The sequence below is a fragment of the Leptolyngbya sp. FACHB-541 genome (genome assembly GCF_014695875.1).
Classification (GTDB): domain Bacteria; phylum Cyanobacteriota; class Cyanobacteriia; order Elainellales; family Elainellaceae; genus JAAUTN01.
Window position 1 is genome coordinate 1 of sequence record NZ_JACJPC010000122.1, and the last position, 57,671, is coordinate 57,671.

At 47.7% G+C, this 57,671-nt stretch carries 51 protein-coding genes, 1 tRNA gene and 2 pseudogenes (1 of these 54 running past the window's edge); 28 read left to right on the forward strand and 26 right to left on the reverse strand.

Annotated features, from left to right (window positions below; genetic code table 11):
- The 7 genes and pseudogenes from H6G00_RS27025 to H6G00_RS27055 all read left to right on the forward strand — a co-directional run.
- Positions 1–144 (forward strand): annotated as a pseudogene (locus tag H6G00_RS27025) (photosystem II protein D2); the annotation flags it as partial.
- Between the two features lie 536 nt (positions 145–680).
- Positions 681–962 carry a 4a-hydroxytetrahydrobiopterin dehydratase gene (locus H6G00_RS27030; protein WP_190799096.1) on the forward strand — a complete coding sequence of 94 codons (282 nt, stop codon included), beginning with the start codon at positions 681–683 and terminating at the stop codon, positions 960–962.
- A gap of 66 nt (positions 963–1,028) precedes the next feature.
- Positions 1,029–1,289: a hypothetical protein gene (locus H6G00_RS27035; protein ID WP_190799097.1), complete on the forward strand. Its 261-nt coding sequence runs from the start codon at positions 1,029–1,031 to the stop codon at positions 1,287–1,289.
- A 64-nt stretch (positions 1,290–1,353) separates the two neighbouring features.
- Entirely contained in the window at positions 1,354–3,033 is a 1,680-nt protein-coding gene (locus tag H6G00_RS27040) for an iron uptake porin (RefSeq protein WP_199318734.1), read from the forward strand.
- A 270-nt stretch (positions 3,034–3,303) separates the two neighbouring features.
- Positions 3,304–3,741, forward strand: a complete 438-nt coding sequence (locus H6G00_RS27045) for an Rrf2 family transcriptional regulator (protein WP_190799098.1) — start codon at positions 3,304–3,306, stop codon at positions 3,739–3,741.
- 68 nt (positions 3,742–3,809) lie between these two features.
- The gene (gene cysK / locus H6G00_RS27050; RefSeq protein WP_190799099.1) at positions 3,810–4,772 is read left to right on the forward strand and encodes a cysteine synthase A; all 963 of its coding nucleotides are present in this window, start codon (positions 3,810–3,812) and stop codon (positions 4,770–4,772) included.
- Between the two features lie 127 nt (positions 4,773–4,899).
- Positions 4,900–5,631, forward strand: a complete 732-nt coding sequence (locus tag H6G00_RS27055; RefSeq protein ID WP_190799100.1) for a J domain-containing protein — start codon at positions 4,900–4,902, stop codon at positions 5,629–5,631.
- Between the two features lie 12 nt (positions 5,632–5,643).
- Here the strand turns inward: H6G00_RS27055 and mnmE are convergent, their stop codons facing one another.
- From mnmE to H6G00_RS27070, 3 genes are read right to left on the reverse strand one after another with little or no spacing between them, the layout of a single operon-like run.
- A complete protein-coding gene (gene mnmE / locus H6G00_RS27060) occupies positions 5,644–7,026 on the reverse strand; it encodes a tRNA uridine-5-carboxymethylaminomethyl(34) synthesis GTPase MnmE (RefSeq protein ID WP_190799101.1) in 1,383 nt (460 codons plus the stop codon).
- Between the two features lie 36 nt (positions 7,027–7,062).
- Positions 7,063–7,725 (reverse strand): phosphoribosylglycinamide formyltransferase, encoded by a 663-nt coding sequence (gene purN, locus H6G00_RS27065; RefSeq protein ID WP_190646746.1) that lies wholly within the window; start codon positions 7,723–7,725, stop codon positions 7,063–7,065.
- A 57-nt stretch (positions 7,726–7,782) separates the two neighbouring features.
- Positions 7,783–8,517 (reverse strand): hypothetical protein, encoded by a 735-nt coding sequence (locus H6G00_RS27070; protein ID WP_242042526.1) that lies wholly within the window; start codon positions 8,515–8,517, stop codon positions 7,783–7,785.
- 313 nt (positions 8,518–8,830) lie between these two features.
- On the opposite strand from H6G00_RS27070, the gene rnhA reads away from it, so the two are divergent.
- Positions 8,831–9,838: a ribonuclease HI gene (gene rnhA, locus H6G00_RS27075; protein ID WP_190799102.1), complete on the forward strand. Its 1,008-nt coding sequence runs from the start codon at positions 8,831–8,833 to the stop codon at positions 9,836–9,838.
- A 372-nt stretch (positions 9,839–10,210) separates the two neighbouring features.
- Positions 10,211–11,608, forward strand: coding sequence for a chromosomal replication initiator protein DnaA (gene dnaA / locus H6G00_RS27080; RefSeq protein WP_190646744.1), 1,398 nt, complete (start codon positions 10,211–10,213; stop codon positions 11,606–11,608).
- A 61-nt stretch (positions 11,609–11,669) separates the two neighbouring features.
- On the opposite strand, the gene H6G00_RS27085 is transcribed toward dnaA, so the two are convergent.
- The 3 genes from H6G00_RS27085 to H6G00_RS27095 form a co-directional block, all read right to left on the reverse strand.
- The gene (locus tag H6G00_RS27085; RefSeq protein WP_190799103.1) at positions 11,670–12,227 is read right to left on the reverse strand and encodes a hypothetical protein; all 558 of its coding nucleotides are present in this window, start codon (positions 12,225–12,227) and stop codon (positions 11,670–11,672) included.
- Positions 12,228–12,316: 89 nt separating this feature from the next.
- Complete coding sequence (locus H6G00_RS27090; protein WP_190799104.1) at positions 12,317–13,237, reverse strand: hypothetical protein; 921 nt, start codon at positions 13,235–13,237, stop codon at positions 12,317–12,319.
- Between the two features lie 133 nt (positions 13,238–13,370).
- Positions 13,371–14,753: a hypothetical protein gene (locus H6G00_RS27095; RefSeq protein ID WP_190799105.1), complete on the reverse strand. Its 1,383-nt coding sequence runs from the start codon at positions 14,751–14,753 to the stop codon at positions 13,371–13,373.
- A gap of 231 nt (positions 14,754–14,984) precedes the next feature.
- Here H6G00_RS27095 and H6G00_RS27100 point away from each other — a divergent pair, with 231 nt between their 5' ends.
- Both H6G00_RS27100 and H6G00_RS27105 read left to right on the forward strand, forming a co-directional pair.
- Positions 14,985–15,602, forward strand: coding sequence for a hypothetical protein (locus H6G00_RS27100; protein WP_190799106.1), 618 nt, complete (start codon positions 14,985–14,987; stop codon positions 15,600–15,602).
- A gap of 172 nt (positions 15,603–15,774) precedes the next feature.
- A complete protein-coding gene (locus tag H6G00_RS27105; RefSeq protein WP_190799107.1) occupies positions 15,775–18,333 on the forward strand; it encodes a zinc metalloprotease HtpX in 2,559 nt (852 codons plus the stop codon).
- On the opposite strand, the gene H6G00_RS27110 is transcribed toward H6G00_RS27105, so the two are convergent.
- A complete protein-coding gene (locus H6G00_RS27110; RefSeq protein ID WP_206757021.1) occupies positions 18,334–19,254 on the reverse strand; it encodes a DMT family transporter in 921 nt (306 codons plus the stop codon).
- Positions 19,255–19,270: 16 nt separating this feature from the next.
- Positions 19,271–19,342, reverse strand: a tRNA-Gln gene (locus tag H6G00_RS27115).
- A 163-nt stretch (positions 19,343–19,505) separates the two neighbouring features.
- Between H6G00_RS27115 and H6G00_RS27120 the strand changes: the two genes are divergently transcribed.
- Positions 19,506–20,153 (forward strand): hypothetical protein, encoded by a 648-nt coding sequence (locus tag H6G00_RS27120; protein ID WP_190646737.1) that lies wholly within the window; start codon positions 19,506–19,508, stop codon positions 20,151–20,153.
- A 107-nt stretch (positions 20,154–20,260) separates the two neighbouring features.
- Here the strand turns inward: H6G00_RS27120 and H6G00_RS27125 are convergent, their stop codons facing one another.
- Complete coding sequence (locus tag H6G00_RS27125; RefSeq protein ID WP_190799129.1) at positions 20,261–21,127, reverse strand: aldose epimerase; 867 nt, start codon at positions 21,125–21,127, stop codon at positions 20,261–20,263.
- 92 nt (positions 21,128–21,219) lie between these two features.
- Entirely contained in the window at positions 21,220–23,358 is a 2,139-nt protein-coding gene (locus H6G00_RS27130) for a CapA family protein (RefSeq protein ID WP_190799109.1), read from the reverse strand.
- A gap of 505 nt (positions 23,359–23,863) precedes the next feature.
- Here H6G00_RS27130 and H6G00_RS27135 point away from each other — a divergent pair.
- From H6G00_RS27135 to H6G00_RS27145, 3 genes are all read left to right on the forward strand, one after another.
- On the forward strand, positions 23,864–24,070 hold the full coding sequence (locus tag H6G00_RS27135; RefSeq protein ID WP_190799110.1) for a hypothetical protein: 207 nt from the start codon (positions 23,864–23,866) through the stop codon (positions 24,068–24,070).
- A 342-nt stretch (positions 24,071–24,412) separates the two neighbouring features.
- Entirely contained in the window at positions 24,413–25,753 is a 1,341-nt protein-coding gene (locus H6G00_RS27140; RefSeq protein WP_190799111.1) for a pentapeptide repeat-containing protein, read from the forward strand.
- A 12-nt stretch (positions 25,754–25,765) separates the two neighbouring features.
- Positions 25,766–26,749: a glycosyltransferase family 2 protein gene (locus H6G00_RS27145; RefSeq protein ID WP_190799112.1), complete on the forward strand. Its 984-nt coding sequence runs from the start codon at positions 25,766–25,768 to the stop codon at positions 26,747–26,749.
- On the opposite strand, the gene H6G00_RS27150 is transcribed toward H6G00_RS27145, so the two are convergent.
- From H6G00_RS27150 to H6G00_RS27165, 4 genes are all read right to left on the reverse strand, one after another.
- Entirely contained in the window at positions 26,733–28,004 is a 1,272-nt protein-coding gene (locus H6G00_RS27150) for a glycosyltransferase (RefSeq protein ID WP_190799113.1), read from the reverse strand. The genes H6G00_RS27145 and H6G00_RS27150 overlap by 17 nt on opposite strands.
- Before the next feature lie 20 nt (positions 28,005–28,024).
- Positions 28,025–29,722, reverse strand: a complete 1,698-nt coding sequence (locus H6G00_RS27155; protein ID WP_190799114.1) for a glycosyltransferase family 39 protein — start codon at positions 29,720–29,722, stop codon at positions 28,025–28,027.
- Positions 29,723–31,243, reverse strand: a complete 1,521-nt coding sequence (locus H6G00_RS27160) for a hypothetical protein (RefSeq protein ID WP_199318737.1) — start codon at positions 31,241–31,243, stop codon at positions 29,723–29,725.
- A 459-nt stretch (positions 31,244–31,702) separates the two neighbouring features.
- Complete coding sequence (locus tag H6G00_RS27165) at positions 31,703–32,710, reverse strand: Gfo/Idh/MocA family oxidoreductase (RefSeq protein WP_190799115.1); 1,008 nt, start codon at positions 32,708–32,710, stop codon at positions 31,703–31,705.
- A gap of 525 nt (positions 32,711–33,235) precedes the next feature.
- Here H6G00_RS27165 and H6G00_RS27170 point away from each other — a divergent pair.
- Entirely contained in the window at positions 33,236–33,535 is a 300-nt protein-coding gene (locus tag H6G00_RS27170; protein WP_190646728.1) for a ferredoxin, read from the forward strand.
- A gap of 275 nt (positions 33,536–33,810) precedes the next feature.
- Here the strand turns inward: H6G00_RS27170 and H6G00_RS27175 are convergent, their stop codons facing one another.
- The gene (locus H6G00_RS27175) at positions 33,811–35,679 is read right to left on the reverse strand and encodes a SpoIID/LytB domain-containing protein (protein WP_347278232.1); all 1,869 of its coding nucleotides are present in this window, start codon (positions 35,677–35,679) and stop codon (positions 33,811–33,813) included.
- 313 nt (positions 35,680–35,992) lie between these two features.
- Between H6G00_RS27175 and H6G00_RS27180 the strand changes: the two genes are divergently transcribed.
- The 4 genes from H6G00_RS27180 to H6G00_RS27195 all read left to right on the forward strand — a co-directional run bounded on the left by H6G00_RS27180 (position 35,993) and on the right by H6G00_RS27195 (position 40,483).
- Positions 35,993–37,498: a GTP-binding protein gene (locus tag H6G00_RS27180; RefSeq protein WP_190646727.1), complete on the forward strand. Its 1,506-nt coding sequence runs from the start codon at positions 35,993–35,995 to the stop codon at positions 37,496–37,498.
- 485 nt (positions 37,499–37,983) lie between these two features.
- Positions 37,984–38,121, forward strand: coding sequence for a hypothetical protein (locus H6G00_RS27185; protein WP_190646726.1), 138 nt, complete (start codon positions 37,984–37,986; stop codon positions 38,119–38,121).
- Between the two features lie 295 nt (positions 38,122–38,416).
- A complete protein-coding gene (gene sigC / locus H6G00_RS27190; RefSeq protein WP_190646725.1) occupies positions 38,417–39,673 on the forward strand; it encodes an RNA polymerase sigma factor SigC in 1,257 nt (418 codons plus the stop codon).
- A 354-nt stretch (positions 39,674–40,027) separates the two neighbouring features.
- Positions 40,028–40,483 carry a transcriptional repressor gene (locus H6G00_RS27195; RefSeq protein WP_190646724.1) on the forward strand — a complete coding sequence of 152 codons (456 nt, stop codon included), beginning with the start codon at positions 40,028–40,030 and terminating at the stop codon, positions 40,481–40,483.
- Between the two features lie 8 nt (positions 40,484–40,491).
- On the opposite strand, the gene H6G00_RS27200 is transcribed toward H6G00_RS27195, so the two are convergent.
- The 11 genes and pseudogenes from H6G00_RS27200 to H6G00_RS27250 all read right to left on the reverse strand — a co-directional run bounded on the left by H6G00_RS27200 (position 40,492) and on the right by H6G00_RS27250 (position 48,857).
- Complete coding sequence (locus H6G00_RS27200) at positions 40,492–41,646, reverse strand: peptidoglycan-binding protein (RefSeq protein ID WP_190799116.1); 1,155 nt, start codon at positions 41,644–41,646, stop codon at positions 40,492–40,494.
- Between the two features lie 469 nt (positions 41,647–42,115).
- Positions 42,116–42,283: a hypothetical protein gene (locus tag H6G00_RS27205; protein ID WP_190799117.1), complete on the reverse strand. Its 168-nt coding sequence runs from the start codon at positions 42,281–42,283 to the stop codon at positions 42,116–42,118.
- Positions 42,284–42,420: 137 nt separating this feature from the next.
- On the reverse strand, positions 42,421–42,900 hold the full coding sequence (locus tag H6G00_RS27210) for an SH3 domain-containing protein (RefSeq protein ID WP_190799118.1): 480 nt from the start codon (positions 42,898–42,900) through the stop codon (positions 42,421–42,423).
- Entirely contained in the window at positions 42,900–44,414 is a 1,515-nt protein-coding gene (locus tag H6G00_RS27215; RefSeq protein WP_190799119.1) for an AAA family ATPase, read from the reverse strand. The genes H6G00_RS27210 and H6G00_RS27215 overlap by 1 nt, the downstream gene beginning before the upstream one ends.
- Positions 44,415–44,494: 80 nt before the next feature.
- The gene (locus H6G00_RS27220; protein WP_190799120.1) at positions 44,495–44,998 is read right to left on the reverse strand and encodes a YceD family protein; all 504 of its coding nucleotides are present in this window, start codon (positions 44,996–44,998) and stop codon (positions 44,495–44,497) included.
- Positions 44,999–45,178: 180 nt separating this feature from the next.
- Positions 45,179–45,670, reverse strand: a complete 492-nt coding sequence (locus H6G00_RS27225; protein WP_190646718.1) for a R3H domain-containing nucleic acid-binding protein — start codon at positions 45,668–45,670, stop codon at positions 45,179–45,181.
- Positions 45,671–45,679: 9 nt separating this feature from the next.
- Positions 45,680–46,831 carry a membrane protein insertase YidC gene (gene yidC / locus H6G00_RS27230; protein ID WP_190799121.1) on the reverse strand — a complete coding sequence of 384 codons (1,152 nt, stop codon included), beginning with the start codon at positions 46,829–46,831 and terminating at the stop codon, positions 45,680–45,682.
- A 244-nt stretch (positions 46,832–47,075) separates the two neighbouring features.
- Positions 47,076–47,468: a PH domain-containing protein gene (locus tag H6G00_RS27235; protein WP_190799122.1), complete on the reverse strand. Its 393-nt coding sequence runs from the start codon at positions 47,466–47,468 to the stop codon at positions 47,076–47,078.
- Positions 47,458–47,860: pseudogene (gene rnpA, locus H6G00_RS27240) on the reverse strand (ribonuclease P protein component). Before rnpA ends, H6G00_RS27235 begins: the two are co-directional and overlap by 11 nt.
- A gap of 52 nt (positions 47,861–47,912) precedes the next feature.
- On the reverse strand, positions 47,913–48,053 hold the full coding sequence (gene rpmH / locus H6G00_RS27245; RefSeq protein ID WP_190646714.1) for a 50S ribosomal protein L34: 141 nt from the start codon (positions 48,051–48,053) through the stop codon (positions 47,913–47,915).
- 264 nt (positions 48,054–48,317) lie between these two features.
- Positions 48,318–48,857, reverse strand: coding sequence for a DUF2808 domain-containing protein (locus tag H6G00_RS27250; RefSeq protein ID WP_199313501.1), 540 nt, complete (start codon positions 48,855–48,857; stop codon positions 48,318–48,320).
- Positions 48,858–50,039: 1,182 nt separating this feature from the next.
- On the opposite strand from H6G00_RS27250, the gene H6G00_RS27255 reads away from it, so the two are divergent.
- The 8 genes from H6G00_RS27255 to H6G00_RS27290 all read left to right on the forward strand — a co-directional run.
- Positions 50,040–51,209, forward strand: a complete 1,170-nt coding sequence (locus H6G00_RS27255; protein ID WP_190799124.1) for a Re/Si-specific NAD(P)(+) transhydrogenase subunit alpha — start codon at positions 50,040–50,042, stop codon at positions 51,207–51,209.
- Between the two features lie 44 nt (positions 51,210–51,253).
- Complete coding sequence (locus H6G00_RS27260) at positions 51,254–51,547, forward strand: NAD(P) transhydrogenase subunit alpha (RefSeq protein WP_190646712.1); 294 nt, start codon at positions 51,254–51,256, stop codon at positions 51,545–51,547.
- Positions 51,544–52,959, forward strand: a complete 1,416-nt coding sequence (locus H6G00_RS27265) for an NAD(P)(+) transhydrogenase (Re/Si-specific) subunit beta (protein WP_190646711.1) — start codon at positions 51,544–51,546, stop codon at positions 52,957–52,959. The genes H6G00_RS27260 and H6G00_RS27265 overlap by 4 nt, the downstream gene beginning before the upstream one ends.
- A 463-nt stretch (positions 52,960–53,422) precedes the next feature.
- Positions 53,423–54,019 carry an SRPBCC family protein gene (locus H6G00_RS27270; RefSeq protein ID WP_347278233.1) on the forward strand — a complete coding sequence of 199 codons (597 nt, stop codon included), beginning with the start codon at positions 53,423–53,425 and terminating at the stop codon, positions 54,017–54,019.
- Between the two features lie 216 nt (positions 54,020–54,235).
- Positions 54,236–55,306 (forward strand): Mrp/NBP35 family ATP-binding protein, encoded by a 1,071-nt coding sequence (locus H6G00_RS27275; RefSeq protein ID WP_190799125.1) that lies wholly within the window; start codon positions 54,236–54,238, stop codon positions 55,304–55,306.
- 31 nt (positions 55,307–55,337) lie between these two features.
- A complete protein-coding gene (gene rodA, locus H6G00_RS27280) occupies positions 55,338–56,594 on the forward strand; it encodes a rod shape-determining protein RodA (RefSeq protein ID WP_190799126.1) in 1,257 nt (418 codons plus the stop codon).
- A gap of 175 nt (positions 56,595–56,769) precedes the next feature.
- Complete coding sequence (locus H6G00_RS27285; RefSeq protein WP_190646708.1) at positions 56,770–56,964, forward strand: NAD(P)H dehydrogenase subunit NdhS; 195 nt, start codon at positions 56,770–56,772, stop codon at positions 56,962–56,964.
- A 205-nt stretch (positions 56,965–57,169) separates the two neighbouring features.
- A protein-coding gene (locus H6G00_RS27290) for an HAS-barrel domain-containing protein (protein WP_190646707.1) crosses the window boundary here: on the forward strand, positions 57,170–57,671 show its 5' portion. The gene runs 176 nt beyond the window's last position; only the first 502 of its 678 coding nucleotides appear in the window; the start codon lies at positions 57,170–57,172; its stop codon lies off the right edge, out of view.

Sequence of the window (57,671 nt, forward strand, 5' to 3'; positions counted from 1 at the left end):
GCAGAAGACCCTGAGTTTGAGACGTTCTACACCAAGAACATTCTGCTCAACGAGGGCATCCGCGCTTGGATGGCTCCTCAAGACCAGCCTCATGAACACTTCACTTTCCCTGAAGAGGTTCTGCCTCGCGGTAACGCGCTGTAGGTTTGTTTACTTGACCAAAACTTAGACAGTCTCTTCTCTTAAGAGTTCGGTCTTTCATCAACTAAAAAGCTCCTGTCTCCGGGCAGGAGCTTTTTTTTAAGAATTTCAGTTTTCAATCACCACACATTCGGGTGGATGTGTTACATTAGCATTCAGGTGGATAACACCCAGAGTGAAATGCTCTGCCTCTTGAAAATAAACCGTTTAGGGACAAGGAGGTGATGCCCATGCAAGATAGTAGTAAAACCATGGGTCATCAGGTTGGACATAGCTGGCTGTGCGCCGGGGCTGCTCTCTAGTAGTTAATCTTAGTTTCCCTTGGAGCTAAGTCCTCTAGGAGATGCTGGGTTGGCATAGAGTTCCTCCCGGCAGTCTAGTTTCAATCTGAAGACCCGCTACACCGCTCTCACCATAAGGCTTACTAACTTTTAGTTATTTGCCTCCCGGTGAGAGCGGATAGTTTTTTAAAGGGCAAAATTTTATTGAAGCTGATTTATTTAAAAACTCAGCAGAAATTAGAAATGGAGCTAGGAACTATGGCTCAATTGCTTAACGAAACTGAAATTCAGGAGCGCTTGGCTCAATTGTCGGGCTGGACACTAGAGGGTAAAGAAATTCAGCGAGTTCGTAAATTCAAGGATTTTGTAGAAGCGATCGCCTTTGTTAATCGGCTTGTTGACCCCGCTGAGACTGCAGGGCACCACCCCGATTTAGTCATTTCTTACAACAAAGTGACCGTTTCCCTGACCAACCATGATGCAGGAGGGTTAACAGAGAAGGATTTTGCAATGGCGAAGACGATTGATCGTATTGAGTAGAGCCGCTGTTGAATAGATTTAGCTCTCTGTAGAAACCCTGTTGCTGAAGCTTCAATGGGAGCGAGCATGACAACTGCTCCTGGTAAATTTGGCGAAAAGCTGCTTACACTGGGATACTTCTACTTAGAAGATTGCGGCACTCCTTGCAGCCCTCAAATTTACCAATCCGAGTGTTCTCGGTGTGAATCCAATCAGCTACTGACCGAAAGCTTATCCCTCACACCAAACCAAATTGTGCCCGCTGCATTGTCAAATCTTGCTCTAGAGCAAGAACTTCTAAAGTCTTTGCAATATGTGCTGGAAAATGTAGAATTTTGCAAAACATAATGCTATCTTTTTGAGTGGGCTGTAATAGATTACAAAGTCCCTCTTGAACATAGGTGTGAGGATCATGATTAGCAAAATTTTGTGGAAATCATTGCTGGTTACACCAGCTCTGCTAGGTACTGCTTTAGCTGTTTCGACTCCAGCGATCTCAGCTGAGACTGCAGCTCCCGAATCTGAAGCTCTAAGCGCAGAGGTTCTTGCTGTTGAGTCAGAAGCTTCTGTTGTTGAAGTAGCTGAGCTTGAGCCAGTTGTTGAACCAATTGCTGAAGTTGAAGCTCCGGTTGAGCTATCTCAAGTTCCAGTTGAGCAACCTGCGCCTGCTGCTGCGCCTGCTAACACAACGACCTCTGTTGATTCCCTTGAGCAAATCATGGAATATAGCAACGAGGGCAACGTCAACAGCATCAACCAGGTTACGTCTATTTCTCAACTTTCAGACGTTCAACCCACCGACTGGGCATTCCAAGCTCTCCAGTCTCTAGTTGAGCGCTACGGTGTAATCGCGGGTTATCCCGATGGCACCTATCGCGGTAACCGTGCCATGACTCGTTACGAGTTTGCTGCCGGTCTAAACGCTGCTCTTGACCGCGTGAACGAATTAATTGCTGCTGGTTTGGCTGAAGCCGTAACCCGGGAAGACTTGGCTACTCTGCAACGCTTGCAGGAAGAGTTTGCAGCTGAACTAGCGACCCTGCGTGGACGAGTGGATGCACTCGAAGCCCGTACCGCTGAGTTGGAAGCAAACCAATTCTCCACAACCACTAAGCTTCGTGGTGAGACCATCTTCGCTGTTGCTGGTGTGATTGACGAAGATGAAGCGTTTGACGATCAAATCACCTTCGGTTACCGGGCTCGCCTCAACTTTGATACCAGCTTCACGGGTCAAGACCGCTTGAGAACTCGCTTCCAAGTTCGCAACATTCAGGACTTTGATTCTGATCCGGTTGGCTTCTCGTTCAGCGGTGACTCCGAAGGCGATTTCGAGCTGGATGACCTAGCTTACACCTTCCCCTTGGGCGAGCGCGTTGAGATTGCGATCGCAGCTAACGGTTACGATGTAGATGACTTCGTTGCTAGCACCATCAGCCCACTGGACAGCAGTGGTCAGGGTTCTATCTCTGACTTTGGCTTCCCTCGTCAGTATGCTTTCAACGCAGGTGGCGGTGCAGGCGCGGGTGCCATCATCCAGTTGACCGACAATTTGTCCCTGGATGGAGGCTACGTTGCTACTGATGCCGCTAACCCTGATGCTGGCGCTGGACTGTTCAACGGTCCTTACAGCGCAATCGGTCAGTTGACTTGGCTGTCTGATGCTTTTGATGCAGCTGTCACCTACGTTCACTCTTACAGCCCTGAATTTGGTGCTGATAATGCGGCTGCTAACACCTACGGTGGTCAGGTTAACTTCCGACTCATCCCTGGTATCGAAATTGGTGGTGGTATTGCCTACACCGACATTGCTGGTGTTCCTGGTGATGCTGAGTCTTGGAGCTATCAGGGAACTCTTGCCTTCCCTGACCTAGGTGGAGAAGGCAACCTGCTCGGAATTTTAGCTGGTGTACCTACTTATACTGCTGTTCCTGGCACCGACATCGAGACTAGCTTCTTGGTTGAGGGCTTCTATCGTTATCGTTTGACCGACAACATCTCTATCACTCCTGGCGTGATCTGGATTGAAGATCCCTTTGGAGATGATAGTGACAGCACTATCATCGGTGCACTTAGAACTACCTTCACCTTCTAAATTTTGGGATGATTTAGTTCTATAAAGGGGGCGAGAGGCAATGCTTCTCGCCCCCTTATTTAATTCTTAAGTCTTGTCTTCGTAGTCCCCTCAGGGAGCACGAATATTAAAGTCTCAACTTTGAAGAGAAACGGTATTACAGTCATAAATTGCGCGGACAATTGTTGTAAACCTGCAAAACCCCACTGGAGAACCGGGGTATACTGGAGATAGCTCTATGAGATAACCATCATGAGCTAACAGTAATGATCCCCTTCCTAAAGATTGCCTGTGGAACTTTCGTGTAAAAGTGAATACGCTATCCTTGCACTACTGGAACTCGCAGCGCACTATGATAGCGGAGAGCCGCTGCAAATTCGGCAGATCGCGGCTGAGCAAAACATTCCTGACCGTTATTTAGAACAACTCCTTGCAACAATGAGACGTTCTGGTCTAGTGCGTAGTCAGCGTGGTGCTAGAGGTGGCTATATCCTTGCTAGAGAGCCTTGGAAAATTAGCTTGCTGGACATAGTTGAGTCAATTGAAGGTTTAGATTCTCAGCCTCCTGAACCTAAAGAGGGCACAAAATCAGTAGAGGGTATGGTGATTTGGGAGGTTTGGAAAGAGGCTTGTCTAGCCGCTGAGGCAGTGCTCCAAAAGCATACCCTTCAAGACTTAGCTGAAAAGCGGGATTCCAGACAACAGCTCGACTTGATGTATTACATCTAAGTCGGGAAAATCCTAAAAGCCATTAAGCATTTGAAGCCAGTATTCAAAATTTATCAATATCTAAAGCCATGCGTATTGCTCACGATGTTACTCGTTTGATTGGTCGCACGCCACTTGTACAGCTAAACCGAATTCCGCAAGCCGAGGGCTGTAGAGCACAGATTGTTGTCAAGTTAGAGGGAATGAACCCTTCTGCCTCAGTCAAAGACCGAATTGGGGTCAACATGATTGAGGTAGCTGAGCGAGAAGGGTTGATTACCCCTGGGAAGACAGTTTTGGTAGAGCCAACTTCTGGTAATACCGGAATTGCTCTAGCAATGGCAGCAGCGGCAAAGGGTTATCGGTTAATTTTAACGATGCCTGAAACGATGAGTTCGGAGCGGCGAGCGATGCTGCGAGCTTATGGGGCAGAGCTAGAGCTAACTCCTGGTATTGAGGGAATGGGTGGGTGTATTCAGCGGGCTCAGCAAATTGTGGATAGGCTACCTGATGCCTATATGCTGCAACAGTTTCGTAATCCTGCTAATCCCCAAATTCACCGTGAAACGACTGCTATGGAGATTTGGGAAGATACAGACGGACTGGTTGATTTTTTAATTGCAGGGATTGGTACAGGCGGTACCCTCACGGGTGTGGCAGAAGCGCTGAAACCGCGCAGACCTAGTTTTAAGGCGATCGCCGTAGAGCCTGCTAGCAGCCCAGTTCTCTCGGGTGGCAAACCTGGCCCTCACAAGATCCAAGGCATTGGTGCAGGGTTTGTGCCTGAAGTTTTGAGAGTCGATTTAATCGATGAAGTAATTACGATACCGGATGAGGAGGCGATCGCCTATGGTCGTCGGCTTGCCCGTGAAGAGGGGTTACTTTCAGGAATTTCTAGCGGTGCGGCTCTGGCTGCTGCGATTCAGATAGCTCGTCGTCCTGAGAATGAGGGACGGCTGATTGTGATGGTGCAGCCCAGCTTTGGCGAACGATATCTCAGTACACCGCTCTTTCAAGACCCAGAACTTACTGCTGCTATGGTCATGAACTAACGAAGACAAGTTAAACAAGACTTGGCTATGAGGGAGTGAAAGTAAAGCAAAACTCTACTTTTACTCCCTTAAAAATTGAGCTAGTGACCGTTAGTTTTGCTGACGGTCAAATGTTTACAATGGGCTTATGGCGCATTCTAATCACTACGAAATCCTGGATATTGATCCAGCGGCGAGTCAAGCAGAAATTAAGCAAGCCTATCGTCGCCTGGCTAAGCAGTTTCACCCCGACAGTAACCGTGAAATTGCAAACAATGATCGAATTACACGGATTAATGCTGCATACGAAATTTTGGGCGATCCGCAGCGGCGGCAGTCCTATGACCGAGAGCTAAGCTTTTCGAGGCAGATGAGAAGTGCCGGTGCCTATGGCGGGACAAGCTCCCCATCCTGGCACAATCGTCAACAGCGAACGGCTGCCGCGCAAAATCAGTATCGACAGCGGCAAACCGGACGAGACACAGACGAACAGCTTCAGCAGTGGCTCAACCAGGTTTATCAGCCCGTTAATCGAATGATCAGTCACATTCTGAACCCCTTGAAAGAGCAGATTGATGATCTCTCAGCTGACCCCTTTGATGATGAACTGCTTGAAGACTTTCAAACTTATTTAGATGACTGTCGAGATTATCTGCAAAAAGCTCAGCGTTCTTTTCGCTCAATGCCAAACCCGTCGAATGTAGCAGGTGTAGCAGCTCATCTTTACTATTGTCTAAATCAGGTCGGAGATGGCATTGATGAACTAGAGCGTTTTACCTCTAGCTATGACGAACATTATCTGCATACAGGGCAAGAGCTGTTTCGGATTGCTAAAGGGTTGCGACGAGAGGCGCAAGCGGCATTAGGAGATCTGATGTAAGGTTAGTAGAAACTATTTGCCGATGCAGAAGCGGCTAAAGATGCGATCGAGGACAGATTCAGTGACTTCTTCACCTGTAATTTCACCCAAGGCTTGAATTGCGCTGCGAAGATCAATCGTCCAAAAGTCTAGGGGAAGTTGTTCGGCGATCGTCGTTTGTACTTGCTGAAGTGCGGCTTTTGCTCGGGTAAGGGCAGCAGCTTGACGCTGGTTGATCGCTAGATCTAAGTTGCTTGCGGTTAGGTTTTTGGTTTTTACTGTTTCTAGAATTGCCTGTTCTAAAGCGTCAATGCCCTCACTGTGAGCCGCTGCGGTTTTAACGACGGAAGCTACCTGGGGTAGTGGCGGCAAAGATACAGACGCTGCCAAATCAATCTTGTTGACTACGAGAATTAAGGGGCAATGCTGCACTTGCTCAAAGATCTCTTGGTCGGCTGCTGTCCACCCAGTTTGAGCGTCAATGGTCAACAGTACTAAATCAGCTGCTTGAGCCGCTTGGCGCGATCGCTCCACGCCAATCTTCTCTACCTGATCAGTCGCTTCTCGAATGCCTGCGGTGTCCAGTACCTGAACCGGAATTCCGCCCACTACAAGCTGAGATTCGACTACGTCGCGAGTGGTGCCAGGAAGGTCAGTGACGATCGCGCGATCGCTCCGACTCCAGGCATTTAGCAAACTGGATTTGCCAACATTGGGGCGACCGACGATCGCTACCTTTAACCCTGTTCGGAGTAATTCTCCTTGGTCAGCCGTTGCGAGAATCTGCTCCACCTCTGCCAAAACTTGAGCCAGTTGCGCTTTTACCTGAGATTCATTCAGGGGTGGCAAGTCTTCCTCAAAATCAATTCGCGCTTCGACTTCTGCAAGAATCTCTAGACAAGTGGCTCGAAGCTGGCGAATGGGCTGTGCTAGTTTCCCCTGAAGTCCGGCGAGGGCTGTTTGGGCTGCTTGGGGCGATCGCGCTCCCACTAGATCAGCAATGCTTTCAGCCTGAGTTAGGTCGAGCCGCCCATTTAGAAATGCCCGTAGGGTAAATTCTCCCGGCTCTGCCAGTCTCGCGCCCTGTTCTAAACATAGTTGCAGCACTCGCTGCACCGCCATGATGCCGCCGTGACAGTGAAACTCTACTACGTCTTCACGGGTGTAAGAGCGAGGAGCCAGCATTAGCAGCAACAGCGCCTCATCAATCAGTTCCTTGGTCTGAGGATCGCGGATGTAGCCGTAAAGAATGCGATGGCTTTCCCAAGGTTGACGACCAGGAGTGTGAAATAGCAAACGGGCGATCGCCACTGCTTCTGCCCCAGAGAGGCGCACAATGCCGACGCTACCCTGCTGGGGCACAATCGCAGTGGCGATCGCCGCGATCGTATTGCCTGGAACCCCGGTTGCAGTCATATTCAAAGCAGTCTCTCCACTAGAAATAAAAGTGCTTCACCGACGGAAATGCTCCATCTCATATTCAGCGGCAGCATGAGCGATTGCCCTTGGATAAATTCGGTGTTCCTGCACCTGAATACGCTGATGCAGCGTTTCAACGGTGTCGTGGGGAAAGACGGGTACGGCTGCCTGCATCACGATCGGGCCACTATCAACCTCTAACCACACGTGATGAACTGTGCAGCCTGCAATTTTAACGTCAGCCGCGATCGCCTGCTCGACTGCTCGCATTCCTGGAAAGCTGGGCAAGAGGCTAGGGTGAATATTGAGAATTCGTCCGGGAAAGGCGTTGATCAGCACGTCCGTTACTCGCCGCATCCATCCGGCCATAATTACCCAATTAACTTCATATTGCTGAAGAGTCTCGACAATCTTTGCGTCTAATATTTCTCGATCTGGAAAATCGCGATGATTCAGTAAAACAGACGGAGTTTGCCAGTACTTGGCTCTTTCGGCTGCTCTAGCATCAGGATTGTTGTAGATCAAGACTTGAATTTCAGCATTGAGCTTTTGCTTAGAAATAGCTTGGGCGATCGCCTCAAAGTTGCTACCGCTGCCAGAAGCCAACACACCCAATTTCAAGGGTGCAATGTACGAACTTGGAAATTGTAAAACGTCAGGAGAAACAAGACTAACTTCGGCTTCATGCGGTGTCATAACGCAGGACTATTGATATTCAGATGATATTCAGATGATATTCAGAAGTGTTTGGAATCATTGCTGACGAATGGCGATCGTGTATGAGGGACGCTGTTTTGCTTCGCGCTGAGATTTGACCAGACGAAAATCGGCATCTATATATAAGTGTTCAAGCTGAGGAGAAGCGGTTGAAATTCGCTCAAACTTTTTAGCTGTACTTTTGTCTACTTTGCCAAACTGAGAGTTAGATTGTGCATGAGCTGAGGAGGGCGATCGCCTCACTTCAACTTTTGACGTAAACCAACTGTCTGCTCGTTCAATATTGAGAGGAATTGCTCTGGATCGAAAAGCTTGCTCAATCCCAACGTTTTGAATGATCCACTGTCCTTCCTGCACCTCAAACTTTTGAATAATCATAAAGTCATAAGCCAGCAAAATGTTAGACAACTTGCTGAGAATGGGAAACTTGTGCCCCGGTGCATAGCGGGCAATGTTGGCGTAATAGCCATCGTCATGAAAGATCTGATAGGACTGGGCAAAAATTCGCCCTGGAAAAATGTCTTGGTAAGGAATGGTAGACCAAACCGTTAGCCAAACTCCAGGCACCAAGGGCAACTGATCTTCAGCGTTGGGAAAGGGATTGCGTTGGCTCAATTCTGCAAACAGCGGCTCTAATTCTTGCTTATAAAAAAGCACCTTTTGATTTAACGGTTCTGAATCTCGACCCTCAACCGTTTTCAATAATCGCTCTTTCAAAGCCCCTGTAGATAGCTGGCTTAAATCAACCTTTTCCGTCATTTCACGAGTCATCGCTCATCCTCTAGCCGCGCGCTCTTTAAAGGTAATTCATATCGCGATCCTAAATGATTGGGGGATACTATCCAGCTTTTCCTTAGAGAACCGCTTTAAGGAAGCCCTAGCTTTCTTCTAACTGCAGGAGGACTGGGGTTTTTTACATAGCCGTCCAAGGATTTAGCATTTGGGCAAAGTTCTGTGGAGCTGTCTTGGAATCTGCTGCCAAACGCTAAACCCCTACTTCATCCCTTATTCCTGATCTCTCATTCCTCATCCTTTCCCCTCCGTCTGTGATAACCTGAATCACGCTCGACTCATTCCACTGCCCATGTCTTCTCGTACGATTCAGAGTATTTATACAGACGGAGCCTGTTCTGGCAATCCTGGCCCTGGTGGTTGGGCAACGGTAATTTACTTTAGTGATGGTTCCATTCACGAACTGGGTGGAGCAGACCCAGCCACAACGAACAATCGCATGGAGATGCAAGGGGCGATCGCCGCTCTAGAGTTTCTGCCCACCCTCGACCAGACTGAACCGATTCACCTTTACACCGATAGCGAATATGTCAAAAACGGCATCACCAAGTGGATCCAGGGCTGGAAAAAGAAAGGCTGGAAAACCTCAACCGGCAAACCTGTTCTCAATCAAGATTTGTGGGAACTGCTCGATGAACTAAATCTGCGGGTGAAAAAGCACCTGAATGCTCCGGTGGAATGGCGATATGTGCGGGGACACACAGGCAACGAAGGAAATGAACGCTGCGATCAGATTGCTCGTGCTTTTTCTCTGGGTAAAAAACCTGTGCTACGGCAGTTATCTTTTGAGCAACCGATTAGCACAGCACGAACTCCTGGAGATATTAAGCAAATTGTGAAGGGAGAAGGGCGATCGCCCCAAACGCTAACGTTAGAGCAAGAATTCTCACAGTCTGATGCTCACTCGGTAAAAAATTCATCAACTGATGCAATATTTGATGCAACCGCCACTAATGGGAACATTTCAGAGACGATACAATCCAGTTGCATCTCTGCTGACGCTGTTCCCTTTGACCCAGCTATGGTAGATTCTATTCCTCCAGCTACGTCTGATGTTCCCGACCTTCCCCGTGAAGTCAGGGTTGCCCAACTACGAAACTTGGTAGAGACTCTGCGAATGGCGGATGAAGTTGCCAGTCAAGGCTATTTGATCACCAGTTCAGAACTGGCTGACCTGATGGACGTTAACGCCAGCGCCGTCACCAGTCGGGGAGACAATTGGGTTTGGCGAAATTGGGTCGTTTCTAGGGTGCGCCGTGAAGGAAACCAGATTCTTTGGCAGCTAGAGCGAGTGGATTGAGAAGGATGAGGGATGAAGCTAATTCATCCTGTCTTGATGGGCTGAAGATGTAAATTTCTTTAAGTAGATAGCATCTACCGTGGGATGAGCAATGCTAAAACTTGCTCAGTAACCATTGCGCTCTTCTCACTGTATGAGCATCGATCTGTATAAGCATCGATTATTCTGCTTTCCCTGCTCCCTCACTATATTTAGATCTCACTCATTTTTATCTGGCGTTCAAACAGCATATCTAGTAGGCTAGTTAATCCAGAGCCATCCCAATATTCTTCATAGTGAGCAACATCTGTAACATCTGGTAAAACAACCAGGCGCAGCAGGGCATCGTGTCGATTAAATTAGTCGTCTGGCAGTTAGCGGTAGAGGTCTGTCGTGGAAATCGTCCCGGAAAATTTTTGGAGTCAAGTGCTAGAGCGGTTAGAACTACAGCTAAGCCGCCCTACCTTTGAAACCTGGATCAAGTCTGCTACCGTTGAACAACTAGACGAAAACTGCCTGGTCATTTGCACACCTAATCCCTTTGCCCGCAACTGGATTCAGAAGTACTACATCAAGACGATGAATGACGTCGTTCACGAGGTGTTGGGACATCCGGTCGAGATCCACATCAACGTCAGACCCGGAGGCGAGATGGAGGGGATGGAGGATGTAGATATGCTGTGGCCCCTACCTGTAGAGGTGCCTCCCGTTGAACAGTCTTCTTCCCAGGGAGCCAAGCAAACCGATTTGAATGTTAAATATGTTTTTTCCCGTTTTGTGGTTGGTTCCAACAACCGCATGGCTCATGCTGCCTCTTTAGCGGTCGCTGAATCCCCTGGCCGCGAGTTTAATCCGCTGTTTCTTTGCGGTGGGGTTGGTTTGGGTAAAACTCATCTGATGCAGGCGATCGGGCACTATCGCCTGGAGATTGACGATGAATCTCGAATTTTCTACGTCTCAACGGAGCAGTTTACCAATGACCTGATTGCTGCCATCCGTAAGGACAGCATGCAGAGCTTTCGAGAACACTATCGGGCAGTGGATGTGCTGCTGGTAGACGACATCCAGTTCATCGAAGGCAAGGAATACACCCAGGAAGAGTTTTTCCATACCTTTAACACGCTGCACGAGGCGGGTAAGCAGGTTGTGCTGGCATCCGATCGCCCTCCCAGCCAGATTCCTCGGCTTCAGGAACGGCTCTGTTCTCGCTTCTCAATGGGTTTAATCGCTGACATTCAGCCGCCCGACCTGGAGACGCGAATGGCGATTCTGCAAAAGAAAGCAGAATACGAAAACATGCGCCTGCCTCGCGAGGTGATTGAATACATCGCCTCCAGCTACACCTCTAACATCCGAGAATTAGAAGGGGCGCTGATTCGGGCGGTGGCGTATATTTCCATCTCCGGTTTGCCGATGACGGTAGAAAATATCGCTCCGGTGCTAAATCCGCCTGTTGATCAAATCGAAGCTTCTCCCGAAGCAGTAATTACGGCAATCTCCGAGACCTTCAAAGTTTCCATCGAAGACCTCAAAAGCACCTCTCGCCGCCGCGAAATCAGCGTCGCCAGACAAATCGGCATGTACCTGATGCGCCAGCACACCGACTTGAGCTTGCCTAAAGTTGGAGAAGTCTTTGGCGGCAAAGACCACACAACCGTAATGTATAGCTGCGAAAAAATCGCCCAACTCAAGGACAGCGACCCCGAAATGGCAAGGACGCTGAGACAGCTAAGCGATCGCATCAATTTATCTAGCCAAACTCCAAATTTGCCTCGGAAGAAGGGGAAGTAGGGGATAGGCTTTGATTAAAGGTTGGTTTCTTTAAAGCAAGAATCAACCTTTAATCCCCTACCTACTGTGCCAACAACTGAAAAGACTCCAAAAAAGCCTCGGCTTCCTCGGAGTCTTCGATGTCGCTGCCGTCTGCTACCTCAACCGCCATCACTTGATAGAGGCGTTGGTTTACGACAAAAACTCTGACTTTGCCAGTCAACCCGTCCGCATCCTCATATTCAATTTCTCTGCCGGTGTAACCGTTTAAAGAGATAGGGCGATCGCCCGTCAAATCAGCTTCCCCATCTTGCAGCAGTCCGCGCCTGATTCCATTCCAAAATCCGTCTGGATTTTCTTGCAATGCTGCATTTAACCTTTCCTGGTCTAGCTCTGCATAACCTACAGCGTAAATTCTGCCGTCGTGCTCAACTGAGAACATGTGCAGAAACTCTTGAACCAAGCGTTCTGTTGGTTGACCGGGCATCGAAACACTGAAACCTCCCGCAGAAGGCGAGAATACCTGCCAACTTGCTCGAGCAATATGAGCAGTTGGCTCAGCGTGGACAGGCTGCACTGTGGCATGACCCAACAAAAGCACCATCACCGTAAACGAAGGCACCCAAAGTTTTAAGTTCATCAACGTTTGCTTGAGGGAACTCGAAGATTTTATCCCAAACGTTTACAAAAATTTGGTATTTCTCGTATCGCTCCTGCTAAAAGGTTGAACTATGATCCCCGGTTTTCTGTAACAGGGCAAAGCCCTCGTCCTTCAATCTGCTGCAATTCGATACAGTCGCTATACTCTCCAGTTGGTGTGCTGGCAGGCTCAAATACTAGTAGAGCTTCACTGCCCGATGCATCTCCATGCCGTACTAGCAGATAGCGATCCCAATACTGCAACCCTACTAAGCTGTTGAGGGGATAGGTTGAAAACTCGTTGGGCAAAGAGCGACCGCCAGGCACCTGGACTCGATAAAGCGCATACCCACCCGGCTGTGGATCGATGACAAAAATTGCAGTTTGCTGGGTTTCGGCGCATTCTGTCAGCAGCACACCGACGGCAATATTGCCCGTTTCAGGGTCGATGGCTAGCTCTCCCACTACACGCTGACCATTAAACTCTCGCTGGTCTACAATTTCTGGTCCAGAACAATCCAGCGCATCTAAAACGTTGATATTCCAGTCCGTAATGTCAATCTCTTGCGTACTTCCGAACCACTGACCGCGCAATCGCCTGCCTTCATCTAAAACTTCGATTTGTGATGAAGGGTTTGGCTCTCCCGGATCTGGAGCATTGGGAGCCAGTCCTGTTTGAATGTCAAAACAGTTAAATCCCAAGCTTTCGTTATAGTCAGCATTAAATGACCCCAGGGCAACTGTAAACTGATACTGGCTAAAGTTGCGAAATGGCCAGCGTGAAGTAGCATCGCAAGTTGCTTGATCACAAACACAAGCAAATACCGGCACGTCGGGATGCTTCTGTTTCCATTCTTGAATAATTAGCGCTAAATCAACGTTTTCACCCCTAGCGTAGCGGGCTGTTGGTGCAAGTTGTGCCTGAGCAGTAGCCCCAACGAATCCACACAATCCGACACCTAAACATAAAGATAGCCACCGAGCAGAAATATGAGTTCGTCGCAGGTTCATAATCATGACCTCGCTAAACTTTTTCCTGATTCTCGCAGCGTACTGCTCTGAGTCCTTTGGCTGAACTGGAGGTATCAATTTTTAACTTTGGTGGAGCGTAGAGTGGGGGCGATCGCTGCTTAACTGTATTCTCTCAAGGCGATCGCGTCAATTGGCCTAGCGCAATTTTACGGCTTTCAAATAGTTCTAAAACGCCGTTTGTTACTGTTCTAACCACATCCGGATCGCAGCTTGAGAGGAATTCTTCAGATGAAATATCGTCCCTAAAGAAAGCTTTAGCTTGCTCTACCATCTTTCGCAGTTCTGCAAAGCCAACAGACTTTACTACAAAAGTGGCGATCGGTGAATTTTTTACATCATAGGAAGAGTTGAGGCTACGCCCAACTTCTAATAGCTCCAATACTTCATTTTCCAAAACCGTTGCAGGTGGCACATGAGCTGAAATGGTGGGAATAAAGTGTTCTAGCTGGGCAGCGGAATGAGCGGTAGAGGGCAACTCTCCCATCATTGTAGAGATTGGAATGTCTCGCCCAATTCTGAAAGAAAGCGCTTCAATAATGCCAATTGAAACGAGCTTAGCTCCTAAATAAAGGCGAGCGACTTCAAGATTTTTGCGAGTGCGATCGACCAATGCTTGATAGGTCTGATCGTCTGGCTCTCCCTTAAATTGTTGAAATACCAGTTCAGGCTTGAGGAAGCTCATAAAGCCTTCCATCTTCTGGATGGAGGTGCGATAGCCTTGCACTGTGTAGGAACTGGCACTTTTGAGGTGATGATTGGTTTCAGGCAGCAGGTTCCAGGTGTTGTCTAAAAAATGAGCTGAACTGGTAAAAGCAAAGTTTTCAACATCTCGATTGGAAACGCGGACAGCTTGCTTGACAATGGACTGTGTTTTTTCATCCGTCCAACTAAACCCAAAATCCTGGCTAATGTCCATTAAGCGCTGATATAGAACATCACTAGCGCTCAAGCCTGAAGCAGACTTGGGACGAAAAGGAATGGTTGCTTCGATGCAGGTTAAGATTTGAGCAATGATGTCAAGCGGCAACAGGTTTTCTAAAGACTTAGCAGCTATAACAGCGCTCAAAAATTCATTTTGTCCGCCCATTGGCAAAATCTGACCAGGCACAAAGCCGAAGACAGCGGCAACTAGGTCAAAAAGGCGATCGCTTACCAACTCATCTTGATCGCGGATGATCAGCTTACCCCAATCTTCTTTAACAAAAGGGGAGATGTAGCTGCTGATGTTGACACTGACCCCCTGATCAACTTGGACATAAACCAGGTCGTGAAATAAAGCTGCCAAAACTTCGATTGCTTCCCCAGTTGCGCCAACCGTTCCACCCACTTCAAAGATGTGTTCGGGGGTGTGAAAAAAGCGCCAGGGACCTGTCATGGTTTGAATGATCAAATCGGCTGTTCGATGCAGACGATGCATCTGCAAATCGCCATGCAACTGCTCAATTGCCCAGACCAAACTATCCAAGCATCGTTTCTTATCTTGATCGAGCTGCATACAGTTGCTCCGATTTCCCTGAGTGCCCTGTAATGAAAATACTAATTCTTTGCTGCAATCTCTGCACGACATCTGTAACGTAACGTTGTTTGTGTGATTTAAATCATCGCTAGAGCCGTTCTCAATCACCCGTTTTTGAGTTCAAGATCACGATTCAAGCTTGGTTTCAATCACCAGGTAGACCCTTGAAAAGCGAGATAGTCTTGACATTCAGATGCTTCCCCTACCACCATGTCAGACCTATCTCTCTCGAATGCTGCTTCCACAAAGTTTTGCCGCTCCTTTTGGCGCTATTTAGAGAAGCCACTAACTGGCTTATTGTTAACACTTGCCTTGAGCCTGATGGCAAAGGGATTCCCCATTGTAAAGGCGCATGGGGCTGAAGTGCCAGAAGTAGCCGATCGGTCTACATTAGATGTGACAAATATAGTCAGTCGGTCTACTGATTTAGCCCAATTTGAGGCTACAAATCAGCAAACTTTGCCCGATGGAACTTATGTATTTGGGCAATCTCCAGAAGCTGATCAGGTTGGTTCAACTTACTTGGTGTTTGAAGCAAACGACGAGCAAATTGTTGGAGCGTTTTATATGCCAACTTCTTCGTTTGACTGTTTTTATGGTGAGCCAGAGGTTGAGCATTTAGAACTGACGGTGGTGAATAGTGAAGATCAGTCTGAATATGCCCATACAGTAGAGTTGCAGCGAGACACCAGTGTTGCAACGGTTGGCAACTCGGCGATCGCCTCTCTCCACTTGACGGGCTACCACCAAATCGACACGGTCAGCCCCAACGATCATAGAATCTTGGCAGCTTGCAAGGTTGCCCAACAGCAATTAGGACGAAACTAGAGTGTGGAGGAGAATGCCTGTGAAGGAATACTTTCCCGTTTGGTGAAAGCAGCCATCTACTTGAAATATTTAATTCTTGTTCTGTAAGATCCCTGGGCAGAAGAAAATGGGCAATATACAAGGTGGTGGGTGACACCCCTTAGCCGTTTCACATCTACCCTGGTGGAGCAACATGGAAGATTTTTCTGACTCCGCTCAGTTGGGCGCGACTCCTTCTAATTTTGATGACCCTGATCAGCCCTTGAATTCATCTTTGGATGAGGGGCTGAGGGCTTTGAAGCAAAAGAATTATGCAGCAGCGATCGCTTCCTTGAAGCCAGCGCTGCAAGCCACTCGCCCATTAACGGTGCTAAAGGCGCAAATGGCACTCGTGAAGGCTTATCAGGAAATTGGGCAAGTCGAACAAGCGATCGCGCTTTGCCAAACCCTTTCAACCAGCGCCAATCAGCGCACCCGTTCGTGGGCCGCCCAAACCCTGTCAGATCTCGCCCAACGTTATCCCCAGGCAGGCTCAGCCCTACGTGAAGCCGCTCACTCGCGCCGCGCATCCGTCACCCCACAAGAGCCAGCTTCACGCTCGGTAAACTCTAAACTAGACCAGACGGGGTTCGTTCCGCTGGAAAATTCGTCTGAAAGTTCTGATGCAAGTTTGGCAGGAGCGGATGCGACAGGTTTCGTTCCGCTTAATTCGTCTTCAGCAAATGTTTCGCGCCCATCAATTCCTCGAGCTGAAAATCGTACAGTGATCCAGCCTGTCGATGAGGAGGAGATGGATGAAACTGGGACTGGCGAAACTAGTTTGGCGAATCCATTTGTTTTTCCTGCGGATGTAGAAGACTCAGGTGTAACTTCTAGACCTGAATTACCAACCCAAATTCAGTCGCATACTCAAATTCAGTTGGGCGATCGCCCGCTTCAACCCACCGATCCCCAACACGATTCAACTCCTGCTTACTTCCCAAGGTGGCGACAGGCAGGCAGGGCACAACGCTGGACACCACTCGGTACAGTCAAGCAATGGCGGCTGTGGTTAGCCCAGATTGGCACGGCGATCGCCCTATTTTGGATCATTCGAGCCGTTCTAGAAGTGGCGCATCTAGCGTCCAATACCGTTTTTTCTACGCTGCGTCTATATCAATTCGTTGTCTATGGCTTTGACCCCACCTGGTGGATTATTTACCCACTCATCGCTTTATTTTGTGGCTCTCCCTGGATACTAGACTTTTTGCTGCGGCGATTTTATGGGCTAAAGTCGCTGAATCTTTCTCGGTTAGAGAACTACAGCCCAGAATCAGCTAGAGTGTTAAAGCGAATTTGTGGACAGCGACGCTGGACAGTGCCAGCGCTGGGCATCTTGCCAACCACCGCACCTCTAGCTCTAACCTATGGCTGTCTGCCACGCAAAGCCCGCATTGTAGTCAGTCAAGGGTTATTAGAACAGCTTGCCGATGACGAAATCGCAGCAATTTGTGCGGGTGAACTGGCGCACATAGCGCACTGGGACTTCGCCATTTTGTCACTAGTGGCGCTGGTGACTCAGCTCCCTTATCTGCTCTATTGGCAAGCGGCTCAGTGGGGCGATCGCCAGCAGAACCCTTTCCTGCGCGGTAGTCTGGCGGTCGTTGCGGCTGTTGGCTACTGGCTGTATCGAGCTTTTCGCTGGGCAGGGCTGTGGCTATCGCGATTGCGGGTTTACTACAGCGATCGCACTGCTGTCGAGATCACTGGAAATCCGAATGGTTTAACCAGAGCACTGCTCAAAATTGCCATTGGCACAACCGAAGAAATTCGTTGCCAGAGGCAAACTAGCAACCTGATAGAAAGTTTTGAATTGCTCGCGCCTGTAGGCTATCAAACTGCTTTAAGTCTGGGCAGCATCTATGCTCACGTACCGCTAGAGCCGGTGCTGGAATGGGATCGCAGCAATCCCTACCGTAATTGGTTAGCAATTAGTAACGTTCATCCACCACTGGGCGATCGCCTTCAACTTTTAACTTTTTATGCCCGTCATTGGCGACTGGAGACAGAGCTTGACTTGAATAGCAAGCCCGTCTACATTTCGTCTCGCTGGTCGCAACGATTTGGGCTTCAGGTGGCTCCTTTTTTGGGTGTACCCTTAGGAATCCTGGTTGCGCTGGCGCTGTGGCTGATCGGTGGTATTGCAGATACGATGCAGATTGTCAGTTTGGATTGGCTTTGGGGCGATCGCAGTATTCTTCTAGCGCTAATCCCGATTGGCTTTAGCGTCGGTACCTTCCTGCGAATCAACTCCTTCTTTCCCGATATCAAGCCCTCCAACCTGAAGGTTGAACCATCACTGCCAGATTTGCTTAAAAATCCTGCGTCTTTGCCCATTGACAGTCTACCTGTGCAGCTTCAGGGCAAGTTGTTAGGTCGTCAGGGAATTGGCAATTGGTTGGGGCAAGACCTGATCTTGGACACCCAGACAGGGCTGATCAAAATTCATCACTGCTCTCAGTTGGGGCAACTGGGTAACCTGCTGCCGCAGTCTCCTCGACCCAACGAGCTAGTCAATCGCTCTGTCACAATTACAGGTTGGTTTCGTCGAGGTGCAACTCCCTGGATTGATTTGGAACTGCTCCAGACCCAACGAGATCTTGCTGCTGGCAGTATTCGTAAAGTTCAAAGTGCCCATCCAATCTGGTCCACCCTTCTAGGCTTTTTGGCTGCAGTGTGCGGAGCCTACCTAATTATTCGAGGTGGCTTCTAATTATTTGGTGTTTTTTGCAGTTGGGGTGGTTCCTAGCGCGGCGATCGCCACTCCAACTAAAATCACGACTGCCCCAAAAACCACCTGCATTCCTGGATTTTCCTGAAAGAACAGGAGTGCCAAAACCCCAGAACCGACGGGTTCTGCCAAAATTGTCAGCGTCACTAAAGTTGGGGAAATCCAGCGCACCGCCCAGTTAAAGCTGGTATGACCAATCAGCTGAGGAAACACCGCCATCAGCACAATCCAGAGGTAGACCTGACTGGGATATCCCACATAGCCAACCCCAAAGAACAATGGCAGAGGCAACAAGACCAGCGCAGCCGTTGTGTAAGTCAAGACGATATGGCTGCTAATTCCCAAGCCTCGCCGCTGAGCTTCTCGACCCAACAAGAAATACAGGCTGACTGCCACAGATCCTGCTACTGCCAGCAAATTGCCCAACAACGGATTGCTGATGGGGCTACCGCCAGAACTGCCCAGTCCGATTAATAGACTGCCGATTAGGGCGATCGCAATTCCCAGTCCAGTTTTTAACGATGGCTTCTCACCAAACCATAACCAAGATAGAATCGCGACCCAGACGGGATTGGTCGTCACCAGTGCCGTAGAAGCCGCAACAGAGGTGTAAGACAAAGAAGTAACCCAGCTGGCAAAATGCACTGCCAAGCAACAACCTGCTGCCACCGAATAACTCAGCGCACTGCGTTGAAACTGGGTAGTCCAAAAACTTCTCCAGGCTGGAATCAAAAACAGCGCCGCCAGGGTTAAGCGCGAAGCCGCTAGCACCAAGCTAAAGCCGACACTGTTAACCTCAACTGCTTCCAGTGCCAATCGAATAAATATTGCAGCGGTCGAGGCGGAAAGCACACCCGCCATGAGAATCAGACCAACTTTCCAGTGAGAAGGTTGGTCTGACATAGAGCTTTTCATAAAACTGGGGCGCTAGGATTCGAACCTAGGAATGGCGGGACCAAAACCCGCTGCCTTACCACTTGGCTACGCCCCACCAACGAAGCCTTGTTAATCTTACCAGTTTATTCCCTGAATGTGTCAAGCAAATCCAAAAAGATTGTTTCCATAAAATTCTGACTAAGTTTCAGTAATGCTTCGGTACTCATTTAACCTGTCAATGTAGATATATAGAGGTGTTTCAGTAAATACAGACTCAGATGAAATATTCCCCCTTGTTTTCCGCTTTGTTGATTGTCTCGGCAGTAGTTGTTTCTGCTTGTGGTTCCTTATCCACCAATTCATCAAATGAGGCTCAATCGCCTGCGTCTCCACCGGCTGATTCTCCTGAGGTTGTCGTCGTTTCTCCAGGTGGTAGCTCCTCGTCTGAAACCTCAGAAGAGTCCTCTCCCTCTGCTGAGGTTCCTGCCGCATCGGGTGCAACGAGTTACCAGGAGCCAAACGACCTTTTCCAAATTTCTTTTCCAGAAGGCTACACCCACCAGGAAACTGGTAGTGGCATTGCCTTTGTCTCTGCTGACAAGGGCTTTGGTGGTTCAGTCGACTTTGGGGCTGCTCAAGGCGGGGAATTGAGTACAGAGGACCTGGAGAAAGCTCTTAAAGAAGAATACGAAAATCGACTTGAGGATGTGGCGTGGCAGGGTTCTCAAATTCAGCCTGATGGCAGCATTCGAGTCGATTGGGTGGGTCGCGATACCGATGGGAATGATCTGGACGCAATTAGCTTTGTTGAACAGCGTGGCGACACGATCTTCATTCTCAACTTGTACGGCATTAACAAGGCTTATGCCGACTACAATGCTGATGCTGAAACGATTGTTGGCAGCTATCGAGTCCGCCAGCAGTAATGCAACGCGTGATCGAAATCCTAAAAACTTTGATTTTTGGGAGATGGGCATTGTGTCTACAAAATAGATACAATGCCCGTTTGATAGACAGGTTTAGAGGTCAACGTTTAGAAGTCAGCGGTCAATTGCACAACGGTTTCTAAAGTTTCACCTGATGCTAGATGAGTCAGGCGATCGCCCGTATTCAAAGCATTGCGAGGAGCACTCCAAGGCTCCAGACAATAAAAATCTTTGCCTTTGACCGTCCAGAACACGAGGGTCGAGTAAAGGGGGGCATAATCTAGCTTTAATCGAGTTTGTTGACCCAAATCGGCAACTGCCGCAGATTGACCAGAAAGCTGCCAAAACGATGCATCAATTTCATCCAGGTCAAAATCAAATTGCCCAGAGAAAGATTGGACAGATTTGTCTCGCTGGTTTTGAAATTGGTTAGAAGGAATCTCAAACTGAAGCTGAGTTTTATCAAAAACTTGAAAGTAGGGATGTAGCCCAGTGGAGAAGGGCATTGCTTCAGCGGAATGGTTGGTGTAGCGTTGGTGAATTTCCAAGCTATTGCCCTGTAATCGATAGGTAAAAATGAGCTGGAAGTCAAATGGGTAGACGGCGCGAGTCTGGTCATTGCTGTTTAGCACCAGCGTTAGACTAGCCCCATCTTGGGTGACTCGGTCCGTTACTTCCCAGGGTAGATCGCGAGCAAAACCATGCTGCTTCAATGTGTAGGACTGCCCCTGGTAGGTATAGGTATTGTCCGGCAGGTTCCCGCAAATGGGGAAGAGGATAGGAATGCCGCCTCGCACGGTTAATTCGGGATTGGCAAACCGCTCTGCATCAAGGTAAAGCATCTCCTTACCGCGAATTTGCCAACTGGTGATGATGCCGCCTCGCTCTGGGACAACCTCAAGACGAGATTGTCCAATCTGGTCGGAGAGGATGTAAGTCTTATATTGCTTTTGCTCAAGGTCGATCGCAAACACAGGCTTCTCCCAATTCCACATGGTGGACTATAGCAATCAAGGTGACTATAGCAATCAAGTGTTACTGGTGGGCACGAAGCAACAGAACCTTGCTAAAGTGCTGGCTTAGTATTCGGCTCCGATGAAGGTAGAGAAACCTGGGGTTTCAAAACTGTGAGTTGATCCGATGATGCTGGAGGGCGATCGCTCTCACTAGCCACATCCTCAGTCTCGCCCTCAGCAATTTGTTCCTCAATCTGAATTGGCTCAGCTTGAGTCAGTTCTACGGGCGAAGGTAAAGTAATATCCGTCTCAGAAGGAGCCGTTTGTTGTAGTTCTGGTTGAACTGCATTTATTTGAGCAGCATCGTCCGTGTCAGTCTCTGGGAGTTGAGCATCGGGCCAAGCATGAAAGGGTTCAGAGCTATCATCTGGGATGTCTGATTCAGGCGACGGATAAGTCGTGAACGGTTCTGATGGTTCTACAGGTATCACGTCTGGCTGCACTCTGTCTGACTGCGTTTCATCGGTAGAAGCATCTGGATAGGTGATGAAAGAGTCAGAAGGCTGAGACGGCTCAGAATCAGGAACGGAGGGCTGATCGGGTTCAGGGACAGAAATTTCTGCCGGAATTTCTGGAGGAAGAATTTCTGGAGGCGCATCTTGCGATCGCTTGTCTAACACCACTGGCGACTGGATTGGCTGAGCAAACGGGCTAGAAGCCTGCTGCATATATTGCATAATCTGATCAGCTTTTTCACCCTCAACAATTTCTGGCTTAGCTTGCCGCACTTCTACAGGCAAAAACTCCAGCCGCATCTGGTTTTCTCGCAGAGAAACTTTCAAAACCGCTGTATCGTAGTTTTCTGCTGAAATGTCCTCAGTCGTATCGTCATTCTGAGTAAAGATGAAGTTGCCGAGGGAATAGGCGATCGCTCTACCCTTATAGATTTCGGCTCCTTGCAGCACATTCGGATGATATCCCACCACTAGATCAGCACCCTGATCAATTGCCAAATGCGCCAAGTCAACTTGCCAGTCGGCTGGATAGGCTTCTAAATCTTTGCTCCAGTGGTAGTTCACTACAACCCAATCCACCTGTTCGCGGATTGCTTGAATATCTGCGGACACTCGGCGATCAGGATTAGCATTGACTCCGGCCGCCCTATCTCTAGCTGCATTTAAATCTGAATCAGAATAGCCTAAGTAAGCAATGCGTTGCCCTTTCACATCTAGAATCTCAGGACGGCTCGCTTCACGGCGATTGCGTCCGGCTCCAACTGAGTGAATACCAAACTGTTCTAAAGTTTCTAGGGTTTCCTCAAGCCCATCTGCTCCTTGTTCCATTACCTGCTCACTAGCCAAACTGACTAAATCGACCTGGCTATCAATTAGGGTTTGAAGCTGTTCTGGAGCTGTTTCATCATCTAAAGAATCTGGCTGAATCTGTAACAAGGGTGCATCCAGGTGAGCCGTAGCAACGTCAGCTCGACTAGACTGATTTCCTCCAGTTGAGCTAACCCGCAGTGTAGAAGTAGCTCCAACGGTTCCCAAGGCAGCATCATCTCCAAAAGTTAATGTGACCGTTGGGTCATCGGGATTGAGGACAGGCTGCTGAAATACCGTTACCTCGTCCTGGTCTGTTTGAACGGTGTTACTCCGCTGGTCCATTGATTGAGACGTACTAACCTCAGTTGCTTCGGGTGCCCCAGACTGAGAAGCCAAAGCTCCAGCGTGCTGAATTAGCACCTCAAACCCACAGCCCACTAAAAATGCAGCCGCCGCAGACCCACCAATCAGTAGGGAGCGAGATCGAAGCTGTTGGCTGACCGAATGACCTAATGGAGCAGCTTGCCGTGGCTTAAGGGAAGCAGAACTGCGGACAGCGGTTAGCAGTGGCGGAGACGGGTTTGAGGTACGACTGGCAGGGGTATTGATACGAACAGATTGCTTCCAAACAATTTTTGAGGTGCCTGCCCGCTGAGCTACAACTTGCACCCCTTTGATCTGGCTAGAGTTCAGTTTGCAGAGGCGGTGACAAATAAACCGAATTAGGCGATCGCGCTCAGGCGATCGCTCAAACTCCACCAATACTCTCAAATAACCAGGTTTAGTAGCACCGACCCTCGCCTGAAGTCCTTGAGGGACAAGGCAAGCGTTGAGCCATTGAGCGATCGCCCGTAAATCTCCAACCCGTGCCAAGTTGGCTGTAGACAGCGGATACAAACTGCCACCATTAACCTGATTAGCCATTGGGTTTATTCCTCACCATCACACCGAATATTAAACTACTTGAGAATTAAATTTCATTCCCTAAACTAACTGGCAGATTGGCATCCCAAGAGATTTTTTCTATATCTACTAAAATCCTGCTCTATTTTGGGCTAATCCACAATCCAAATAGCAGGACTATACGTAATTAGAGCAGCACACAGAGATTTTGTCATACATCAGTTTTTCTATTTCTCCCAGATCCTTTCAACGAATTACCTTTGAGAGTCGTAAATTCCTAATAAGAACACTACAGAAACTTGATGGGAGCTTGATAATTTTCCACCTTTCAACATGCAGAATTAGGTGAAGGGTTTACCCCCAATCACCATTCAGGGATTTCAAATCAGGCTCATTTGTAAGTGACCGATATCACAGCTTAAGACTTTCTGAGATCACAAGTCTCAAGCGATCTCAATCAGCCATTTAGCTGCGTCAATCATTGATATTAGTAGTTACAGTTCACTGATAAGGATGCCCCGGCTCTATGATCGGTAGACTTGTTCAATCGGCTTTTCAAACAGGTTGCCTTAGCGTTGAATCTGAAGGCTTAATCCGTCAGGTTTTAGCAATGAGGGGCTATCAGTCAACAGACCTGGCAGCTTTGGAACGGCTCTATGATGCCGTTCACACGGGTCAGATTCAGCGAGAGGCCCACGGAACAGTAAATTTGCTGAGCGCTCTACCCAGTTAGTAGCTAGTAGAATGGCTGAGAAGTTGTGTAATTGTAGGATGGGCAAACTGTAGGGCGGGCAAGATGCCTGTTAGGGTTGGGGTTCCACGCTACGAACGTTGCAAAATTTATTATTTGCTTTGTTTGAGCTAAGAACTAAGCGACTCATACTCTTGAGTTGTTTCTCCCAGTAACGTTTGGTTGCACAATCCTCAAATCGGGAAGCTCTAGACCTTGAGGGACAACAGGCAATGATGCCTCTCAAGGTCTAGGGTTTTTTAGTTTTTATGACCTAATCTTGATGCGTCAGCATATCCTATATAAGGCATAGGTTTGCCTAAGCTTGCTGACCATTAGGACAATATGACGCGAGACTCCAATCTATCCAAATCTGATTCACCTCCTATTGATGAGACTGAATACTCACAAGCGATGCCATCAGATAGCCTTAACGGAGCAGACAGGGAGTTAGTTTCCCAGTCGGTCGCTGATGCAAATTATCAATCGACCGTAGCCAACAAACTGGTGGCTGATAATCAAGATGACGGGCGAGCTGCAATCAACTACGCTCTGAAGCAAGACTCGGCTGTGCGTGAGCATCAGAACCAACCGCCTTACTGGTTGATTATTTTGATGGCGATCGCCATCATGACCACCGGTTTAATTATTGGCAACTTTTGGCTAGGAGTCGCTGGAGCAGCAGTTGCTTTTCTGGCATCCTTGAAGGTTGTTTGGGCTCCCATAAAAGCCGCTTTAGCAGAATTGATCTCTGAGCAGCAGTGGCAATTGACCATCGCCACCTTAGGGCTAGTATTTGCTTTATTAGGGATACTAATACTCAGCGGTGTGCCGGAGCAGTTGCAGATCTGGTGGAGTTTAGTGAACTGGGAAGCAACTGGAGCGCTGGGTGAGGTGCTTGGCGCTTTAGGGCAAATTTTGATCGCAATCCTGGCAGTTTATGTAGCCTGGCGACAGTATGTCATTTCTAAAGACCTGACGATCCAGCAAAATTTGATTACCCAACAGCAAACCATTGACACCTATTTTCAGGGAATTTCTGATTTGGTATTAGATGAGGAGGGGTTGCTGGAAGACTGGCCTCAGGAGCGGGCGATCGCCGAAGGCAGAACTGCCGCCATTCTTAGTAGCGTTGATGCAGGGGGTAAAGCGAAGGTTGTGCGTTTCCTCTCTCGCTCCAGGCTATTGACTCCACTGATGCGCGATCGCCGTCTTGGTCGAGCCATGTTAGACGGGGTTGGTGGCTATCAAGAAGACCGTAATTTTGGCATTCGTGTGATTGACCTGGGTGTGATGTTGGCTGCTGCTGATCTTTCTGGGACAGACTTACGGTGGACAGACTTGAGTGATGCCAACTTAATTCGAGCCAACTTAGGACGCTGTGATTTAGTAAAAACTAATTTGTCTCGAACTATCCTAGTTGATGCAAACTTGACTGGGGCTGACCTGATGGGAACTCGCTTATTCTACGGGCCAGTATCAACTGCAACACCTCGCAGCCGTACGGAAATTCCTGATTATATAACTGGAACTTGCACCGGAGCAGTCATCGAAAACGCAGACCTTACTGGGGTACAACGCATGTCAGATGAACAGCGGCAATATTGCTGTGCTTGGGGTGGTTCTAAAACTCGATCGACAATTCCCGGTGGTTGTGATGGAATTGCCAACAAACTTGGACGTTAAAATTCACCAACCATGTATACCCGTGCAGCTGATGTAGAAATTTCTGTAGTAGTTCCTCTACATAATGAGGAACTGAATACTGATTACTTATTCGAACAGCTAACGAAGGTATTAGAAGGGTTACAGCTTAGTTACGAAATTATTTGTGTGGATGATGGCAGCACAGATAAAACGTTGAAACGCTTAATGGATCAACGGACTCACAATGCTGCAATCAAAATTTTGAGTTTATCTCGCAACTTCGGCAAAGAAATTGCTTTATCTGCAGGAATCGATTACACGACAGGCAATGCCATCATTCCGATTGATGCAGATTTACAAGATCCGCCTGAACTGATTGGAGAGCTAATCGCAAAATGGCGCGAAGGATATGATGTGGTTCATGCAACTCGGCGATCGCGCCAGGGAGAAACCTGGCTCAAGCAGTTTACGGCTAGTGCCTTTTACCGAGTCATTGGGCGCATGAGTACTGTCCCAATTCCTCGCGATACTGGCGATTTTCGATTACTCGACCGTCGTGTCGTAGAAGTGCTAAAACAGATGCCCGAACGAACCCGCTTTATGAAGGGGATGTTTGCCTGGGTTGGGTTTAAAAATACCGCTGTTCTATATGATCGGGCTGAACGGTATAGAGGCTGTACCAAGTGGAACTATTGGCGACTGTGGAACTTTGCAGTTGACGGCATTACATCCTTTAGCTCAGTCCCGCTCAAGGTTTGGAGCTATCTTGGACTTGTCCTATCTATACTCGCATTTCTCTACGCTTCGTTTCTGATTATTCGCACTCTGATTCTAGGAGTTGATGTGCCAGGCTATGCCTCGCTCATGGTCGTTATCTTGTTCCTGGGGGGCGTGCAGTTGATCACCCTGGGCATTATTGGCGAGTATCTAGGGCGTGTTTATGAGGAAGTTAAAAGACGTCCTCTGTATCTAGTACGAGACGCTTATGGCTTTGAGGGTGATCGCCAGCCTGAAGCTACTACTTCACCTCAGTAACGCGCCAGCTTAGCTTTAAGTTCAGCCAAAAATTCCAAACGGTGACAATGGCGATCGCAATCAGGTTGGCAAGGTAGGGATTCACTCCAAGTAGATAAACCAGAACATCAAAGGTTAAGAGGTTGAGAACCAATCCAGCCAAGCAAATAAAATTGAATTTCAAGAACCGCTTGAATCGCTTTTGTATCCCCCTTTGACTACTCGTTAAATCACCAAACGTCCAAGCGTCGTTCCACAGAAAATTATTGAAGATTGCAATCTCCGCGGCAATACTTTTACCCAAGTTTAACGGCAGTCCAAGAGTTGTTGAATCACTCAGCAGATACAGCAAAGTCATATCGACAAACACACCGCTGAAGCCTACCAGACCAAAGCGAATCAATCGTCCTAGAGGGATCTCAAATCGCTGTTGGATACGTCCCAATCGTCCACCAGCAATTCGCAATCGGGTCAAGTGGTGAAGGTATTCGATGTACTGTTTGGAAGTAACCTTACTTTCTCCTTGCTGCCTTTCTTGAAAGACATAGCCGACTTCAGCAATCTGCCCAATGTCTCCCCGTCCCAATACCTCAAGCAAAATTTTGTAACCGAGTGGGTAGAGGGTGCGATCGCTAATTGCACTACGACGCACCATAAAATAACCACTCATCGGATCAGTGACCCGTCCTACTACTCCAGGCAACAGAATTAATCCCAGCGTTTGAGCGCCACGAGATAGAAATCGTCTGGCAAGACTCCATTCGCTAACGCCCCCTCCTTCAACATGACGGCTGGCAACAGCTAAATCGGCTCCTTGCTCAACTGCATTGAGCAGCTTTAGCAGAACCTCTGGTGGATGCTGTAAATCTGCATCAATCACCCCTAATATTTCTCCTCTTGCAGCTTGCCATCCTCGAATGACAGCACTAGAGAGCCCTCGTTCGAGTTGACGACGCATCACTCGAAGCTGAGGATATTGTGACATTAGTCCTTGAGCTATCTCCCAAGTTCTATCTGGACTATTGTCATCGACAACGAGCAGTTCATATTCACCAGGAATTGCCTGATCAAGTAAGCCACTCAGCAAACAAATAATGTCTTGAATGTTTGTGCCTTCGTTATAAGTCGGAATGATCAAGGAAAATTTGATGGAGTGCTGCGACTTTAAAGTACCTTGATTATGAACGTGGGCGTTTTGGGCAACAGTAGGGTAATCAAAAACTTGTAAAGGACCAGAAGGCACCTCTAACAAAGCTAGGGGATGTTGAGCTGTCATTTTAAAAATTCTCCAATAAATTACGTAGCAGGCGATTGGGTGTAAAGACTGAGCGTGAACCGATCCAAATCCATCGTTCCTGACAGAGCTTCAGTGCTTGTCAGTTTGTACTGAGCTTGTAAAACTTGTTGAACAGCCTGATCAAACTGTTGCTTTTCGGCGTCAGTTTTAGGTTCACTCCAAACAGCTCGCTCAGGGTTGAGCCATAGGATGCGCTCGTAGGCTAACGCTGTATCCGTTAGAGTTTTATCCAAAGTTGCAGCAAGCTGTTCGGGCTTCTCAGCCAACAAACTCACAGGCGCATCAGGGGTAACATAGTAAGCCAAGCGCAAGACGTGTCCCCAAGCTTTAGAGCTCATTACGATTAAAGTTGGGGTCTCGGTGTTCTGCTGAATGAGTTGATTAATCGTGTGGAACATGTGGCGATCGCGGAGGTTGAAATCACCTACACCAACGCAAACATAAGTGGCGAGTAGGGCTGCAATCAAAGGTTTTTGCCAGTGGTCCATTGCTCGTTCCAACCCTGCTGCTATTAAGAGGAGACAACCCGGCAAAACGAAGATAATACTTCTGCCATAGCCCCAACCTAATGTAAATTTCCCAGTGAAAACATCTACACTTAGAGCTAGCGCTAATGGCAAAACTCCTAATATCAGTGCGGTTCCCAGTGTTTGATACTCACCCTGTCGCCAAAGCCAAATGCAACAGGTTAATAATATGGCAACAGCAATGAAGCCAATTAAAACGGCAACTTCATGGGAGATACTTGGGGACAAACCACCTGATAGTAATTGAATGCCAACTGCTTCAAGGGCATCGCGGAAGTGTTTGAATAATGCTTCAACAAACCCAATTGACTCAGCAAACCGATCGAGATCAGCATTTCGTGCCTGTTGCCGAACTCCCCAAAATGCCCAAGGCATAGTAAGCGACACAGCGATTCCTAAGGCTATTCCGTATTGAAACCAGCGCTGCCGATCAAGATAGAGTACCAAAACGCCCAGCGCTATTACCCAATACGCAAAGAAGTAAAAAGTTAGTAGCCCAGCTGTAACTGACCCAATCAGTAAACAGTTCCAAAGCAACTGCTGTCGGCAGGTTACGTTAGCTTCAACAGTATTTTGGCGAATCAACCGGACAAGCGCCCACCCACTCAAAACAATCCAGAGAACCAGTGGTCCATACATACGGACGTTGAGTGAGTGAAAAAGGTAAAAGGAGTTAGTTGCAAGTAATGCAGCGAAAATTAGACCACCTCGATGACCTAATACGTCTCGCCCTAACCCATAAGCGCTGAAAATTGCGAGGCAGCTTAGCAAAACTCCTAAGCTTCTAACTTGAGCTACAGCATTACCAAAAAGCCGCAACCAAAGATGCTGGCTCAGAAAGAAAAGTGGTGGATGAGGTTCGCCGCCAGCAATACCCCTTAAAATTTGCTTGAAGGTTTCTACGATGTCTCCTAGTCCAGTCTCAACTGGTAGTTTGAGTAAGGAGGTGTAGCTTGACAGAAGAACAGGAACCTCTCCAGGGGTTTCATAGGCTGTTTTTTGCCCACTAAACAACAACAGAGATAGAACTTCGTCATACCAAAACTCATGGCTGCTCAAGTTCAGTATTCGCAGCGTAACTGCCAGAGCGATCGCAAAAAACAATAAAACTTCTAGAGGTAAAAGTAATTCAAACCTATTTAGTTTGATCCCCTTGAATATAGTGATCATTTAAATCTCCGTAGGTTCTGTATAGGTGAGAATTGACCCTTCGTAAGCAGGATATTTACCCGAACCACCAAGACCGTCTGATGTTAATGGTGAAAACTCAACTTTAAAGAATTGATTTGATGAAGAAAACTCCAGCTTTTGCGTAGGGTTTTCAGGTACAGGACAAGGACGATGGTGATAGCAGATGTAAAGAAATTTTTGATATCCTTGCTCAACCAGCGATTCACTCAACTGCCTTACATCTTTAGCATCATCAACTAGAAAAAAACTCTTATCACTTAGAGCAGGCGCAATCGCCTGGGCTACATACTGGTGTGAGATCGCGATGATCTCATTAGAGTCTTCTTTGACTGCTGTTAGAGCCAAGGCAACAGTCTGATAGTCCTTCACCAACTTAGTTGTTGCAACGAAAGTGTTAAGGTGAATACTGATAGAGATTAATACGCAAACCAATCCGATAGAAAGGTATCGCTGAAACCGCCCCATTACTCTCATAATGTATTTAAGTTGGACGGCTAAGAGAAGTGAAAGTAGAGGCATAAGGATTAGCAAAAACCGAGGGCCCCATTGCTTACCCCCAGCTCCAGATGGAACAATCAGTGGAACAGTGAGAATGAACAGTGCCACTATGAAATAGATCGCCCAAATCTTTGGTGCTAATCGCAACTTACTGCGTAGCAGAGACGGAAAGACAAACAAACAAGGAAAGAGCGAAACTGGAAAATATTCGAATAAAGAAGAAATAAGTTGTTTGAAGTTGTCACGTGCGGCTAACAGCCTTTCTGTTAGTGAAAATTCTTCTACTATCTGAATTGAATGAATGCCAAGAGGATGACCATAAACGACTTTATTAATACAGAAAAAGATAAGAACAGTTAAGAACAAGCTAGAGGTGAACAGAATTTCCTTCCCAGCAGCAGGACTGAATTTCTTAAGCCACTTAAGCTTTGCAACAAGGGAGAGTAAAGTTAGAGCCCCAACCAAGCATAGAAATTCTGGCCTAAACCACACTGATAAACCGATGAGGACTCCACCTAAAAGAGCACTTTTTCTACTTAAGTGGGTTGAATTTGGGAAGAGTACAACCGTTAAACCATAAAAAGCAAGAACAACAGCAAGGGTATGCTCCCAGTACATCGCACTATAAATAGATAGTGGGGAAGCAAAGATGAGAACGGCTAGGGCGATCGCAATGGCACCGCTGTTGAGCTCTAGCCGTTTGCACACCGCGTAAAACCTAAACCACAGAACCCAAGTTGATACAACAGGAATGACATACAAGCCCCTATAGCCCAACAGTGCATAGAAGGGCGCAGTGACTAGAGGAAAGGTAAACGGGAAAGTAATGTAGTAAAGCCCCAAACGGTTGTAGACAAAAGGGGGGAGAAACGGATACAGTCCGTTGTGCCATAAATCTCTTACCCAATCAGCAGCAGGCAGGTCTAAATCAAATTGCAAATCTCCGGAAGCAAACTGCTGTGCTAAGAGGGCCTTGAGTCCACCATCTCCACTAAAAAACACTCCATCTTGAATGTGGAGCTGAAGGAACAAAGTAAACAGGACTCCCGTCACGATAAATATGAGCGGTAGTTTAGAAGCCTGAGAACGTCCTGAAAGCTGGAGGAGCTTCTGTAAAGGTCTGCGCTCTAGCGTCGTCGTTTTCATAGTGTATCAGTGCCAGGATTTACTTATTTCTTGGCAGGATTACTGATTCCACTTTTATACTTGATGCTTAGATATCCACTTAAGGGATACCTTTTTGTTGTTGATATCTTTATAGTCCGCTGCTAAATTATGATGCGTTGATGAAGATATGGACTTTTTTGTCCTCTTGTCAAGCGTGTTTCCTCTATAAAGAGCCTGTCTTCTCACAAACCCGTAAGTATCCCATGTTACAGAGCCTGAGATGGGGAATCTTTTGAGGGTTTTTGAGAGGTGAATTAAGCTTTTGATTCAGAGCAAAGGTTATAAGCTCGCTGGTTAGGACAAGTAAATAATTTGTCCCGTCTTAGCAGAACGTTGAGCAGCATCAGCTACTTTAAGGGCATATAGGCTGGCAGCTGAAGTAACGTAAAGGGATGAACCTAATATGAGGTGATCTAGGACAGCAGCCGTATCTTTTGCAAATAGGCCTCTCCGGCTTCCAACCTCTAGGGGAGATGTTGTATCTAATCGAACTAACGTTCCTTGGTCGCCATCCAATAGAAGGGCGCCCTTCTCACCATGAATTTCTAGACTGCGTTCTGATTTCCACAGGGCTTCGCCTTTTCCGTAGGTTAAATCAGACATAGTTCCATTTGTAAATTGCAGTTGTGCTGTACAGAGGCAGGTGGTGTAGCGATCGGGGGAATCTGTATCGTCCCAGAAGCGGGCACTACAGCTAACGGAGTTAACTTGACCAAATAAGTCAATCAGGCGATGAATGCGAGAGAGGGCTCCAATTAGTGGAAAACCAAACAACTCTGGTTGGTAAGTCCATTTTTGAGGAGCCGGACGTTGCTGATTGAGATTAGCGTAACGGATGTAGAACACTGAGCCAATTTGGGGAAGAGCATTCAAGACTGCTTGGTGGATTCCACTCAGCAGTTCAATATGCTCGACGTGCAGTAGTTTACTTTTTGCCTGTGCAAGCTCAATTAATTCTGTCGCCTCAACGTAGTCTAGTGAGAGCGGATATTCTACAATGACATGTTTGTCAGCATGGAGCGCTGCACGAGCGATCGCTCCATGATCTCGATTGACCGTAGAAATGATGATCAAATCCAAATCTTCTCGCTGTACTAGCTCCATCCATGAATTTGATACTTCAGCGCTATAGGTTTGACTAAATGCTGCTGCTTTTTCTGGAGTGTGTCCTGCAACCGTGACTAATTGCGATCGCGAATCAGCCTGCAAAGCTTCCGCTCTAACTTTAGCGGCGTAGCCTGTTCCTACTATCCCAACTTTGATCGGCAGTGACATGAATGATTCAAACGATGCAGTTGTCATATAAGAAATATCCAGTCATGGCAGCAATAGATTTAAGGCAAGTGGGTCAAATGACCTGACGGTTTTTAGAATTTTAGAACTATATTGAAACCTGTATTGATGGCTAATAAGGTAAGGGTTTTCATCTCGCCCCATCAATTTCAACCAAATAACTGTTACTTGTTACACCTATAACCACTTTTAATTCATTAATCCTCTAAAGGTCAGTAGAACATATGGTTAATGCCCTAGCAATCTCTTGACAGAGCGAGTTCCCACCAGGAGAGAGTTGCTATTGAAAAGCAGCATTAGTTGTAGACGGCAACAACACAATCAACGTTCAAGTATAAGTAATTTAGGCTTAATTTCATAACTTTCATTACTAATCCCATTCAGCCCATCTATCAATTAGGCGTTACAGATCTTAGATTTTTTCGTAGTATCAGAGAAGAGTTACCGTAATGTAAGCCTTTACCCAAGTTAGGGTCGCATATCTTACAAGAAGTCAACTCGTACTGCCGTTTTAAACATTGAGAGGATTGTTGCATGGCGACTTTTAAGGTCACGTTGGTTAACGAGGCCGAAGGGCTGAACACCACCATCGAAGTACCCGATGACGAGTACATTCTAGATGCTGCCGAAGAGCAGGGGCTTGACTTACCTTATTCTTGCCGCGCAGGAGCCTGCTCTACCTGTGCTGGCAAAATCAAAGAGGGCACAATCGATCAGTCAGATCAGTCCTTCCTGGATGATGACCAAATTGAGGCTGGCTATGTGTTGACTTGTGTAGCTTACCCAACCTCTGACTGCACCATCCTGACTCACCAAGAAGAAGAGCTGTACTAATTGGTGAAGCTGCTTCAGAGAGACAGGGAGCTTTGCGATCAACTAAACGCTCTCTGCTTCTGACTGGTTCACTCCAAGCACAAACGCTAGACAAGATGTCACCACTTTATGGCAGGGGTACGAACGATCTTCCCCTGCTTGCTTTTGGTTGAGCAGCTTTGAACAGCAGAAAAAGATTTTGAGCGGAGGTGCACTAATGTTACGCCTCCGCTCAAAATCTTTTTCTTTTAGGGTCGGGTCACAGTCGTTCGAGCTGATCTAGCTGATCTACTACTCTATTGGACTGGCTCTACCAGTTCTACATTTGCCTCAGATGAATTCTCCAGCGCTGCTGGATCGCGCCAAAACGTAATGGCGTCGCTTAGGGGTTGGAGCTGAGTACCGGGGTAATAAAAGCTAAGAATTTGGGCACTAGACCAGCCTAGATCCCCTAAGTTATAGGCACCTGTCTGGCTCATCCCAACTCCATGACCCAGTCCACCGCCTGTAAAGATGTACCCTTTCAGAATTCTGGATTCAGCAGGCTGTGAATTTTGCTCTCCTTCGCTTTGTCCTGCTGTAGAATTTTGCACTGTCCTGGCTGGCGTTGCGGATGCTTCATAAACGGGGTCAATGTAAAACAGCGTGCTGTTGGGTGCGTAAAAGGCTCGCAAGATTTCGTCTTTCTCTAACTCAACCGTTCCTCGATCAGTTTGAACTGCCATTCGCTGTACCCGACCTGCTGGCGATCGCTCAACAACCTGAACTTGCTGTACCGTTGTAAAGTTCGCCAGAGGATGCTGAATTCCAGTTAGATATTCCTTCAGGTCAGCCGTAATTTGCGTTAATGGACTTTCTACACGCCAGCGGAATACATCCCAGCCATTCTCATTAAAGCCCTCAGTGCGACCGATAAAGGTCCGAAGATTGGCTTCATCTGCCAGACTGTAGCGCGATAAATCCCAGATGTTTTGTACAGAATCTACGACTGCGCGTAAGTAGGGGCGATCGGGTCCATTCCAGACATCGCTGAAAGGGGCTGTAATGCCACCTGTCGTTGAGGAATACAAAGCATCGACCAATTCATTCTGGTAGGTCAATACTTGAGAACGAGTAGCGGCGATCGCCCGGTCGGTCTCAGGGTGGGCACCTGACAGCCCACGGTAAACCTGACACTGTGTATCAGCGCATAGCTCATAGTTATCGATCGCAAATCGGCGCACGTTTCGCAGTGCGTAGGTGCGAGCCAAAATTGCCTGAGCCTCAATTGTGGTTGGCGGCGCACCAACCCCAATCTCGTGGGGTACCACTCCCCGCAAGTAGGTTTCAACGGGCACCTCATTCACTAATGTATAGGTGCCATAGGCATTAGGCTGGAGCTGTAGATTGCCTCCATAAAGTCGGCGTTCGCTATCACTGCGATTGGGGGTTACCTGTACCCGACGATTCCCTGTTGTAATCTGCACTTCGTCCCGCTGATAGCGATAGCCGTTGGCAACAAATGACGCTTTAGGTATCTGTTGCTGTACCTGGGTATCTAAGAAAGCACTTCTAGACCCATTGGCTTGAAGATTTTGAAACAGCAGACGGCGCAGCAGCGGACTACGATAAACATCACGCTTGGCCCACACCTGCCACTGTCGAGGCTGAGCAATTTCAACTTCCACGCCGCGCGATCGCCATTGATTAGCGCTATCTTCTGCACTTTCAAAGCTGCGATGGGTACTCAGCACCACTCGCTCATTTACTTGCGGCTCAGCTAACGGCTCCATCGTGATTTCTAGCTTGACGGTGCTGGCAGTGACGGTTTGGGTTTGACCTCCCGTCTCAAATTGCATAGTGAGGCGATCGCCCGTCAAAGGCTGTAAAGTAATTTCGTCCCCAGATTCAGAGCCAAATCGCTGCACGATCCCAATATCCAAAGTGGGATCAGCGCCACCTTGAGAAGAGTTTTGAGCTTGAGGAGCGTTTTGAGCTTGGGAAGAATCTGGAATTTGAGAAGTTTGATTAGAACTCGTTTGAGCTGACACGGGAAAGGATGTCAGCCCAACCAGACAAGCCGTAGTTGTTACACCCGCCCAGACAGTAAACCATCGAACAGGAGCAATAGCTGGGATACGAATTGAAAAGCATCTGGAACTACCAAATTGAAGTCGTCTACTCACAGGGCTGTCCCTCGAAATTACACGGCATGAAGTGGATTAGCTCGACCAGTGAGCCATGACTACCAGCAGCTAAGCAATGTTTCACAAGCTGTTATGTGGACTTTGTAACCTTCGACTGATGACTATTTTAGAGGTGCTGCTTATTATTGACGACTTTGCGGTTCGTAGTGAACCCCTTCCTCAAAAAACTTCAGGTTTTGTTTAATTCGTATTCTCTAACAGGGAATGACCTGACAGGGAATTAGAATGAGAGGGATCTTGAGCCTAGTCAACCAAGCGTCACATCTGACTGTTATCCCATCCAAAGCTTTTCATGTCCTGGTCGCGCATCCTAGTATTGCTAGTTGGCATCGTCCTAATTCTAGGGCTACTGCTTTGGTTTCTGGATTCACTCTCCCGGCTATATTTCCGCATCGCGTTCAGTTCGCCTTTGCTGGGCAATCTGTTTCTGCTGCTGCTGATTGTGCTTCTTGTTGCCCTGATTGCAACACTTATCTATTACAGCATTCTGTTTCAGCGCCCCGGACAGCGCACCGAACGTCCGCTTCCCCAAGCGCCAGAGCAAAAGACAGAAGCCGCTGAGGAAAGCTTGAGGGCAATTCGGCAACAGGTTGCCCAAATTCAAGACGAAGTAGCTCGACAAGCCCTAGTCGATCGCGCCCTTGAAATCGAAGAAAGTCTCTCTCGACGGGAATTGCAGGTCGTCGTGTTTGGCACTGGCTCTGCTGGAAAAACCTCTATCGTGAATGCAGTGCTCGGTCGGATTGTCGGTCAAGTAGGTGCACCAATGGGCACCACAGCGGCCGGGGAAACCTATCGCTTTCAGCTTAAGGGGCTAGAGCGAGAAATTTTTATCACTGACACTCCTGGCATTTTGGAAGCGGGCGTGGTGGGCACTGAACGCGAAAGACTAGCCCGTCAACTTGCCACTGAAGCCGATTTACTGCTGTTTGTACTGGATAACGACCTCCGCAAGTCCGAGTATGAACCGCTGGGGACACTGGCTGAGATTGGCAAGCGATCTCTCATCGTCTTCAACAAAATTGACCTCTACACCGAAGCTGACCGAGAAGAAATCCTGGCTCGTCTCCGCCAGCGAGTTCACAGATTTATTGACCCCAGTGATGTTGTAGCAGTTGCCGCTCGTCCCCAACCCGTTCCTTTAGAAAGCGGGGAACTCTTCCAGCCAACCCCAGAAATTTTGCCGCTCCTTCGACGCATGGCAGCCATTTTGCGAGCAGAAGGAGAAGACCTAATTGCAGACAACATCTTATTGCAATCTCAGCGTTTAGGTGAAAAAGCCCGTCAACTGATTGATGCTCAGCGACTTCAGCAAGCAGAAAAAATTGTTGATCGCTTTCAATGGATTGGAGCAGGCGTAATCTCCGTGACTCCCCTGCCTGTAGTCGATCTATTGGCGACTGCTGCTATCAACGCTCAAATGGTAGTGGAAATTGGGAAAGTCTACGGCTGTGAGATCAATCTTGACCGGGGGCGTGAGTTAGCTATCTCCCTGGCTAAAACCCTAGCTGGTTTGGGAATTGTCAGAGGCGCAATTGAACTGTTCTCGATCACGCTGCAAACTAACGTTGCTACATTCTTAGTGGGTAGAGCCATTCAAGGAGTCACAGCCGCCTACTTGACGCGAATTGCTGGAAAAAGTTTTATCGAATATTTTCGCAACAACCAAGACTGGGGAGATGGAGGCATGACTGAGGTCGTGCAGCAGCAATTTCAACTGAACCGCCGCGATGAATTTATTAAAGGTTTTGTTCAAGAGGCGATCGCTCGCGTAGTCAAACCTCTAGCTGAACCCTAGCCCCTATTAAATTTAGTAGAAACTTCGTCTTCTTAAAAACTTCGTACCCTAAATTTCTATTTAAAGTCAGTTTTCTTTCTATTCCCAAGCATACTGGCTGATGCAAACCTTATCTAAGCAGCTATAACTTCACGACTCTTCAAATCAGACTTGAGTAGTACCTGATTAAAGGTTTAACACACCTCTTCCCAGTGCTATTTTTTCACAAAACCATAGGGAATTAGTAACCTGAATGTAAGTAGCCTAAGTTTTTTCCTAGAAATTCAAAGAAGAATAGTTACTCCTTAGAGTATATAGGGAGAAATACTGAGGGATTGACTAATTTTTCACGAAACCTTTAAAGCCTTTGGTCCAAACAATAAAGTTATTGTGAGTCGGGGAGATAACTCTTCAGTCGAACTAAACTGTAATACAAGCAGGGGCAAGCATCATTTCAATCATTGACAGGCTATTGTGAATTCTTTGAATGTTTGTGACTTCTTTGAATGACCAATAACGGAAAGATTGAAAGCTATTTAAGAGAAAGCACCAGCATTCTTGATCCCAAGATTGACCAAAGCCTAATTTCTGCTGATCCAAAAGATCCGGAGCGCAGTCAGGAATTAGCGTTATGGGTGATGTAGATTACTTTATCCCTCGACCCAAATCACTCGTCGGCAATGGGTCAATCCTTATACTGGCAGCCGAGCCAATGACTTGTAAGGTTCAATCCAATGGTTTGACTATGCCCTTCGGGATCTGTCTTCTGCTTTAGAAGCACACAAACGATGGTCATTGATTTGGTTTGACTATGCAAGTTCAACTTAACTAACCCGCCAAGGAACTCTCAGCATTGTTACTTAGTCCTGGATCGCGGGAATAATGCACTAAGCAGCAGTAAAAGAGTCCTTTTCAACTTGAGCAACTGAGACTATCACCATGCCAGCAAAACCTTTTTACGCTGATGCAGACTATAATGAGCCAGCCAATTCCCTTAGCTTTCAGCCAGATGGCAATGATAGTGATATTGACGCTGAGCAGATAGCGAATGACCTGGTCAGCCTGGAGATGGAATATACAGAAAATAACAACCTTAGCAAAGGGGCTGGACGACGCACCACTGATTTAGTGCGCCTTTATCTTCAAGAAATTGGTAGAGTTCGCCTCTTAGGACGAGACGAAGAAGTCTCAGAAGCCCAAAGAGTTCAACGCTACATGAAGCTGCTAGAATTCTGCACTGCTGCCGCTGCTGAAGGTGATAGTCCTATCCAACAGTATGTTCGGTTGATTGAAGCTCACGACCGTCTAGCTTCTAACTTGGGGCATCGTCCCTCATTAGAGCGTTGGGCAGCCGAGGGTGGCGTTTCGGTGGCAGACCTTAAACCAACACTGGCTGCAGGTAAGCGGCGCTGGGCAGAGCTAGCCAACTTAACGGTTGAAGAATTAGACCAAATCGAGACAGAAGGAACCGGAGCTAAAGATCACATGATCAAGGCTAACCTTCGTCTTGTGGTTTCGGTCGCCAAAAAATACCAAAATCGTGGATTAGAACTGCTGGATTTGATTCAGGAAGGAACCCTGGGCTTAGAGCGAGCAGTAGAAAAGTTTGACCCCACTAAAGGCTATCGCTTTAGCACCTATGCCTACTGGTGGATTCGTCAAGGAATTACACGGGCGATCGCCACCCAAAGTCGCACCATTCGCCTACCTGTTCACATTACTGAAAAACTCAACAAGATCAAAAAAGCTCAACGCAAAATTTCTCAGGAGAAAGGGCGTACTCCCACAATTGAGGACATTGCAGCTGAGCTAGATATGACTCCACCTCAAGTTCGCGAGGTGTTGCTACGAGTGCCTCGCGCCGTCTCCTTAGAAACTAAGGTGGGTAAAGAGCGAGATACGGAACTTGGCGACTTGCTAGAGACCGATGGCATCTCTCCAGAAGAAATGCTGATGCGGGAAGCCCTCCATCGCGATTTGCAGCAGCTGCTAACTGACCTGACCAGCCGCGAACGGGACGTAATTCGGATGCGATTTGGCTTGGGAGATGGACATCCTTACTCTCTTGCAGAAATTGGTCGGGCACTAGATCTATCTAGAGAAAGAGTTCGCCAAATTGAGGCTAAAGCACTGCAAAAACTACGCCAACCCAAACGTCGTAACCGAGTTAGAGATTACCTCGAATCTCTAACATAGAAGTACATTTAAGTACATCTAAATTAAGTCTAAAAGTTTGAATGGAAGTGTAGTAAAGCTACACTTCCATTCAAACTTTTAGACTTAATGTCATTTCTATGTAAAGCATTAAAAAGACTTGGTATTGAATAGTCCTCATTCCCAACCTCTCAATAAATCTTTAAGTAGCAGTACTGAGATAACAACTTTAAGAAGTAGAGACGTTTTCGGGTCACTCAAAGCCAATACTTGTTCAAAGTTACCCCTTCCAAAAGCGGTTTAATTAGCTATTATTCTCAATAAGCTCTTTTTCTTGAAAATAACGAATTGATTGTGTATCATTCTCATTAGAGAGGCTTTATTGAGAAGGTCAATATGGCATTGTATACAGCAACCTCACTCAAGTCAGAACTAAACGACCGAGGCTGGCGTTTAACGCCTCAACGTGAAACCATCCTGCAAGTATTTCAAAATCTTCCAAAAGCAAAACACCTGAGTGCAGAGGAGCTTTATCATCTGCTGCAAGGTGAGGGTGAGAATATTAGCTTGTCAACGATTTATCGGACACTCAAGTTAATGGCTCGCATGGGCATTTTAAGGGAGCTTGAACTGGCTGAAGGACATAAACACTATGAGCTCAATCAGCCTTACCCACATCACCACCATCATCTGATTTGTGTCAGATGTAACAAGACAATTGAGTTTAAGAACGATTCAATTCTAAAGACGGGAACTAAAACTGCTCAGAAGGAGGGGTATCACTTACTCGATTGTCAATTGACAATCCATGCAGTTTGCCCAGCTTGCCAGCGTGCCTTGCTACCGATTTGAGCCTAGAATCAGCGAAACCGCCCATTGAGAATATCATCAGCGCTAAGTCCGTATTCACGCTGAGCGGCGGAGACGGCTTGTCTGGTTCCAGCGCCCAATTCTCCATCTAATGGTCCAGAGTAAAATCCTCGGCGTTGCAACCGTCTCTGTAATTCCAACACGCTAAATCGTCCCGATGGTTGTCCCGCTGTATTGGACACCTGAGTAGCTGTAGATCGCCGAGCCGTTGACTCACTTGGACTTGCATTTCTAACTGTTGAAAGGGTAAGAGGTCCAGCAATGCCATCAGCGACTAGCCCATTTCGCTCCTGAAACTGGGTAACTGCGGACTGTGTTCCTTCACCAAAACTGCCGTCAATTGTCCCTCGATAGTAGCCGAGGTTACTCAGTCGCTGCTGCAAATCAGTTACATCAGGTCCCACATCACCCAATTGTAAGATTCCGTCGTTAGCGCTAGCAGTAGGACTAAAGGTTTGTACTGGAGTCGCAGTTTGGGCAGGTATTGTAGGGGTAAAGGCTCCGTAAAGCGCATTTGCTGTTTCAGTCCCAAAGACACCATCTGCATTCAGTCCGTTTGCTTGCTGGAACTGAATTACAGCTGCTTCGGTGGCTGGTCCAAAGTTTCCAGTTGGTGAGCCCTGAAAATATCCCAGTTCTGCTAGCCGAGTTTGAAGCTGGGTCACGGACTCCCCACTACTACCCGTCTGTAGTACACCATCTACTGTAGATGGTGTAGATAATGTGCTCGCTGCAACGCCAAGAGCCGATTGCGTTGCGGGTCCAACAACACCATCAGCAACGAGCCCATTATCCTGCTGAAACTGAGTTACGGCACTTTCGGTGCTCGGACCAAAAATACCGCTAGGAGTACCCTGAAAGTAACCCAACTCCGCTAACCGGACTTGAAGCTGGGTAACTGCATCACCGCTGTCGCCCAGTTGCAAAGTTGTGCCAAAACTTTGACTTAGTAGAATAGGGCTCTCTGGAAGAATTTCTGCTGGAGGTGTCGAAGTAAAAGTGCGATCGCCTTCAGGCTCAGGTTGAACAGCTCGAACTGGGCTGATGCTGCTAATAGCCAAGACACTGGTAAGACATAGCAGACGAAGCAGAAAACCGTCAGCGCGCTGGCAATTGAGGAATCCCAAACTTTTGTGGCTATGCATTTGTGGAACAGTCCAGTTCAGAACCTTTTGCACTTCAAATTCTCACACTCTTTTGGCATGTATTTTATGCTATTTCAGCAAATCTAGACATAGCTCATTTGTTTGATTTTTGGAGAACGATGGCTCTTTAAGGCGAAATCTCTCGCTTAGGATTAGCCAGATTCTATTAAACTGACTTGGCTTTTCCCACTATTTTTCATAGATGATGAATACGTCAAGTGCTGATTAAGTCAAACAGCAATTTAGACTGAAGGTTGGGTATCTAAACTCTTTTGAACGGCGGAGCAACCGAGGATGCTAATGTCGAATTAATAATTTTTTGTACGATGGCTCCAAGCTACTAGATACTCTGTCAAGCAAAATAATAAAGGTTAGAGACTATCTCTGTAAGAAGAGTATCTCTAACCTTTTAGTTAAAAAGAATTAATTGTACGGGACGGATAGCCCTCAATAAAATTGGGGCGTGAAACTATGCGTAGTGGTCAATAATCAAAGCTACAACGATTGCAAAACCAGTGATTCCTAGTGCGATCGCAGGGTGCTGGCCTTGGTTAACGGCAAAAGAAGTAATGACCCCTGCACCCAAGCCAGCAGTAACAGCAGCACTAACCCAATCCTTCTTTGATCTATCGTACATGTTCAAAGTTGATTAATGGTTCATGAGACATTAATCAACCTACCATTCCTGTTTTCCCCCTTTAGAGTGGTGTAGGAATTTTGTAATCAAGGTTCAGATTCGGTTAATGTTCTTAACAAGATGGCTGCGATTGATCTCTAGTTCAACCGTTCCGTGTTGCCTGATTTAACCCAACCTTCTAGGTTGCTTCCGGATAGCCGAACTTTTATCCATGCTCCATCAGAGCTTTCTTCCAGCACGACTACCTGCTCGTCATACCCTATACCCCCAATTTGCTCTGCATCCTGATTGGGTTCCTGCCGCACAATCAACCCTATAGGCTGTGTTACCTGAGCCTCGTAAGCACCAGGGGGGATAGCAGGGGTTGCTGATGGTGTAGGAGTGGGTTGAACTGCCTCAGTGAGGGGAGTGGCAGGAGGAGGCTCAGCAGGAGTTGTACTCTGAGTCCGAGCAGCTTCTGGCGGAGCTGGAGAAGGATCGTTAGGAAAGGTTGGTCTGGGTGGTGGTGTTGTAAATCGGGTGATTAAGTAACGCGTCGTGCTAACTCCTGCAAAAAACAGGACAGCGATCGCCAGCACAAACCCAGTGAAAAACTTTGCAACTCCGGACCAACTCATCACAACGACTGGTGTTGAATACGACTACCTAAACTGCTTTGCCTGGAGGCCAGACGTGCTTTGCCTGCTGCTGCCCATTCCTGCAAAAGCTGGATTTGGTCTTGAGCGGTTCGGGCTAGAGGAATAATTTGACTGGCTGCCTCTAGCACATCATCGGTAGTAAAGTCCCGATTCTGGCTAAACCCAATATGCATCGCCTCAACCAAAATTTGTTCAATTTCAGCTCCAGAAAAATCTGGCGTTTCATACGCCAGACGGTCTAGATCATAACTCCTTAAATTATGAGGACGCAGGCGAGACAGGTGAACCGAAAAGATTGCTCTGCGCTCTTCCTGGTTAGGTAAGCCAACAAAGAAGATTTCGTCGAATCGCCCACGTCGCAACATTTCTGGTGGCAACATCTGAATGTTGTTAGCAGTGGCAACGACAAACACGGGAGATGATTTTTCAGCTAACCAGGTGATAAAAGTACCAAACACACGGCTCGTGGTGCCAGAGTCACCTCTGCCATCTAAGCCTGAGAAAGCTTTGTCGATTTCATCAATCCACAGAATGCAGGGAGCCAAAGCCTCTGCAAGCTGAATCATTTGTCGGGTACGCGATTCAGATTCTCCAACGAGTCCAGCAAATAGCCGACCGACATCTAGACGCAGCAGTGGCAGATGCCAGTGGTGGGCGATCGCCTTTGCCGTCAACGATTTACCAGTTCCCTGAATGCCCACCAACAACAGCCCTCTGGGATGAGGTAATCCGTACTGTCTTGCTCGTTCAGAAAAAGCACTGCCTCGGCGCAATAACCAGTCTTTCAGGTTGTCTAAGCCGCCAATATCAGAAATTTGCTCCGTTGCTGGGTAAAAGTCAAGAATCTGGGTTTGGCGAATAGTTTGGCGCTTTTCTTCTAAAATCAGATCCACGTCTTCAGGTTGAAGCTTGCCGTGAGTGGCGATCGCCCGCGCCAAAACTCGACGAATCCGTTCAATTGATAATCCCTGGCAAGAGCGCACCAAGTCATCTAAGGTCCGCCCGTCTAAAGACTGTCCTGTTGCGGTTGACAGCCGCTCAATCTCCAACTTGATTTCAGCTGTGCCAGGTAGAGGAAACTCCAGTACGGTCAACACTTCACTCAAGTCATCTGGGATGGATACTAGAGGCGAAATGATCACAACATTTTTGGGCTGAGACTTGAGCAAGCGTGCCAGGTTTCGTAGCTTACGCGAAATGGCTACATCTTCCAAAAAACGATGGAAATCTCGCAAGATGAAGACTGCTGATGCAGAGGCAGGTAATTTTTCGATCAGTTCTAATGCCTGTAGTGGATTGCGTCGCCCAAAGCCAGCGTCATTCAAATTGCCCTGATAACCATCCACAAAATCCCAGATGTAAACAGCGCGATTGCCCTGCTGCTTAGCAGATGCAGTGATCGCCCCTTCTACTCGCTCTTCCTCTCGTGTAGGAATATAAATCAGTGGGTAGCGGGCACGCAACAGAAGTTCAAACTCGTCGCTAAAGCTCATTCAGAGGTGGAAGTTAAGGGTCAGTTGAAGATCGATTGAACGTCTGCCCAATCCTAAAAACCGAATTCTCAATTCAGTGCTTAGTTTGATATTTGCTTTCTCAATGCTTCTAAGGAAGCCCAACGGCGATCAGTTGGCGGCTCAACATTTTGGGGATCGATTTGAATCCCAGCACATGCAGCATCACAAATTTGGCGCTGCGGAATTTCCAGACAAAGCTGCTCATAGAGCCACTCGTCTGGCTTAAAGTAGCCCTGCGGTGATATCGTCTCCACCAAATCTTCTAGTGGAACTTCGCGCTCAACCAAAAGCTCATCTTCGTCTTCATCTGGCTCTTCTAACCAAATTAGCTCAACCGGATCAATGGAAAGCCGATGGTTATATTGCTGAAGGCAGCGATCGCAAGTCAGTGTGACGATCGTCTCTACATGAGCAGAAACCTCCAGGTAATTTCCTCGATGAGTTACCTGCAAACTTCCCTGAACAGGAGTCAGGGTTTCTAAAGCTGGAAAATATTCCTTAACCTGAACGTGGTCTGTTTGCTCAGGCGCTTTAGCTAATTGTGGAATGTAAATTGTTTCCATGAGTGAGCGATCCTATAAGACCGCCTTTCGCTCAATCAACTATCAATCCTAACAGGTTCAGTCCATTGATGAAATCTAACTCCGCTCATACTTCTAGCAAAATTTCTAGAAAGATCTAAAAACGGAGCTTAACGGAGTTGTACGCTAGTGACTTCGGATTGCTCTATATGAAGTACTGCCTTAGCTTTGCGAACGGCGAACGACTAGGCGACGATCGGGTTCTCGTCCTCGACTGTAAGTTTCTAAATCCTCGAAGGGCTTGAGAAAAGTGTGGACTTGACGGCGCTCAGCAGAAGATAACGCAACCATCTCAAACTCTTCACCTGTTTCACGTACTTTAGCTGCCGCCTGCTCAGCCATTGCCTGTAGCTCGGCTTGCCTCTTAGCACGATAACCATTTAGCTCAACCGTGTAAGCACACTGCTGATCTTCTGGTTGACCTAGATTAAGGGTTGTGTTGGTCAGGTATTGAACTGCATCTAAAACAGATCCATCTGCACCAACCAGAGTTTCAATTTGCTCAGAAGTCAGAGGCGCAGAATCAATGACTAACCAATAGCTGCCCTCCTGCTGAATCTGCTCTGCATCCGTACCAACCGTAGCAGGCAAGCCAGCTAGCCCCAGCAATTTCTCCAACCACTCTTGTCCGCGCCGCAACTGACTCTCATCCATAAGCAATCATCACGCCTTTTTCTTAGAACGCTTTGGCTCAAACGGAAGAGATTCTCTACCATCGTCGCTATCGGAAGATTTGCCTGCTGCTTTTTCCTCAGCATCTACAATCTTCTGAAGGTTTTCAGGCAGAGGTTCTCGCGACAAGATAAACGTTTGCAGCGTTTGAAAAATGTTTGCAATCACCATGTACATCAGTACGCCAGCAGGCAGCGGGAAGAATAGGAACATTCCCGAAAACAGTACGGGCGTGACTTTGTTCACAGCCGTTTGCTGGGGATTGGAGCTAGCTCCTTGTCCAGAAAGCAGCTGGTTGACGTAGAGACTTAATCCAAAGAAGATCACCATACCGACGATATCCCAATGGATTGCTCCATCTTCGTCGAAGGCACCAACTCGACCCAGTGCATCAATAAACAGAAATCCTTTATTTGCAGCTAGACCGGGAACTGTACCTTGAAGGGTTACTTCACCTGGGCTGAGAGCTTCTAAGTTCCCGTTTTTGTCAAACCGAACTAGTTCTTCGCCTTTGGTAACTTTCCAAGCTGGCAAAATTTGCGTTTCAGGGTACTCATCCAAAAGCTGTTTGAGTGGTGTCCCTTCAGCAGTTTGAAACTCAATGCTGGTTTTCTCGCCTATCGCTAACCGGTTTCCTCCCGGAATTACCGCAGACACGGGAGCATGAATGCCGTCAGCAACGTATATGTTTTGTGGCTTAGTGACAAACGCTTGCGGCTGGATCTGCTCAATTTGCTCAGATGGGAAAATTTGCAGATTAACGGAATAGTTAATGTCAGAGAAGGGTGATCCACGCAGGGTTGCAAACAGAGCAAACAGGATGGGCATTTGTAAAAGAACTGGAAAACACCCTGCTAAGGGATTGCCAAATTCCTTGTAGACCTTGCTCATCTCCTCCTGCTGCTTAGCAGGCTCTTCCTTGTAGCGCTCCTGGATTTCTTTGACTCGCTTCTGCATCGCGGGCTGAGCGACACGCATCCGCCTCATGCTACGAATTGAGCCTGCGCTAAGAGGATAAAGGGCAAAACGAATGACTAATGTCAGAGCCACGATGGCTAGACCATAGCTCGGCACAATCCCGTAGAAAAAATCTAGGATTGGCAGCATCACATTGTTGGAAAGAAACCCGACACCAAAATCCATGTGCTCTATGTCAACCTACGTACTCTGAGTTACTTGAGTCTAATCTATCTGATTATTAATCAACCTGTAAGTCAATGGGCATACTGAACAAACACGCTGATTCACTTCAATGGGAGCGTTCAGGGGCAATTTTTGGAAAGGGGTAATTGCCGTACATACCATCCCTAAGCAAACGTCTAAACCAACCCAGCTAGCAGGAAGTAAGGATGCGTTGTAAACCTGTCCAGATCTACTTGCTCTCGACTTACTTTCCTAGTGAACCGCTAACCTGCTGAGCCTTGGTTGACAGATGCTCATTAATGTAATCGTAGAGTTCCCGAAACCGAGGTATAGCTCTGAGTTCTAGGCGGCTACCGTCTTTGAGGGTTACAACCATATCGCCCCAAGCACCCAGTCCGCGAGGGACAGTGACGACCTTAGTAATTTCGGAGTAGATCACATCAGAGCGATCACGCCCTAGCCATCCCCCTATTACTGAGATTCGGCGGTCTGTGATCCGATAGCGCAGCCAAAGGGCACGAACAACTGCGCCAACTGTCAGTGGCAAGCATATGACTGTCAAGCCAAGCAGCAGATTAATTATTAGATCACCGATATGGGGACCACCCTCAAAGAACACCTCTTCCTTAATGCCCATCCACGACCTCAGTTTTTTTTTAATAACTGTTCTAATTCTTGCAGAAGTTGCCCATAATCGCACTGAGTCGCAGGCGGTTTCACCACGATTACAATCTGCCAACCTTGAAGCATTTCAGGTAAAAGCTGCTGCATCGCTGACCGAATTCGTCGCTTAATTCGGTTACGGACAACGGCGCGCTTGCTAACTTTTTGGCTAATCGAAATACCAATTTGAGTGAATGGCACTTCCTTAGATTGCACAAAAGTCGCTTCGCCTTCGCAGTCTGCTTTGGGCGATCGCCGCTTTAACGCTATCAGGGTGAGGTGAGGAGTAGAGCGCCGCAGACCCGATCGATAAACTGCGCCAAAATCTTGGCGATGTCGAAGTCGATGAACCTTGGGCAAAGCCACTTTTACACCACTTACATTGCTTTAACGCAGGTTTGCACTGGACGCACAAATCCTAGCTGACTGAAAGTCTCAGGCGCCCTTTCCGCCGTCTTGCTTTGATAACGCGCCGCCCAGTTTGAGTGCGCATTCTGGCTCTAAATCCAGAAGTTCTTTTCCGCTTACGGCTAGTGCCGCCCAAGGTTCGCTTAGTCATACGAAACTACTCCAAACTTCTTCACAATCAAAAACTCACAGTCCACCATCATATCACCTCAGGCAACAGTGAAAACCCCTTTAAACTGAATCTAAGCTAGATATTGGAAAGCTAACTAACCCAAACAGCAAGAACCGCTAGAGCAATCTAGCGGTTTAAGGGGGGTCGTTAACGTGAGGCAGAACTGAACTATTAGATGCAATTCGTATGCTTGAAGAGACGTAACGAATTGCCTTTATACGAGCAGTACCCACAGCAGGTTAATTACGATCTGCCAATAGTCACGATCCAGGTGCCAACATAACGCAGTAGTGGTAGATCTCCGGGAGAACGAACTAGACAGTTGAAATAGTGAGTGCCAGAAAAATTAGGGTTTCGGACGTTAGAGAAGACTAACTCAACCCGTGTTCGAGAAGGAACAGGCTCTTCTGGATAAATCTCGATGACGCGATTTTCCTCATCCCAGGTGACTTCGCTGAGGGGAATGCTATCGCCGTCAATGCGAATCTCAATTTCGTCTGGATCAAATGTGCCCCTGTAAGTGTCGGGGTAGGTGATGGCAAATTGGGCCACCGCTAGCTCCATTTTGTCAGCAGGAACCCGAAGACGGTAACGATCAAAGCGGTTAGGTTCGCCATCATAATCAAGGCGATAGCCTAGCTGGTACTCTCGGTCAACTCCGCTAAAAATGGTCAGCCCTTGCGTACCTTGAGCTAGACCAACAGCAGAAACCCCCGCCACTAGACAGCTTGTGGCTGCAAAAACCGAGAGTAGACGACGGATGGATGAGCCTTTGGAAGACATGAACCTTACACCTGAATAATAATATTTAACGATCTGGATCACAGAACTTCACCAACTCTGACTTTACCAGGCTTGGCATAGTATTTGGATAATTCACTAGCTGATCGACGCAATCGGGCAGAAAAAGTGCCGCGATCTAAACTTTGTCTAGCTACATCTAGTATGTCTCAATTTTTATGCTTAGCTTCTGTGCTCAAGCATGAGTAGTTCGGGTAATAGGAGCGATCGCCAGCGTATGACGAAATGTAGTCGAACGTAAATATTCTCATCAAGAAGTAATGCTGAAATGGTCAAAAGAATTTGATATTTTAATCCACTCTTGTTTCGGTCGAATTGTTTCTTGTTTGAGCACTTTTATAAAAAATTGAAGTATCAGCTTCCTTCAGAATTACCAAGGTTCCGTTAAACACGGGCTTACAGGGTATTTAGTGAAGACTCTCAGACTAAGTTAGGTTTAAAGGCAGCTTTTAGAGAATGAGGGCAGCAGTACAAAAGCCTGGAAGACCCTGAAACGCTGGCTCCACAATTCTCCGGTTCGAAGAGTCTAGTCCTTCTATGAGTAGGAACTAAGGGCTATAGACACAAGAATTTACGTGATCTATAAGACAAGTTGAAGATATAGATTGACTTCAAAGAATCCATCTAAGATGCATAACGATCTGTACACATTATCCGCAACGGACATTGTTCAGATCTAAAAATCTACTTGGATCTCCATGAACAAAGTTCTCAGCTTAAATATTCGCCAGGTATTAATAAGTTGCGCTTACGAAACCGACTACATCTAGCTAGATCAATTACATTTAGATCAAGTAGAGCAGGCAAGTTCGCAAGACTGGGAACAAAACGTTAAAGATGTGAGCGAGTCAATTAGTGCGAGTCAGTCAGTGTAATTCACAGCTACATCTCTTTTAAGTGAAAACTTCTAGCCAACAGGGTTGCTTAAGACTTTGCAAGTGAGCAAACAGAGGCAGCGGAGAGGCTTCAGGGGTAATTTGGCTCTGCTCCCTACTAGCTCTAAGGCAGGAACTTTTTAAGAAGCATAAATTTAGAGCTATTTTGATAGCTCGTGCTTCTGGCAGCAAAGGCGGTCAGTTTCAGCCGCATAGTGCAGTGCGTTGAACAACAAAAATAACTGCTTTTGTTGATTGTTTGAATTCACAACATGATTAAGGAGAATTCATGAAGATAGCGATCGCCAAAGAAATTGAGGTTGGAGAGCGTCGGGTCGCTGTGATCCCCGATACGGTTGCTCGTTTGGTGAAGCAGGGCTTAGAGGTTTTGGTAGAGGCTGGGGCAGGAGAGCGAGCCTATTTTCCCGATGCTGACTATGAGGCGGCAGGCGCAAGAATTGTCCAAGATGCAACTCAACTTTGGGGTGAAGCCGACATTTTGCTAAAAGTTGGACCACCGCAAGAGCGGGAGAATGGACAGCTTGAGGTTAATTTGTTGCGAGAAGGGGCTGTTCTGATCAGTTTCCTAAATCCCTTGGGAACGCCTGAAGTGATTCAACATTTAGCTGAGCGCAAAGTAACAGCTTTCAGCATGGAGATGATCCCCCGTACCAGTCGGGCCCAAAGTATGGATGCCCTCTCTTCTCAGGCTGGGGTGGCAGGTTACAAAGCAACTTTGATCGCAGCAGCGGCCCTACCCAAGTTCTTCCCAATGCTGACAACCGCAGCCGGAACGATCGCTCCAGCAAAGGTGTTTGTCATGGGGGCTGGAGTCGCCGGATTGCAGGCGATCGCCACTGCCCGTCGTTTGGGCGCAGTGGTTGAAGCCTTTGATATTCGTCCGGCGGTGAAGGAAGAGGTGCAAAGTCTAGGTGCCAAATTTGTCGAGGTGAAGCTAGAGGAAGACACCGTTGCAGCAGGTGGCTATGCCAAAGAAGTTTCAGAAGCAGCTAAGCAGCGATCGCGCGAAGTCGTTACCGAACACGTTCGCCAATCTGATGTCGTAATCACAACAGCTCAGGTACCTGGGAAAAAAGCACCTCTGCTCGTCACCGAAGAAATGGTCAACCAGATGAAACCTGGCTCTGTAATCGTGGACCTGGCAGCAGATCAAGGTGGCAACTGCGCCTGCACTGAACCGGGCAAAGACGTAGTGCATCACGGCGTAACCATCATCGGGACGATCAACTTGCCTGCATCCATGCCGATTCATGCTAGCCAGATGTACGCCAAAAACTTGCTGACGTTGGTGCAGTACCTCGTCAAAGATGGCGCACTGCAACTCAACTTTGACGACGACATTGTAAACAGCGCTTGCGTTGTCCACGCTGGAGAAATTCGTAATCAACGGGTACGTGAAGCTCTGGGGGTCCCTAGTCCTCAACCTTCAGCGCTGTAAGAAGTTTGCGAGAAATGTGTTTGTAAGTAGGAATTTTTGACTTTATGGCAGCAGGATTACTGACTGGTCTGGTTGTATTTGTCTTAGCCTCGTTCGTTGGGTTTGAAGTGATCAATAAGGTGCCGCCAACCCTGCACACACCCCTGATGTCGGGTGCGAACGCGATCTCTGGAATTGCTGTAATTGGCGCAGTGCTAATTGCTGGAGCTCAAGAGTGGAACGTCACCGTCATTTTGGGCTTGATCGCAGTGGTTTTGGCAACCGTCAACGTTGTGGGCGGTTTTCTGGTGACCGATCGGATGTTGCAAATGTTTAAGAAGAAAGAGGTGAAGGCATGAACAGCGGGTTTACAGAGTTTTTGCCAACTGGAATTGAAATTACTTACTTGGTTGCAGCTTCCCTATTTATTGTTGGGTTAAAACAATTGGGTTCACCTGCCACTGCGCGTCGGGGAAACCTGATTGCAGCGATCGGGATGTTTCTGGCAGTTGTTGCCACCCTGCTGAATCAGTCGGTGTTGAATTACCAGATGATTTTGCTGGGTGTGGTGATTGGATCATTGGTCGGGGCGATCGCCGCTCAAAGAGTCGAAATGACCGCCATGCCTCAAATGGTGGGCTTGCTCAACGGCTTAGGCGGTGCAGCTTCTACCCTGATCGCAGTCGGTGAATATTGGCGGCTGATGGGTATCGGCGAAACCATTCCACTAGATGCCACCATCACGATTATTCTCAGCGTTTTGATCGGCAACATTACCCTCACGGGCAGCTTCCTGGCGTTCGCCAAATTGCAAGGTCTGGTCAGCGGTTCCCCAGTTACCTACCCGCTTCAGCAACCAATCAACGTTCTCTTGCTGATTGGCTTCCTGGCAGGTAGTGCCTACTTAGTTGCGACAGCCCCCGACCCAACTGTCTTCCTGGTCATTAATGGAATCTCTCTGCTTTTGGGAGTACTGTTTGTGCTGCCTATCGGTGGCGCAGATATGCCAGTCGTTATCTCGCTGTTGAACTCCTTCTCCGGCTTGGCAGCCAGTGCCGCAGGCTTTGTCCTGATGAACAACATGCTGATCATTGCAGGGGCACTGGTTGGCGCTTCAGGTATCATCCTGACGCAAATTATGTGTAAAGCGATGAACCGCTCCATTGCTAGCGTTTTGTTTGGCGCATTTGGTGGCGCTACCAAGGCGACTGGAGGAGCCAGCGGCACTCAGCAAGACAAAATTGTTCGTTCAATTGGAGCTGAGGAAGGCGCAATGATGTTGGGCTATGCCCGATCGGTAGTAATTGTGCCTGGATATGGCATGGCAGTTGCTCAGGCCCAGCACACCGTTAGAGAACTGGCAGACCAGCTAGAAAAGATGGGGGTCGAGGTCAAGTATGCAATTCACCCAGTTGCCGGACGAATGCCCGGTCATATGAACGTACTGTTAGCCGAGGCAAATGTTCCTTATCCTCAGCTTCATGACATGGATGACATCAACCCAGAATTTGAGCGTACTGATGTCGCCCTTGTAATTGGGGCAAACGATGTGGTGAATCCTGCTGCACGAAGTGATGCCAACAGCCCAATCTATGGAATGCCAATTCTAGAGGTAGACAAAGCTCAGCACACCATCGTAATTAAGCGGGGCATGAGCGCTGGTTTTGCGGGTGTTGAAAACGAGCTGTTTTATAAAGACAAAACCATGATGCTGTTTGGCGGTGCCAAAGACGTGGTGGCTCAGCTTGTGTCTGAGGTAAAGCAACTGTAAGCAAAAGCGCTTACAGAAGCGGAGCCTCCTGAAGTGAATCGCTCTTAAAAGCGTGGCGTTCGGATTAAAACTAACGGCAGATAGCGCATAGAGTTTGCCGGATGCCACGCCTTTACAGTTTCGTTCAAATCAGACTTAACCAATAGAGCAGAAATAAGGAAGAACTTATAGTAAATAGCTAAATGTCGAGGGTTTAGTTATGAAGCTGGAACTCTCAGCGATGGGATATTTTGGGCGATCGCGATATTTATGATCATTTACTAATCTCGTTTGCTAAATAACGTTACGAGTCCTGTACTCGGTACTTCATTTTTGCCGGTTAGACTGCTGAGATGACTACAATCAAAAACAACCTGGAGGAGTAGTCTAGGGAAAATCTAGAGGAGTTCGCGGGTGAGATGATCCCGAAGCGAATAAATCTATGATGCGATCTGTTAGTGGCTGGTTGCGCGAGGAGTTGTCAATGTTGAGCTTTTGGGTTCGATTTGTCCACCGAGATTCACCTCGGGTCCGTTCCCTCGTTGGAACTTATCAGGCTATTAGCTCAGCATCAGTCGATGCGTTGTGGCAGAAAGTCGTCAATCTGGCGGATGTGTCTTGGCACCCGCTCCTCGCTAGCACCAATGCGCCTAAAGGATTAATCCCCAAACCAGGGCTAATTTATCAGGCGGTGACTCGGCGATTTCCGATTCCGATTCAGATTTTTGTGGAGCGAGTATCGCCCAGAGAGCTTTTGAGCGTCAGGATTTTAGCAATTCCTGGAGTTGAGGAACGGGTGACTTATAAGGTCGAATCTACGGTCTGTGGAACTCGTGTATCCTACTCTGTTACGCTCAAAGGCTGGCTTTCTCCAGTTGTATGGTCATTTATTCGCCCTTACGCTTCTAGAGTCGCGGCGGAACTGGCCCATGCAGTAGAGCAAGAAATTCAAGCGATGCGAACCAGTTCCCCATCTGGGGTAATTGCCCCCTCTACTGCTCCTAAGCCAATCAACAACGGCTTTCAAGATCTTTTGAGCGTTGTGGTGTTAGTTTGCGGAACTGGCTATTTAATGCACTAAGCAAGGGAAAGGAAAAAAGCAGCCAGATGTGAGTCTGTTTTTGCTGATTTGACTGCGTCAGCGCTGAATGGTGTTTTAGCGTTTGATGGCGATCGCTTACCTAGCCCAACCGTAAGTTGTCAGACAGCCCAGTTAACCTACACCTGCTAACGGTAAGATCAACTCGTAGGAAGAAATTACTAAACGACCCTGCACTTGAGACGGGTGGAGAATACGATGGCTAAAGTTCTTGATTCCAGTGCAGTGTTAGAAGTCCTCAAACCTGTGCAAGACCCTGAACTCCGCAAGAGTTTAGTAGAGCTAAATATGATTCGCAATGTCGAGATCGACAATGGCAATGTCAGCTTTACGCTGGTGCTGACTACGCCTGCTTGCCCGTTGCGTCAATTCATCGTCGAAGAATGTGAGCAAGCGATCAAGACGCTTCCTGGAGTAGAAAATATTTCCGTTGAAGTCACTGCGGAGACACCGCAGCAAAAATCTTTGCCCGATCGCACTGGAATTGAGGGAGTGAAAAACATTCTGGCAATCTCCAGCGGCAAGGGTGGCGTGGGCAAAAGTACCGTTGCAGTTAACGTCGCGGTTGCACTGGCGCAAGCGGGCGCAAAGGTTGGATTAATTGACGCAGATATTTATGGACCAAACGCACCCACCATGCTAGGGCTAGCAGATGCCAAAATTGTGGTACAGCAGGGAGCACAGGGAGAAGTGCTGGAACCCGCTTTCAACTACGGAGTAAAGCTGGTTTCGATGGGCTTTTTGATTGATCCCGACCAGCCTGTAATCTGGCGTGGGCCAATGCTGAATGGAATTATTCGGCAGTTTCTCTATCAAGTCCGCTGGGGCGAATTGGACTATTTGATTGTAGATATGCCACCTGGAACGGGGGATGCTCAGTTGACGATGGCTCAAGCGGTGCCAATGGCAGGCGCAGTCATTGTCACGACTCCGCAGACGGTGGCGCTGCTCGATTCCCGTCGAGGCTTGCGGATGTTCCAGCAAATGCAAGTGCCCGTTTTAGGAATTGTTGAAAATATGAGCTACTTCATTCCACCCGATGCACCAGACAAGCAATATGACATTTTTGGATCAGGTGGTGGTGAAAAAACCTCTAAAGAGCTAAATCTGCCCCTGCTGGGCTGCATCCCCTTGGAAATGTCTTTGCGGCAAGGGGGCGATCGCGGCATTCCAATCGTGGTTGAATCCCCGGATTCTGCTTCGGCACAGGCGTTGAAGGCGATCGCCCAACAAATTGCAGCACGAGTCTCCGTCGCTGCTCTCGCCTAACCCCTACACCCCATACCCTATACCGTCCCGTATGCTGCAACGCTCCGTAGTCCGTTTAAGCTGGAGAACTCTCCTCCAACCCTGGCAAGAAGTAGACTGGCTGATGTTTTTCGTGCCCGTCGCACTCACCGTCATTGGCGGCATTTTTATTCGTAGTACGGAACTCAATCGGGGAGCCAGCGATTTTTGGTGGCAGCACTGGTTAGTGGGTGGCATTGGGCTAGTAATGGCGCTGGTGATTGCCCGCTCTCGCTACGAAATTTTAGTGCAGTGGCGCTGGATTATCTACGGTATCACCAACCTCTCTTTGCTAATAGTGATCCTGGCTGGTACGGACGCCAACGGTGCTCAAAGCTGGCTAGAGATTGGCAGTTTCAACGTGCAGCCTTCTGAGTTTGCCAAAGTTGGACTGATTGTTACCCTGGCAGCCATAATGCAGGAGCGAACTGCCTCCACGATTTCCGCAATGCTAAAAGTGTTGCTGATTACAGCTGTTCCTTGGATTCTGATTTTGCTTCAGCCAGACTTAGGAACTTCTCTCGTATTTGGGGCAATCACATTAGGGATGCTTTACTGGGGCAATGCCAATCCGGGCTGGCTGATTTTGCTAGTTTCCCCGCTAGTTTCTGCCATTCTGTTTGGCGTGTACCTGCCTGCCTGGTTAGGTTGGGTCGCACTGATGATTGTGATTGCATGGCGCACCCTTCCCTGGAGTTGGTATGGAGCGTTGGGTGCAGCGGCAGTCAACCTGCTTTCTGGCGGATTAGGTCACGTTCTGTGGGGGTTGCTGCAGGACTATCAGAAGGACAGACTAATTCTTTTCTTAGACCCAGACAAAGACCCTACGGGAGGCGGATATCACCTGATTCAGTCAAGGATTGCGATCGGGGCAGGTCAACTTTGGGGACGCGGGCTCAATCACGGCACCCAAACTCAACTTAACTTCATTCCAGAACAGCATACCGACTTTATTTTTTCCGCCATTGGGGAAGAGCTCGGATTTGTTGGCTGTATCGCAATTATTCTCGGATTTTGGCTGATTTGTCTGCGACTAGTGATTATTGCTCAGAACGCTAAAGATAACTTTGGGTCTTTGCTGGCGATCGGCGTTTTATCGATGATTGTGTTTCAAGTGTTAGTCAACATCGGCATGACTATTGGTCTAGCACCAATTACAGGAATCCCTTTACCCTGGCTTAGTCATGGGAAAGCAGCGCTGTTGACTAATTTCGTTGCGATCGGACTGGTTGAGTCAGTAGCTAACCATCGCCATCGATTGAGGTTTTAGACAGCAGAGAGTTAGACAACAAAGAGACAGGATAATCTTCAATATCCGGTTAAGGGGAAAGGGAGAAAAGGGAAACACTGAGGTATTTCTTTTTTCTCCCTTTCCCTTTTGTCTCCTAAAAAGGATTGAGATAAACTTCTAAATAAAGTTACTGTTCGTTAGCCAAAGACAAGCCATGATTTTGCCAGGTTCAGCCGTTCGAGTCAAAAATGTGGATGATATCTACTATGCCTTCCAGGGTTTAGTGCAGCGAGTCAGCGACGGCAAAGCAGCCGTTTTATTTGAGGGTGGTAATTGGGATAAGCTAATTACCTTTCGCTTGTCGGAGTTGGAGCTTGTTGATGCAACTGCTGGGCGTAGCAAAAAATAACCTAAATTGTGTCTTACAATAAGGCCTTTTTAGGTTATGTATGGGTCAACACAGATCCATTAACACCACACTCTGTCTATGGGGTGTGGTGTTTGAGTAAGTTCAGTCCTTCAATTGACTTGAATTGATTAGTTCAGTCAGGGCTGGTACCTCTATCTTCAAATGGAGATTCCATTCAACTCTAAGTAGATTTAAAACTGCCCCTATGCGCCTTCCTCTGCCCCAGTTCTCTAGCCAAAACCGCCATCCTAGCTACATTGCAGAGGTAATTGAAACTGCAACTACAGAGTTTTTGGCGCAATGTTTGGAGCCTGAGGATTTAAGCTTCGCGGCAATGCCGCCCTTTGGCAGTTGGGTAAAGGCGGTCGATGAAGAGTCAGGAAATCAAATTTATGGGGTGGTTTATCATGTGACGACTAGCCCAATTGATTCGGTGCATCGGGCTAGAGCTTTGGGCTTGTCTCTGCAAGACTTGCGAGAGCAGCAACCGCAAATTTTTGCCATGCTGAAGACTGAGTTTCGGGCGGCGATCGCTGGCTTTCAACCGCGTCGCACATCTACCAATGGCTACCGGAATGGCAATCAGTTGAGTGACACCATTCACCAACACTTGCCGCCCCGCCCACCCCAAATTCATCAAGCGGTCTACTACTGTGACCCGGAAGAGGTGATTCGTTTTAGTGAAAAGCTAGATTTTTTGCGAACGC

Coding starts and splice junctions, on each gene's coding strand:
- H6G00_RS27260 (WP_190646712.1), top strand. CDS start 51,254: ATGGCAGCAGGATTACTGACTGGTCTGGTTGTATTTGTCTTAGCCTCG.
- H6G00_RS27105 (WP_190799107.1), top strand. CDS start 15,775: ATGGAAGATTTTTCTGACTCCGCTCAGTTGGGCGCGACTCCTTCTAAT.
- H6G00_RS27130 (WP_190799109.1), bottom strand. CDS start 23,358: ATGGCTAATCAGGTTAATGGTGGCAGTTTGTATCCGCTGTCTACAGCC.
- H6G00_RS27170 (WP_190646728.1), top strand. CDS start 33,236: ATGGCGACTTTTAAGGTCACGTTGGTTAACGAGGCCGAAGGGCTGAAC.
- H6G00_RS27135 (WP_190799110.1), top strand. CDS start 23,864: ATGATCGGTAGACTTGTTCAATCGGCTTTTCAAACAGGTTGCCTTAGC.
- H6G00_RS27220 (WP_190799120.1), bottom strand. CDS start 44,998: ATGGAAACAATTTACATTCCACAATTAGCTAAAGCGCCTGAGCAAACA.
- H6G00_RS27030 (WP_190799096.1), top strand. CDS start 681: ATGGCTCAATTGCTTAACGAAACTGAAATTCAGGAGCGCTTGGCTCAA.
- H6G00_RS27100 (WP_190799106.1), top strand. CDS start 14,985: ATGTCAGACCTATCTCTCTCGAATGCTGCTTCCACAAAGTTTTGCCGC.
- H6G00_RS27095 (WP_190799105.1), bottom strand. CDS start 14,753: ATGCAGCTCGATCAAGATAAGAAACGATGCTTGGATAGTTTGGTCTGG.
- H6G00_RS27210 (WP_190799118.1), bottom strand. CDS start 42,900: ATGAGTTGGTCCGGAGTTGCAAAGTTTTTCACTGGGTTTGTGCTGGCG.
- H6G00_RS27185 (WP_190646726.1), top strand. CDS start 37,984: ATGACCAATAACGGAAAGATTGAAAGCTATTTAAGAGAAAGCACCAGC.
- H6G00_RS27285 (WP_190646708.1), top strand. CDS start 56,770: ATGATTTTGCCAGGTTCAGCCGTTCGAGTCAAAAATGTGGATGATATC.
- mnmE (WP_190799101.1), bottom strand. CDS start 7,026: ATGACTGCAACCGGGGTTCCAGGCAATACGATCGCGGCGATCGCCACT.
- H6G00_RS27275 (WP_190799125.1), top strand. CDS start 54,236: ATGGCTAAAGTTCTTGATTCCAGTGCAGTGTTAGAAGTCCTCAAACCT.
- H6G00_RS27140 (WP_190799111.1), top strand. CDS start 24,413: ATGACGCGAGACTCCAATCTATCCAAATCTGATTCACCTCCTATTGAT.
- H6G00_RS27090 (WP_190799104.1), bottom strand. CDS start 13,237: ATGAACCTGCGACGAACTCATATTTCTGCTCGGTGGCTATCTTTATGT.
- H6G00_RS27225 (WP_190646718.1), bottom strand. CDS start 45,670: ATGGATGAGAGTCAGTTGCGGCGCGGACAAGAGTGGTTGGAGAAATTG.
- H6G00_RS27150 (WP_190799113.1), bottom strand. CDS start 28,004: ATGACAGCTCAACATCCCCTAGCTTTGTTAGAGGTGCCTTCTGGTCCT.
- H6G00_RS27200 (WP_190799116.1), bottom strand. CDS start 41,646: ATGCATAGCCACAAAAGTTTGGGATTCCTCAATTGCCAGCGCGCTGAC.
- H6G00_RS27165 (WP_190799115.1), bottom strand. CDS start 32,710: ATGACAACTGCATCGTTTGAATCATTCATGTCACTGCCGATCAAAGTT.
- H6G00_RS27255 (WP_190799124.1), top strand. CDS start 50,040: ATGAAGATAGCGATCGCCAAAGAAATTGAGGTTGGAGAGCGTCGGGTC.
- purN (WP_190646746.1), bottom strand. CDS start 7,725: ATGACACCGCATGAAGCCGAAGTTAGTCTTGTTTCTCCTGACGTTTTA.
- yidC (WP_190799121.1), bottom strand. CDS start 46,831: ATGGATTTTGGTGTCGGGTTTCTTTCCAACAATGTGATGCTGCCAATC.
- cysK (WP_190799099.1), top strand. CDS start 3,810: ATGCGTATTGCTCACGATGTTACTCGTTTGATTGGTCGCACGCCACTT.
- H6G00_RS27035 (WP_190799097.1), top strand. CDS start 1,029: ATGACAACTGCTCCTGGTAAATTTGGCGAAAAGCTGCTTACACTGGGA.
- H6G00_RS27070 (WP_242042526.1), bottom strand. CDS start 8,517: ATGACTCGTGAAATGACGGAAAAGGTTGATTTAAGCCAGCTATCTACA.
- rodA (WP_190799126.1), top strand. CDS start 55,338: ATGCTGCAACGCTCCGTAGTCCGTTTAAGCTGGAGAACTCTCCTCCAA.
- H6G00_RS27250 (WP_199313501.1), bottom strand. CDS start 48,857: ATGTCTTCCAAAGGCTCATCCATCCGTCGTCTACTCTCGGTTTTTGCA.
- H6G00_RS27215 (WP_190799119.1), bottom strand. CDS start 44,414: ATGAGCTTTAGCGACGAGTTTGAACTTCTGTTGCGTGCCCGCTACCCA.
- H6G00_RS27120 (WP_190646737.1), top strand. CDS start 19,506: ATGAAATATTCCCCCTTGTTTTCCGCTTTGTTGATTGTCTCGGCAGTA.
- H6G00_RS27085 (WP_190799103.1), bottom strand. CDS start 12,227: ATGAACTTAAAACTTTGGGTGCCTTCGTTTACGGTGATGGTGCTTTTG.
- H6G00_RS27265 (WP_190646711.1), top strand. CDS start 51,544: ATGAACAGCGGGTTTACAGAGTTTTTGCCAACTGGAATTGAAATTACT.
- rnhA (WP_190799102.1), top strand. CDS start 8,831: ATGTCTTCTCGTACGATTCAGAGTATTTATACAGACGGAGCCTGTTCT.
- H6G00_RS27055 (WP_190799100.1), top strand. CDS start 4,900: ATGGCGCATTCTAATCACTACGAAATCCTGGATATTGATCCAGCGGCG.
- H6G00_RS27040 (WP_199318734.1), top strand. CDS start 1,354: ATGATTAGCAAAATTTTGTGGAAATCATTGCTGGTTACACCAGCTCTG.
- H6G00_RS27180 (WP_190646727.1), top strand. CDS start 35,993: ATGTCCTGGTCGCGCATCCTAGTATTGCTAGTTGGCATCGTCCTAATT.
- H6G00_RS27110 (WP_206757021.1), bottom strand. CDS start 19,254: ATGTCAGACCAACCTTCTCACTGGAAAGTTGGTCTGATTCTCATGGCG.
- rpmH (WP_190646714.1), bottom strand. CDS start 48,053: ATGACTAAGCGAACCTTGGGCGGCACTAGCCGTAAGCGGAAAAGAACT.
- H6G00_RS27235 (WP_190799122.1), bottom strand. CDS start 47,468: ATGGGCATTAAGGAAGAGGTGTTCTTTGAGGGTGGTCCCCATATCGGT.
- H6G00_RS27145 (WP_190799112.1), top strand. CDS start 25,766: ATGTATACCCGTGCAGCTGATGTAGAAATTTCTGTAGTAGTTCCTCTA.
- H6G00_RS27205 (WP_190799117.1), bottom strand. CDS start 42,283: ATGTACGATAGATCAAAGAAGGATTGGGTTAGTGCTGCTGTTACTGCT.
- sigC (WP_190646725.1), top strand. CDS start 38,417: ATGCCAGCAAAACCTTTTTACGCTGATGCAGACTATAATGAGCCAGCC.
- H6G00_RS27195 (WP_190646724.1), top strand. CDS start 40,028: ATGGCATTGTATACAGCAACCTCACTCAAGTCAGAACTAAACGACCGA.
- H6G00_RS27270 (WP_347278233.1), top strand. CDS start 53,423: ATGTTGAGCTTTTGGGTTCGATTTGTCCACCGAGATTCACCTCGGGTC.
- H6G00_RS27155 (WP_190799114.1), bottom strand. CDS start 29,722: ATGATCACTATATTCAAGGGGATCAAACTAAATAGGTTTGAATTACTT.